Source organism: Kitasatospora sp. NPDC052868 (assembly GCF_044547105.1).
Classification (GTDB): Bacteria; Actinomycetota; Actinomycetes; order Streptomycetales; family Streptomycetaceae; genus Kitasatospora.
Genome location: NZ_JBITZW010000003.1, coordinates 266,296 through 323,447, shown reverse-complemented (window position 1 = coordinate 323,447; position 57,152 = coordinate 266,296). Strand labels below are relative to the sequence as shown.

The 57,152-nt window shown below is 72.4% G+C and carries 47 protein-coding genes and 1 riboswitch (2 of these 48 only partly in view); of the genes, 27 read left to right on the top strand and 20 right to left on the bottom strand.

Translation table 11 applies throughout. The annotated features are described in order from the left end of the window. Positions 1 to 1,424 carry the 3' portion of an FAD/NAD(P)-binding protein gene (locus tag ACIGZJ_RS07860; RefSeq protein WP_396456432.1) on the top strand. Its footprint begins 508 nt before the window's first position, so the window shows 1,424 of its 1,932 coding nt (coding positions 509-1,932); its start codon lies beyond the left edge, outside the window; it ends in the stop codon at positions 1,422 to 1,424. A 55-nt stretch (positions 1,425 to 1,479) separates the two neighbouring features. On the opposite strand, the gene ACIGZJ_RS07855 is transcribed toward ACIGZJ_RS07860, so the two are convergent. Continuing rightward, a complete protein-coding gene (locus tag ACIGZJ_RS07855; protein WP_396456431.1) occupies positions 1,480 to 3,366 on the bottom strand; it encodes a protein kinase in 1,887 nt (628 codons plus the stop codon). Between the two features lie 168 nt (positions 3,367 to 3,534). Between ACIGZJ_RS07855 and ACIGZJ_RS07850 the strand changes: the two genes are divergently transcribed. Beyond that, complete coding sequence (locus ACIGZJ_RS07850) at positions 3,535 to 5,820, top strand: FdhF/YdeP family oxidoreductase (protein WP_396456430.1); 2,286 nt, start codon at positions 3,535 to 3,537, stop codon at positions 5,818 to 5,820. Between the two features lie 58 nt (positions 5,821 to 5,878). On the opposite strand, the gene ACIGZJ_RS07845 is transcribed toward ACIGZJ_RS07850, so the two are convergent. Further along, positions 5,879 to 7,567 (bottom strand): NlpC/P60 family protein, encoded by a 1,689-nt coding sequence (locus tag ACIGZJ_RS07845; protein ID WP_396456429.1) that lies wholly within the window; start codon positions 7,565 to 7,567, stop codon positions 5,879 to 5,881. A gap of 335 nt (positions 7,568 to 7,902) precedes the next feature. Between ACIGZJ_RS07845 and ACIGZJ_RS07840 the strand changes: the two genes are divergently transcribed. Together ACIGZJ_RS07840 and ACIGZJ_RS07835 are read left to right on the top strand one after the other, a co-directional pair. Continuing rightward, complete coding sequence (locus tag ACIGZJ_RS07840) at positions 7,903 to 9,093, top strand: anion permease (RefSeq protein ID WP_396456428.1); 1,191 nt, start codon at positions 7,903 to 7,905, stop codon at positions 9,091 to 9,093. A 26-nt stretch (positions 9,094 to 9,119) separates the two neighbouring features. Beyond that, the gene (locus tag ACIGZJ_RS07835) at positions 9,120 to 9,365 is read left to right on the top strand and encodes a hypothetical protein (protein WP_396456427.1); all 246 of its coding nucleotides are present in this window, start codon (positions 9,120 to 9,122) and stop codon (positions 9,363 to 9,365) included. Between the two features lie 88 nt (positions 9,366 to 9,453). Here ACIGZJ_RS07835 and ACIGZJ_RS07830 read toward each other — a convergent pair whose 3' ends face one another. Both ACIGZJ_RS07830 and ACIGZJ_RS07825 read right to left on the bottom strand, forming a co-directional pair. Continuing rightward, complete coding sequence (locus ACIGZJ_RS07830; protein ID WP_396456426.1) at positions 9,454 to 11,001, bottom strand: MDR family MFS transporter; 1,548 nt, start codon at positions 10,999 to 11,001, stop codon at positions 9,454 to 9,456. A gap of 115 nt (positions 11,002 to 11,116) precedes the next feature. Beyond that, positions 11,117 to 11,593 (bottom strand): MarR family winged helix-turn-helix transcriptional regulator, encoded by a 477-nt coding sequence (locus ACIGZJ_RS07825; protein ID WP_396456425.1) that lies wholly within the window; start codon positions 11,591 to 11,593, stop codon positions 11,117 to 11,119. A 112-nt stretch (positions 11,594 to 11,705) separates the two neighbouring features. Here ACIGZJ_RS07825 and ACIGZJ_RS07820 point away from each other — a divergent pair, with 112 nt between their 5' ends. Further along, on the top strand, positions 11,706 to 12,737 hold the full coding sequence (locus ACIGZJ_RS07820; RefSeq protein WP_396456424.1) for an ABC transporter permease: 1,032 nt from the start codon (positions 11,706 to 11,708) through the stop codon (positions 12,735 to 12,737). A 59-nt stretch (positions 12,738 to 12,796) separates the two neighbouring features. On the opposite strand, the gene ACIGZJ_RS07815 is transcribed toward ACIGZJ_RS07820, so the two are convergent. The 5 genes from ACIGZJ_RS07815 to ACIGZJ_RS07795 form a co-directional block, all read right to left on the bottom strand. Continuing rightward, entirely contained in the window at positions 12,797 to 14,011 is a 1,215-nt protein-coding gene (locus tag ACIGZJ_RS07815) for an ROK family protein (RefSeq protein WP_396456423.1), read from the bottom strand. Positions 14,012 to 14,102: 91 nt separating this feature from the next. Then, positions 14,103 to 14,624, bottom strand: coding sequence for a GtrA family protein (locus ACIGZJ_RS07810; protein WP_396456422.1), 522 nt, complete (start codon positions 14,622 to 14,624; stop codon positions 14,103 to 14,105). A gap of 88 nt (positions 14,625 to 14,712) precedes the next feature. After that, positions 14,713 to 16,185, bottom strand: coding sequence for a hypothetical protein (locus ACIGZJ_RS07805; RefSeq protein ID WP_396456421.1), 1,473 nt, complete (start codon positions 16,183 to 16,185; stop codon positions 14,713 to 14,715). 294 nt (positions 16,186 to 16,479) lie between these two features. Next, positions 16,480 to 18,870: an endopeptidase La gene (gene lon, locus ACIGZJ_RS07800; protein ID WP_396456420.1), complete on the bottom strand. Its 2,391-nt coding sequence runs from the start codon at positions 18,868 to 18,870 to the stop codon at positions 16,480 to 16,482. Between the two features lie 159 nt (positions 18,871 to 19,029). Next, the gene (locus tag ACIGZJ_RS07795) at positions 19,030 to 19,848 is read right to left on the bottom strand and encodes a rhomboid-like protein (RefSeq protein WP_396456419.1); all 819 of its coding nucleotides are present in this window, start codon (positions 19,846 to 19,848) and stop codon (positions 19,030 to 19,032) included. Positions 19,849 to 20,400: 552 nt separating this feature from the next. On the opposite strand from ACIGZJ_RS07795, the gene ACIGZJ_RS07790 reads away from it, so the two are divergent. From ACIGZJ_RS07790 to ACIGZJ_RS07760, 7 genes are all read left to right on the top strand, one after another. Continuing rightward, the gene (locus tag ACIGZJ_RS07790) at positions 20,401 to 21,138 is read left to right on the top strand and encodes a response regulator transcription factor (protein WP_396456418.1); all 738 of its coding nucleotides are present in this window, start codon (positions 20,401 to 20,403) and stop codon (positions 21,136 to 21,138) included. A gap of 82 nt (positions 21,139 to 21,220) precedes the next feature. After that, a complete protein-coding gene (locus tag ACIGZJ_RS07785; RefSeq protein WP_396456417.1) occupies positions 21,221 to 22,351 on the top strand; it encodes a sensor histidine kinase in 1,131 nt (376 codons plus the stop codon). A 310-nt stretch (positions 22,352 to 22,661) separates the two neighbouring features. Further along, positions 22,662 to 26,411 (top strand): multifunctional oxoglutarate decarboxylase/oxoglutarate dehydrogenase thiamine pyrophosphate-binding subunit/dihydrolipoyllysine-residue succinyltransferase subunit, encoded by a 3,750-nt coding sequence (locus ACIGZJ_RS07780; RefSeq protein WP_396456416.1) that lies wholly within the window; start codon positions 22,662 to 22,664, stop codon positions 26,409 to 26,411. 243 nt (positions 26,412 to 26,654) lie between these two features. Then, a complete protein-coding gene (locus ACIGZJ_RS07775) occupies positions 26,655 to 28,658 on the top strand; it encodes a serine/threonine-protein kinase (protein WP_396456415.1) in 2,004 nt (667 codons plus the stop codon). A 71-nt stretch (positions 28,659 to 28,729) separates the two neighbouring features. Then, positions 28,730 to 28,909: a DUF6104 family protein gene (locus tag ACIGZJ_RS07770; protein ID WP_387945089.1), complete on the top strand. Its 180-nt coding sequence runs from the start codon at positions 28,730 to 28,732 to the stop codon at positions 28,907 to 28,909. 204 nt (positions 28,910 to 29,113) lie between these two features. Further along, positions 29,114 to 30,013 carry a DUF4097 family beta strand repeat-containing protein gene (locus ACIGZJ_RS07765; RefSeq protein ID WP_396456414.1) on the top strand — a complete coding sequence of 300 codons (900 nt, stop codon included), beginning with the start codon at positions 29,114 to 29,116 and terminating at the stop codon, positions 30,011 to 30,013. Between the two features lies 1 nt (position 30,014). Then, positions 30,015 to 31,070: a helix-turn-helix transcriptional regulator gene (locus ACIGZJ_RS07760; protein ID WP_396456413.1), complete on the top strand. Its 1,056-nt coding sequence runs from the start codon at positions 30,015 to 30,017 to the stop codon at positions 31,068 to 31,070. 111 nt (positions 31,071 to 31,181) lie between these two features. On the opposite strand, the gene ACIGZJ_RS07755 is transcribed toward ACIGZJ_RS07760, so the two are convergent. After that, positions 31,182 to 32,144, bottom strand: a complete 963-nt coding sequence (locus tag ACIGZJ_RS07755) for a zinc-binding dehydrogenase (RefSeq protein ID WP_396456412.1) — start codon at positions 32,142 to 32,144, stop codon at positions 31,182 to 31,184. A 90-nt stretch (positions 32,145 to 32,234) separates the two neighbouring features. After that, positions 32,235 to 33,431 (bottom strand): NADP-dependent malic enzyme, encoded by a 1,197-nt coding sequence (locus ACIGZJ_RS07750; protein WP_392929174.1) that lies wholly within the window; start codon positions 33,429 to 33,431, stop codon positions 32,235 to 32,237. A gap of 582 nt (positions 33,432 to 34,013) precedes the next feature. On the opposite strand from ACIGZJ_RS07750, the gene ACIGZJ_RS07745 reads away from it, so the two are divergent. From ACIGZJ_RS07745 to ACIGZJ_RS07725, 5 genes are all read left to right on the top strand, one after another. Further along, complete coding sequence (locus tag ACIGZJ_RS07745) at positions 34,014 to 34,937, top strand: ABC transporter substrate-binding protein (RefSeq protein WP_396456411.1); 924 nt, start codon at positions 34,014 to 34,016, stop codon at positions 34,935 to 34,937. A gap of 463 nt (positions 34,938 to 35,400) precedes the next feature. Next, positions 35,401 to 36,330 carry an ABC transporter substrate-binding protein gene (locus tag ACIGZJ_RS07740; protein WP_396456410.1) on the top strand — a complete coding sequence of 310 codons (930 nt, stop codon included), beginning with the start codon at positions 35,401 to 35,403 and terminating at the stop codon, positions 36,328 to 36,330. A gap of 37 nt (positions 36,331 to 36,367) precedes the next feature. Continuing rightward, complete coding sequence (locus tag ACIGZJ_RS07735) at positions 36,368 to 37,342, top strand: amino acid ABC transporter permease (RefSeq protein ID WP_396456409.1); 975 nt, start codon at positions 36,368 to 36,370, stop codon at positions 37,340 to 37,342. A gap of 44 nt (positions 37,343 to 37,386) precedes the next feature. Continuing rightward, positions 37,387 to 38,139 carry an amino acid ABC transporter ATP-binding protein gene (locus tag ACIGZJ_RS07730; protein WP_392929668.1) on the top strand — a complete coding sequence of 251 codons (753 nt, stop codon included), beginning with the start codon at positions 37,387 to 37,389 and terminating at the stop codon, positions 38,137 to 38,139. 124 nt (positions 38,140 to 38,263) lie between these two features. Continuing rightward, complete coding sequence (locus tag ACIGZJ_RS07725; protein WP_396456408.1) at positions 38,264 to 38,845, top strand: CGNR zinc finger domain-containing protein; 582 nt, start codon at positions 38,264 to 38,266, stop codon at positions 38,843 to 38,845. 6 nt (positions 38,846 to 38,851) lie between these two features. Here ACIGZJ_RS07725 and sodX read toward each other — a convergent pair whose 3' ends face one another. Beyond that, a complete protein-coding gene (sodX, locus tag ACIGZJ_RS07720) occupies positions 38,852 to 39,292 on the bottom strand; it encodes a nickel-type superoxide dismutase maturation protease (RefSeq protein ID WP_392929165.1) in 441 nt (146 codons plus the stop codon). 185 nt (positions 39,293 to 39,477) lie between these two features. Here sodX and sodN point away from each other — a divergent pair, with 185 nt between their 5' ends. The 8 genes from sodN to ACIGZJ_RS07680 all read left to right on the top strand — a co-directional run bounded on the left by sodN (position 39,478) and on the right by ACIGZJ_RS07680 (position 45,849). After that, positions 39,478 to 39,873 carry a superoxide dismutase, Ni gene (sodN, locus tag ACIGZJ_RS07715; protein WP_396456407.1) on the top strand — a complete coding sequence of 132 codons (396 nt, stop codon included), beginning with the start codon at positions 39,478 to 39,480 and terminating at the stop codon, positions 39,871 to 39,873. A 138-nt stretch (positions 39,874 to 40,011) separates the two neighbouring features. Continuing rightward, a riboswitch (cobalamin riboswitch) is annotated at positions 40,012 to 40,131 on the top strand. 188 nt (positions 40,132 to 40,319) lie between these two features. Beyond that, positions 40,320 to 41,297, top strand: a complete 978-nt coding sequence (locus ACIGZJ_RS07710; RefSeq protein ID WP_396456548.1) for a FecCD family ABC transporter permease — start codon at positions 40,320 to 40,322, stop codon at positions 41,295 to 41,297. Next, complete coding sequence (locus tag ACIGZJ_RS07705; RefSeq protein ID WP_396456406.1) at positions 41,297 to 42,079, top strand: ABC transporter ATP-binding protein; 783 nt, start codon at positions 41,297 to 41,299, stop codon at positions 42,077 to 42,079. The genes ACIGZJ_RS07710 and ACIGZJ_RS07705 overlap by 1 nt, the downstream gene beginning before the upstream one ends. Positions 42,080 to 42,087: 8 nt before the next feature. After that, positions 42,088 to 43,083: an ABC transporter substrate-binding protein gene (locus ACIGZJ_RS07700; RefSeq protein ID WP_396456405.1), complete on the top strand. Its 996-nt coding sequence runs from the start codon at positions 42,088 to 42,090 to the stop codon at positions 43,081 to 43,083. Between the two features lie 65 nt (positions 43,084 to 43,148). After that, positions 43,149 to 43,550 carry a nuclear transport factor 2 family protein gene (locus ACIGZJ_RS07695; RefSeq protein ID WP_396456404.1) on the top strand — a complete coding sequence of 134 codons (402 nt, stop codon included), beginning with the start codon at positions 43,149 to 43,151 and terminating at the stop codon, positions 43,548 to 43,550. Positions 43,551 to 43,559: 9 nt separating this feature from the next. Next, positions 43,560 to 44,036: a GNAT family N-acetyltransferase gene (locus ACIGZJ_RS07690; RefSeq protein WP_396456403.1), complete on the top strand. Its 477-nt coding sequence runs from the start codon at positions 43,560 to 43,562 to the stop codon at positions 44,034 to 44,036. A 244-nt stretch (positions 44,037 to 44,280) separates the two neighbouring features. Further along, on the top strand, positions 44,281 to 44,691 hold the full coding sequence (locus tag ACIGZJ_RS07685; RefSeq protein ID WP_387945057.1) for an anti-sigma regulatory factor: 411 nt from the start codon (positions 44,281 to 44,283) through the stop codon (positions 44,689 to 44,691). A gap of 162 nt (positions 44,692 to 44,853) precedes the next feature. Further along, the gene (locus tag ACIGZJ_RS07680) at positions 44,854 to 45,849 is read left to right on the top strand and encodes an RNA polymerase sigma factor SigF (protein ID WP_396456402.1); all 996 of its coding nucleotides are present in this window, start codon (positions 44,854 to 44,856) and stop codon (positions 45,847 to 45,849) included. A 115-nt stretch (positions 45,850 to 45,964) separates the two neighbouring features. On the opposite strand, the gene ACIGZJ_RS07675 is transcribed toward ACIGZJ_RS07680, so the two are convergent. Next, positions 45,965 to 46,393 carry a hypothetical protein gene (locus tag ACIGZJ_RS07675; protein WP_396456401.1) on the bottom strand — a complete coding sequence of 143 codons (429 nt, stop codon included), beginning with the start codon at positions 46,391 to 46,393 and terminating at the stop codon, positions 45,965 to 45,967. Between the two features lie 50 nt (positions 46,394 to 46,443). Between ACIGZJ_RS07675 and ACIGZJ_RS07670 the strand changes: the two genes are divergently transcribed. Both ACIGZJ_RS07670 and ACIGZJ_RS07665 read left to right on the top strand, forming a co-directional pair. Further along, on the top strand, positions 46,444 to 47,415 hold the full coding sequence (locus ACIGZJ_RS07670) for a diacylglycerol/lipid kinase family protein (protein ID WP_392929153.1): 972 nt from the start codon (positions 46,444 to 46,446) through the stop codon (positions 47,413 to 47,415). Positions 47,416 to 47,784: 369 nt separating this feature from the next. Next, positions 47,785 to 48,036, top strand: a complete 252-nt coding sequence (locus tag ACIGZJ_RS07665; protein WP_014138019.1) for a WhiB family transcriptional regulator — start codon at positions 47,785 to 47,787, stop codon at positions 48,034 to 48,036. A 457-nt stretch (positions 48,037 to 48,493) separates the two neighbouring features. Here the strand turns inward: ACIGZJ_RS07665 and ACIGZJ_RS07660 are convergent, their stop codons facing one another. The 7 genes from ACIGZJ_RS07660 to ACIGZJ_RS07630 all read right to left on the bottom strand — a co-directional run. Next, positions 48,494 to 50,014, bottom strand: a complete 1,521-nt coding sequence (locus ACIGZJ_RS07660) for a sensor histidine kinase (RefSeq protein ID WP_387945049.1) — start codon at positions 50,012 to 50,014, stop codon at positions 48,494 to 48,496. Between the two features lie 415 nt (positions 50,015 to 50,429). Next, complete coding sequence (locus tag ACIGZJ_RS07655) at positions 50,430 to 51,488, bottom strand: SIS domain-containing protein (protein ID WP_396456400.1); 1,059 nt, start codon at positions 51,486 to 51,488, stop codon at positions 50,430 to 50,432. A 190-nt stretch (positions 51,489 to 51,678) separates the two neighbouring features. Then, the gene (locus ACIGZJ_RS07650; protein ID WP_396456547.1) at positions 51,679 to 52,956 is read right to left on the bottom strand and encodes an extracellular solute-binding protein; all 1,278 of its coding nucleotides are present in this window, start codon (positions 52,954 to 52,956) and stop codon (positions 51,679 to 51,681) included. A 452-nt stretch (positions 52,957 to 53,408) separates the two neighbouring features. Next, the gene (locus tag ACIGZJ_RS07645) at positions 53,409 to 54,962 is read right to left on the bottom strand and encodes a glycoside hydrolase family 3 protein (protein WP_396456399.1); all 1,554 of its coding nucleotides are present in this window, start codon (positions 54,960 to 54,962) and stop codon (positions 53,409 to 53,411) included. 6 nt (positions 54,963 to 54,968) lie between these two features. Then, the gene (locus ACIGZJ_RS07640; protein ID WP_392929148.1) at positions 54,969 to 55,799 is read right to left on the bottom strand and encodes a carbohydrate ABC transporter permease; all 831 of its coding nucleotides are present in this window, start codon (positions 55,797 to 55,799) and stop codon (positions 54,969 to 54,971) included. Further along, a complete protein-coding gene (locus tag ACIGZJ_RS07635) occupies positions 55,796 to 56,821 on the bottom strand; it encodes a carbohydrate ABC transporter permease (RefSeq protein ID WP_392929146.1) in 1,026 nt (341 codons plus the stop codon). Before ACIGZJ_RS07635 ends, ACIGZJ_RS07640 begins: the two co-directional genes overlap by 4 nt. A gap of 91 nt (positions 56,822 to 56,912) precedes the next feature. Then, on the bottom strand, positions 56,913 to 57,152 hold the end of the coding sequence (locus ACIGZJ_RS07630; RefSeq protein WP_396456398.1) for an extracellular solute-binding protein. The gene runs 1,053 nt beyond the window's last position; only the last 240 of its 1,293 coding nucleotides appear in the window; its start codon lies off the right edge, out of view; it ends in the stop codon at positions 56,913 to 56,915.

The following is a 57,152-nucleotide window of genomic DNA, read 5'->3' as shown; positions in this document are numbered from 1 at the left end:
CCGACCGGGTGCTCACCGCCGACCACGTCGCCCTCACCCTCGGCCACCTCGACTCCGCACCCGCCCCCCGGTACGCCGCCGACGCCGCCTTCGCCGCCCGGCACGGCCGCTTCCACCTCCCGCCCGCCTTCTCGGCCGACGCCGACCTGGCCGGCATCGCCCCCGGCGAGCAACTCGTCCTGCGCGGCTTCGGACTGGCCTTCGTCGACCTGCTGTCGCTGCTCACCGAGGGCCGCGGCGGCCGCTTCGAGGAGACCCCCGACGGCCTGGCCTACCGCCCCTCCGGCCGGGAGCCGGTGATCCACGTCGGCTCCCGGCGCGGGGTGCCGTACCACTCCAAGACCGGCTACCGCCTCCAGGGCCCGCCCGCACCGCTCCCCCGGTACTTCGACGCCGCCGCCGTCGACACCGTCCTCGCCCGCCCCGGCGCCCTCGAACTACGGCGCGACTTCTGGCCGTTGATGGCCAAGGACATCGGCTTCGGCCACTACCACGAGCTGTTCCACGCCCACCCCGAGCGCACCGCCCTGCCCTGGCCCGCGTTCCTCGCCGCGTACGACCGGCACGACTGGTACTCCCCCGAGCTCGACCGGCTCGTCGCCGAGGCCGTCCCCGACCCGGCCGACCGGCTGGACTTCGAGCGCCTCGACCTCCCGCTGGCCGGCGTCGGACTCGGCTCGGCCGAGGAGCTCCAGCACCACCTGCGCGACTACGTCACCCGGGACGCCGAACGGCGCGCCGACCCCGCCCACAGCGCCGACCTCGGCGCCTTCCTCGCCCTGCTCTCGCTCTTCGGCCAACTGCCCCGCGTCCTCGCCTCCGGCCGGCTCACCGCCCGCTCGGTCGGCGAGGAGGTCGACGAGTGGTTCTTCGGCTACTTCAGCTTCCTCGCCTCCGGCCCGCCCGGCTTCCGGCTGCGCCAGCTGCTCGCCCTCTCCGAAGCGGGCGTGGTGCACTTCCTCGGCGCCGGGATCCGGGTCGAACAGGACGAGGCCACCGGCACCTGGCGGGCGTCCGGCGCCACCGTGCCCGGCCACACCGTCACCGCCACCGCGCTGATCGAGGCGTACCTGCCCAAGCACGCGCTGGCCCGCACCCACGACCCCGTGCTGCGCGAACTGCACCGCGCCGGGCGGATCGTGGAGGAGGTGGTCGAGGACGCGCAGTACACCCACCGCTCCGGGCTGCTCACCATCGCGCCGGGCGACAGCCGCGTCCTGGACCCGGCCCTGGGCGGCGCCCCGCACCCGCGGCGCACCGCCCTCGGCCCGCACACCAGCCTGCGCGCGGCCGCCGCGTTCGCCCGGCCGCGCACCGACTCCCCCGGCTTCCGGCAGAACGACGCGGCCGCCCGCGCGCTGCTGCGGGCCCTGGCCGCACAGGAGGCGGCAGCCCTGGCGGACTGCGTGGCCGGGACGCTCTGACCGGCCCGGCCGCGCGGCCCGCCCGGGCCCTGTTCGGCCGAGGCCCTGTCCGGCCCTACGGTCCGAAGATCTCCGCGACCAGGTCCTCGGCCGTGACGTGGTCCGGAGCGGAGAGGATCCAGTCCCCGACCCCCTTGATGCCCGTCCCGCGCTCCAGCGCGCTCACACAGGCGTCGGCCTCCCGGTCACTGGCGAACTCCCAGGCCAGCAGGCGCCGGACCAGCACCACGGCCTCGATCGGGCTCATCTTCGGCCGCCGGCCCGCACGGGGAGCGGCGCCGCGGGCCCGGCGGCCCGGCGCGGCCAGGCGCTGCTGGTAGCCGGCCAGGTCGTGCCAGGCCTGGACGGTGCTCGGGTGCTGCTCCCCCAGCGCCCGGGCGAGGTCCGGCAGGAGGGTGCGCAGCTGGAGGACGGCGCCGTCCAGGTCGCCCCGGTTGGCGGCGTGGACCGCGAGGTCGTGCCGGGCCTTCAGCACCCGGCTGTCGTGGCCGCCCCAGGCCGCGTGCAGATCGGGGAGCAGCTGGGACAGCTGGCGGATCGCGGTGACGCTCTCGCCGCTCTCCCCGATGCACCAGGCCAGGTGGTACCGGGCGCCCAGGGTGTCGTCGTCGGTCGGGCCGAGCGCCGTGCCCATGTCCCCCACCAGCGTGCCGAGCAGCCGGATCGCGCCGTCGAGGTCGCCCGCCTTGCTGAGGTACCAGGCGAAGTCGCGCCAGGCGCACAGGGTGTCCCGGTCGGTGCCGCCGAGCGCGGCGAGCGCGTCCCGGGCCACCGCCTGCAGCTGGATGGCGGACTCCCCGGCGGTCGGCGCCCGGTAGGCGGCGGTCCGGCGCTCGCGCAGTGCCGTCCGGACGTCCTCGGAGCCGGCGGCGGGCGGCGCGGTGACCGGGGGCGTGGTGAGCGGCGACAGCACCGGCTCGGCCTCGACGGGCGGCGCGGCGGACGCACCGGGTACGACGGGCACGACGGGCGGCGCCGTCGGCGCGGGGGGCACCGGGGGCGGCGCGGGCGCCACCGATGCCACCGGCGGCGTCACGGGAGCCACCGGCTCCGGGCGGTCCAGCACGGTCGGGGTCGGCGCCGCGGGCCCGACCGGCCCCATCGCCACGCGCGGGTCGGCCAGCGCGGCCAGCCTCCGCTCGACCACCCGGGCGTCGGCCGGCCGGTCCTGCGGGTCCTTGGCGAGCAGCTCGGCGACCAGCCCCGCCACCCCCGGCGCCAGCCCGAACTGCGCCGGGTCCAGCGCCGGCGGCGGCTCGTTGAGGTGCTTGTACATCAGCACCGGCGTCGACTCCCCGCTGAACGGCCTGGCCCCGGTGCAGAGTTCGACCAGCACGCAGCCGAAGGCGTAGAGGTCCGCCCGCCCGTCGACCCGGCCGCCGGTCCACCGCTCGGGCGCCATGTACGCCGGGCTGCCGATCACCGTCCCGGTGGTGGTGAGCCCGCCCGCCCCGGTGTCCAGCTGGGCGATGCCGAAGTCCAGCACCTTCAGCACCCCGGCCTCGGTGACCATGATGTTGTCGGGCTTGATGTCCCGGTGCACCATGCCCGCGTCGTGGGCGGCGGCCAGTGCGGCGCAGATCTGCCGCCCCCAGCCCAGGCTCTGCGCCGGGTCGGGCGGCCCGGCCCGCAGTACCTCGGTCAGGGTGCGGCCGGTGAGCAGCTCCATCACCAGGAAGGTCACCGGCTGCCCGCCGAGCTCGGCCTCCCCCAGGTCGTGCACGGTGACGATGTTCGGGTGCGACAGGTTCCCCGCCGCGCACGCCTCCCGGACGAACCGCAGCGCCGCCTTCTGCTGGTCGCCCCCGTGGTGCCCGATGACCTTGACCGCCACCTGGCGCCGCATCCGGGTGTCGAAGGCCCGCCACACCACCCCGAAGCCGCCCTGGCCGAGCCGCTCCACCAGCTCGTACCGGCCGTCGAGGACATCTCCGACTCTCACGCGCCCCACCCCTGCCTCTCGAAGCGGTCACACTCTATCGACGCCCGTCCCGCCCGGCCGGAGCCGGTGATGGGGATGGTCCGGACGACTCGGCCGGGTGGAAGGATGGGGGTCGGGCCCCGCGACGGCGCGGCGGACCGGACGAATGACGAGCCGAGGAGCGCAGTCATGGCCAAGCAGGCCCCGCAGAGCGACCCGGCGCAGGACGCCCCCCGGGTGTCCGCGCCCCAGCACGCGGCGGCCGGGCTGCCCGCGGTCGGCCACAGCCTGCGCATGGCCGCCGAGCAGATGGGCGCCCGCCGCACCCTCGCCACCCTGCGCAAGGTCAACCAGCCGGACGGCTTCGACTGCCCCGGCTGCGCATGGCCGGAGCCGGGCAAGACGCACGCCGCCGAGTTCTGCGAGAACGGCGCCAAGGCCGTCGCCGAGGAGGCCACCGAGCGCCGGATCACCGCCGAGTTCTTCGCCGCCCACCCGGTGGCCGAGCTCGCCGGGCGCTCCGGCTACTGGCTCGGCCAGCAGGGCCGCCTCACCCAGCCGATGCTGCTGGACGAGGGCGCCACCCACTACCGCCCGGTCTCCTGGGACGACGCCTTCGAGATCGTCGCCGAGGAGCTGCGCGCCCTCGACACCCCCGACGGCGCCGCCTTCTACACCTCGGGCCGGACCAGCAACGAGGCCGCCTTCGCCTACCAGCTGTTCGCCCGCCGGCTGGGCACCAACAACCTGCCGGACTGCTCCAACATGTGCCACGAGTCGTCCGGCTCGGCGCTCACCGAGACGCTCGGCATCGGCAAGGGCAGCGTCAGCCTCAAGGACCTCTACCAGGCCGACCTGATCATCGTGGCCGGCCAGAACCCGGGCACCAACCACCCGCGGATGCTCTCCGCCCTGGAGCGGGCCAAGCGCGCGGGCGCCACCGTCGTCAGCGTCAACCCGCTGCCGGAGGCCGGGCTGGAGCGGTTCAAGAACCCGCAGAACGCCCGCGGCCTGGTCGGCCACGGCACCAAGCTGACCGACCTCTTCCTGCAGATCCGGCTCGGCGGCGACCTCGCCCTGTTCCGCGCGCTCAACCAGCTGGTCCTGGAGCAGGACGGCGGCGTGGACCGGGCCTTCGTCGAGGAGCACTGCCACGGCTTCGAGGAGTTCGCCGCCGAGGCGCGGACCACCGACCGCGCCGAGGTGCTCGCCGCCACCGGTCTGCCCTGGGAGCAGATCGAGGAGCTGGGCCGACTGGTGCTCTCCTCCCGGAAGATCATCGTCTGCTGGGCGATGGGCCTCACCCAGCACAAGCACTCCGTGCCGACCATCCGCGAGGTGGTCAACTTCCTGCTGCTGCGCGGCAACGTCGGCCGCCCCGGCGCCGGGGTCTGCCCGGTCCGCGGGCACAGCAACGTGCAGGGCGACCGCACGATGGGCATCTTCGAACGCCCCTCGGCGGCCTTCCTGGACTCGCTCGGCAAGGAGTTCGGCTTCGAGCCGCCGCGCGAGCACGGCCTCGACGCGGTGGACACCATCCGCGCCATGCGGGACGGCAAGGTCGGGGTGTTCTTCGCGATGGGCGGCAACTTCGTCGCGGCCACCCCGGACACCGAGGTCACCGAGGCGGCGATGCGCCGCTGCCGGCTGACCGTGCACGTCTCCACGAAGCTCAACCGCTCGCACGTGGTGACCGGTGCCCGGGCCCTGATCCTGCCCACCCTCGGCCGCACCGACCGGGACGTCACCGCCAAGGGCGCCCAGTTCGTCAGCGTCGAGGACTCGATGGGCCAGGTCCACTCCTCGCGCGGCGGTCTGCGCCCGCCCGCGCCGGGCCTGCTCTCCGAGGTGGCGATCGTCTGCCGGCTGGCCCGCGCCGCGCTCGGCCCGCAGGACAGCGTGCCGTGGGAGGACTTCGCCGCCGACTACGACGGGCTGCGGGACCGGATCGCCCGGGTCGTGCCCGGCTTCGACGACTTCAACGACCGGGTCCGCCGCCCCGGCGGCTTCACCCTGCCGCACGGGCCGCGGGACTCCCGGACCTTCCCGACCGCGACCGGCAAGGCCAACTTCACGGTCAACGCGCTCACCGCGCCCGAGGTGCCGGCCGGCCGGCTGCTGCTCCAGACGCTGCGCTCGCACGACCAGTACAACACCACGATCTACGGCCTCGACGACCGCTACCGGGGCATCACCGGCGGCCGCCGGGTGGTGCTGGTCAACCCGGCCGACGCCGCCGAACTCGGCCTCGCCGAAGGGGAGTACGTCGACCTGGTCGGCGAGTGGAAGGACGGCGTGGAGCGCCGCGCGCCGCACTTCAGGGTGGTCCACTACCCGGCCGCCCGGGGCGGCGCGGCCGCGTACTACCCGGAGACCAACGTGCTGGTGCCGCTGGACTCCACCGCCGACATCAGCAACACCCCGACCTCCAAGGCCGTGGTGATCCGCTTCGAACCGGACACCGGGGAGCGCTGAGCCCGGGTACGCCTGAGGGGCGGTGGACCGCGGTCCACCGCCCCTCAGGCATAAGGCTCTAGTTCTGGCCGGACGGCAGCGACGTGGCCGAGGCGCTGCCGCGGGCGGACGCCGAGGCGCTGCCCTGGGCGGTGGCCGAGGCGCTGCCGGTGCCGGCGGGCGTGCCGCTGACGGTGCCGGCCGGCGTCCCGGTGGGCGTGGCGGTCGGCGCCGGGGTGCCCGGGTCGGGCGTGCCCGTCCCGGTCGGGGTGCCGGTCGGCGTGCCCGTCGGCGTTCCGGTGGGCGTCCCCGTCGGGGTGCCGGTCGGCGTGCCCGTGGGTGTTCCGGTCGGCGTGCCCGTGGGCGTCCCGGTCGGGGTGCCGGTCGGCGTCCCCGTGGGCGTGGTGGACGGCTGGCCCGTCCCCGGGTCGGTCGGCGTGGCCGTCCCGGGCGTCGGCGTCCCCGGCGCGGGCGTGCCCGGCTCCGGGGTGCCGGGCGCGGTCGGCGCACCGGGCTCGGGGGTGGCCGCGACCTGGTTGACCGGGCTCGGCGCGATCGGCGTGACGCTGTCCCAGCCCGCCGGGAGGTCCGGCACCTTCCAGGCGCCGCCCTGGTCGTCCGGGGCCGTCTCCGGGTCGGGGCGGACGGCACCGAGGATCGGCATCGAGCCGATCGGCGACACCTTGATCCAGGCGCCCGGCCGGGGCGCCTGGACGACCAGGCCGCCGCCGATGTACAGCGCGACGTGGGTGGCGCCCTCGAAGTAGATGACCAGGTCACCGGGGCGCAGCTGGTTCAGCGGGAGGTGCTGGAGCCGGGCCCACTGCTCCTGGCTGGTCCGCGGGATGGGCTTGCCGGCGTGCAGCCAGGCCTGCGAGGTGAGGCCCGAGCAGTCGAACACGTCCGGTCCGGCGCCGCCCCACACGTAGGGCTTGCCGAGCTGCGCGAGCGCGTAGGCGACGGCGGCCCGGCCGGCCAGCGACGGGGTGCGCTCGCCCTGGCCGAGCGCGCCCGAGGCGAGGAAGGCCAGCTGGGCCTCGTCGGCCTTGACCTTCTCCAGCTTCTCCAGCTCGGCGCGCTGGGCGCCGGTGAGCGAGGAGACCATCTGCTCGACGGCGGCCAGGTCGGTGGCGACCTTGGCCTTGGCGGCGTCCTGCTGGGCGACCAGCGTCTGGGTGTTCTTCAGCGCCTCCTCGTTCTGCTTCTGCAGTCCGTTGAGGGCGTCGCGGTCGGACTTCAGCCGGTCGAGGAAGTCGGACTGGGAGCGGCTGGCCGCGGCGAGCAGCTCGGCGATGGTGACCGCCTCGTACGGGTCCTTGGAGAGCAGCAGCTCGGCGTAGGCGGAGGCGGAGCCGTTGCGGTACTGGGCGGCGGCGAGCTGGGCGGCCACGTCGGTGCCGGCGTCCACCTGCTTCTGCTGGCGGTCCAGGCGGCCCTTGAGCTCGGCGAGCGCGGCCTGCTGCTCGGCGACCTTGGCGACGCTGCCGTTGTACTGCTCGCTGGCGGCCTCGGCGTTCTTGTACAGCTCGTGCAGCTGGTCGAGCAGCGGGCCGAGGGTGGCCTTGGCCTCGGCGAGCGGGTCGGCGCCGGGGGAGGCCGTCAGGGCGCTGACGCCCGGGGTGGCGCCCGGGTCGGGGGCGGCGTACGCGGCCTGGGAGGCCAGCGGGAGCGCGAGGGCGGCGGCCGCGAGCACGGCTCCGCAGCGCAGGGCGGCCCGCACCCACGGTCGTATGCCCGCCGACTCCGCGCGCTGTGCAGCCCCGCCCATGGGTGTGTCCTCCCCGCCCTGCCGATCCCCGGGCTCCCCGGATCCCCGCCGATCCTGCCATGGGTTACCCGCCGGAAACAGACCGCACCCGTACGGGTCGGTGAATTCTCCGGTTCGGCTGTGAGACAGGTCTCAGCAAACCCTCCCGAACCGGGACGTTCTCCACTAATGCCCAGCTCAGCACGGGTGAGGACACCCTACGGAAAGCCTACGGCAACCCCTCCGACACTGTCGGAACCACGAATCCCGATCCAGTTCACCTTCCGTTCACCGAGCGTCCCTACCGTCGCGAGCGACACCAACGTCAGTGCGACAACTACGACGATTGTTTGGGTATGGAACACATCTCGTTCCTGGTGGCCGTTGTGATCATCACGGCGCTCGCCTTCGACTTCACCAACGGGTTCCACGACACCGCCAATGCGATGGCCACCTCCATCGCGACGGGAGCCCTTCGGCCCAAGGTCGCGGTCACCATCGCGGCCGTCCTCAACTTCGCGGGCGCGTTCCTGTCCGTGAAGGTCGCCACCACCATCTCCGGCGGCATCGTCAACGAGAAGGCGGGCATCCACCCCGAGATCATCTTCGCCGCACTGGTCGGCGCGATCCTGTGGAACCTGCTCACCTGGCTGAGAGGCCTTCCGTCCAGCTCCTCGCACGCGCTGTACGGCGGCCTGATCGGCGCCACCGTGGTGGGCGTCGGTGTCAACGGCGTCAACTTCGACACCGTCGTCAGCAAGATCCTGATCCCCGCCGTCGCCTCCCCGCTGGTCGCGGGCCTGGCCGCCTGGGGCGCCACCAAGCTGGCGTACGCGATCACCCGCCGGACCAACGAGGAGACCGCCACCAAGGGCTTCAAGACCGGCCAGGTCTTCTCCTCCTCGCTGATCTCGCTGGCCCACGGCACCAACGACGCCCAGAAGACGATGGGCATCATCACCCTGACCCTGGTCTCGGTCGGCGCCCTGCCCAAGGGCGCGCTGCCCCCCACCTGGGTGATCATCTCGGCCGGCGCGGCCATCGCCCTGGGCACCTACATGGGCGGCTGGCGGATCATCCGCTCGATGGGCAAGGGCCTGGCGGACATCAAGGCGCCGCAGGGCTTCTCCTCCGAGTCGGCCGCCGCGACGGTCATCCTGACCTCCTCGCACATGGGCTTCGGCCTCTCCACCACCCAGGTCTGCTCCGGCGGCATCATGGGCGCCGGCCTCGGCGGCCCCAAGGGCGAGCTGCGCTGGAGCCTGGTCCGCCGCATGGTCTACACCTGGGGCCTGACCCTGCCCGCCGCCGCCTCGGTGGCCGGCGGCGCGGCCTTCCTCGCCGAGCAGGGCAGCTGGGGCGTGGCGCTGGTCGGCGTCACCCTGGTGGCCGGCTCGGGCGCGATGTGGATCATCTCCCGCCGCCAGCCGGTCGGCGCGGACAACGTCAACGACGTGACCCCGGTCGAGACCGTCACCCCGGTCGAGGTGGGCCCGGCCGCCGCCTCCGCCACCCCCACCGCCGCCTCGACCACCGTCGCGGCCTGAGCGCCGACCACCAAGGAACCGACACCATGCACATCAAGTGGAACGCCCTGGCCCAGACCGCCGGCGTCAGCTTCGGCATCACCGTCGCCGTGGTCGCCGTCTTCGCCCTCGGCATCCTGGCCCTGTCCCGCCGCGAGGCCTCCCAGTCCGCCCGCGGCTCGGAGTCCGGCGCGGCCTCCGGCGGCCGGCTGGCCCTGGCCGGCGCGTACACCTGCTTCGCCGCCTGCGCGGCGGCCGTGGTCTACGGGCTGACGCTGATCGCCGGGAAGTAGCACGGGAACCAGCACGGGACGTAGCAGCAGTACGCCGGAGGGCCGGGGAGTGGTGGATCCACTCCCCGGCCCTCCGGCGTGTTCCGGGTCAGTCCTGCTGCGTGGTGCGCAGCACCGTCTCCCGGATGAACAGCACCGTCACGAAGGCCGCCAGCGCGAACGGCGCCGCCACCAGGAAGACCACGCCCACACCGTGCCCGAAGGCGTCCGTCACCAGCGGGACGACCGGGGCGGGCAGCTTGTGCAGGTCCGGGATGCCACCGCCGCCGGCGCCCGAGGCCGGGATGTGCGCGGCCGCCAGGTTCTCCGCCAGGTAGTGGGAGACCTTGTTGTTCATGAGGGCGCCGAGCGCGGAGACGCCCATCGCGCCGCCCATGGTGCGGAAGAAGGTGACCACCGAGCTGGCCGCGCCGAGCTCGCCCCGGGGCACCGTGTTCTGCACCGCGAGCACGAGGTTCTGCATGGTCAGGCCGAGGCCGATGCCGGTGATCGCCATGTAGACGGAGAGCAGCCCGTACGACGTGTCGGCCCGGGCGGTGCCCAGCAGGCCGAAGCCGACCGCCAGCATCAGGGTGCCGGCGACCAGGTACGCCTTCCACTTGCCGTACTTGGTGATCAGCCGGCCGGCCACGGTGGAGGAGACGGCCAGGCCGAGGATCATCGGCAGGGTCATCAGGCCGGCGATCGTCGGGGACTTCTCCTTGGCCAGCTGGAAGTACTGGCTGAGGAAGGTGGTGGCGCCGTACATCCCGACGCCGACCAGCACGCTGGCGAGCGCGGCCAGCACGACGGTGCGGTGGCGGAACAGGCTCGGCGGGATGATCGGCTCGGCGGCCCGCTTCTCGATCACCACGGCGAGCGCGCCCAGCAGCAGGCCGCCGCCGACCATCGCCCCGGTCTGCCAGGAGACCCAGTCGTAGTTCTTGCCGGCCAGGGTGATCCAGATCATCAGCAGGCTGACCGCGCCGGTGACGACCAGTGCGCCCAGGTAGTCGATCCTGACCTTGCGCTTGACCACCGGCAGCTTGAGGGTCCGCTGGAGCACCGCGATCGCGGCCAGCGCGAACGGGATGCCGATGTAGAAGCACCAGCGCCAGCCGAGCCAGGAGGTGTCCACGATGACGCCGCCGATCAGCGGGCCGCCGATGGTGGCCAGGGCGAACACGGCGCCGAAGTAGCCGCTGTAGCGCCCGCGCTCGCGCGGCGGGACCATCGCGGCCAGGCAGATCTGCGCCAGCGCGGTGACACCGCCGGCGCCGATGCCCTGGAGCGCACGGCAGGCGATCAGCTCGCCGGTGTTCTGGGAGAGGCCGGCCAGCGCCGAGGAGGCGATGTAGATGACCAGCGCGATCTGCAGCAGCAGCTTCTTGCTGGCGAGGTCGGAGAGCTTGCCCCAGATCGGGGTGGAGGCGGTGAGGGTGAGCAGCGTCGCGGTGATCACCCAGGTGTAGGCGGACTGCCCGCCGTGCAGGTCGGTGAGGATGTGCGGCAGCGCGTTGGAGACCACCGTCGACGAGAGCACGGCCACGAACAGGCCGAGCAGCAGGCCGGACAGCGCCTCCATCACCTGCCGGTGCGTCATGGGTCGGTCGTCGGCGAGGGCGGCTCCGGTAGCGGCGGGTGCGGCGAGGGTCATCTGGGTCCTTCGGGGTACGGGAGGCAGGGCGCGAAAAACCGTTGCCTCAGGCAACCATAAGCCCGATGGTTGACTAAGGCAACTTTCTTCAAGCCCCGGCAAAGTCCCGGCGCGGTCAGGCCCCGACGCCCTCCCCGACCACGTCGTTGAAGCGGTGCAGCAGCTCGGCGAAGCGCACCACGTCCTCCTCGGGCCAGCCGCCCATCACCTCGCGCACCCGCGCCATCCGGGCGCCCCGCGCCTCCAGGAACCGCCGCCGGCCGTCCGCGGTCAGCGAGACCAGCCCGGCCCGCCGGTCCTGCGGGTCGGCCTCGCGGGCCACCAGGCCCAGCTCCTCCAGCGCCCTGACCTGCCGGCTCACGGTGGCCTTGCCGACCGCGAAGTGCACGCCGACGTCCGTCACCCGCACCGGTCCGGCCTGCTCGATGTAGGCGAGCAGGCTGTACGCCATGCCCTCCAGCCGGGGGTGCACCCGCCGGGACATCTCCGCCACCCGGGCCCGGCCGCGCCGGAACAGCAGCGCGACCTCGCGCTCCACCGCCATCAGGGGTTCCTCGTCGCCGGGCGCACCGGCCGCACTTGCCGCACTCACCGCGCCAGTATCCCGCAGCGGCCATGGCCGGAACCCGGCGCGGGATCCCCGACCGACCAACTACTTGATGATATGAAGTATCCGTTTTTCACTCATACGTTAGGAGATGTCGATGACCGCCCCACGGCAGGGACTCGTCGCCGAACTGAAGGATGCGGTCACCCCCCGCACGGCGCTGCTGGTGATCGCCGTGCTGCTGCTCCAGCTCGGGTTCATCACCTCGTACGTCGGCGCCCTGCACGACCCCAGCCCGCACGAGCTGTCGATCGCCGTGGTCGCGCCGCCCCAGGTCTCCCCCAGGCTGGTCGAGGCGCTGGAGGCGGTGCCCGACGACGCCGTACGGGCCGTCACCGCGCCCGACGCCGCGACCGCCACCGAGCGGATCAAGGACGAGAAGATCTACGCCGCGCTGGTGGTGGACCCGACCGGCACCGAGGACACCCTGCTGGTCGCCAACGCCCGCGGACCGGCCGCCGCCCGGGCCGCCGAGACCATCGTCACCGCCCTGGACAAGTCCCAGGGCCGGACGGTCAAGGTCCAGGACGTGGTGCCGCTGGCCAAGGGCGACACCAACGGGCTCTCCTCCTTCTACCTGGTGATCGGCTGGTGCGTCGGGGGCTACCTGGTCGCCTCGATCCTCGGCATCAGCGCCGGTGCGCTGCCCGCCAACCCCAACCGGGCGCTGATCCGGCTCGGCAGCCTGGCGCTGTACTCGGTCGCGGCGGGCATCGGCGGCGCGGTCATCGTCGGATCGGTGCTGAACGCCCTGCCCGGCTCGATCTGGGGGCTGGCCGCACTGGGCGCCCTGGTGGTCTTCGCGGTCGGCGCCGTCACCATGGCGCTGGAGTGCCTGTTCGACATCATCGGCATCGGGATCGCGGTGCTGCTCTTCGTGGTGCTCGGCAACCCCAGCGCGGGCGGGGTCTTCCCGCCGCCGATGATGCCGCCGTTCTGGCGGGCCATCGGCGCCTGGATCCCCAACGGCGCGGGCACCGACGCGGCCCGCTCGATCGCCTACTTCGACGCCGCCAACCTCACCATGCCGCTGCTGGTGCTCGCCGTCTGGGCGGCGCTCGGCGTCGCGGTGACCTTCGTCGCCGTGCTCCGCAGGCCGCGCTACGGCCGGGAGCTCGTCCACCCGTAGCCGGGACGCCGGGCCTCCTCGGGCCTCAGGCCTCCTCGGGCCTCAGGCCTCCTCGGGCCTCAGCCCTCCAGGCGGCCCGGGTCGGCGACGATCGCCCGCACCACCCCGACCGCCGCACCCAGCAGCGGTCCGCGGCGCCCCAGCCGGGAGACCGTCAGCCGGTCCTCCGACCAGGGGCGGACGGTCACCCGGGCCGCCAGCTCGGCCCGCATCGCGGGCAGCAGCCAGGGCGCCAGCTGGGCGTAGCCGCCGCCCAGCACCACCTCGGCCGGGTCGAGCAGATTGACCGCCCCGGCCGAGGCGATGCCCAGCGCGGAGCCGGCCCCGGCCAGCGCCGCCCGCACCTCCTCGTCCCCGGCCTCGGCCCGCTCGGCGAGCAGCGCCACCCAGTCGCCCCGGACGCCCTCAAGGCCGGCCGCCCGCATCACCGCCGTCTCCCCCGCGTACTGCTCCAGGCAGCCGTACGCCCCGCAGGCGCAGAGCGGCCCGTCCGGGCGGATCGGCACGTGCCCCAGCTCGCCCGCGTAGCCGCGCGCCCCGCGCAGCAGCCGGCCGTCGACCACGATCGCCGAGCCGACCCCGGCCTCGGCCGAGACGTGCAGGAAGTCGTCCGGTGCGCCGCCCAGCCAGAGCTCGGCGAGCCCGCCCAGATTGGCCTCGTTGTCGGCGCCCATCGGCAGCTCGGCCAGCTGCTCCGCGCCGGCCGCCCGCAGTGCGAGCCGCAGCTCGGCGGCGATCGACACGTCCAGCCAGCCCAGGTTGGCGGCCCGCTGGAGCACCCCGCCGCCCGTCCCGACCAGCCCGGGCACGGCCAGCGTCAGCCCGGCCGGGCGCAGGCCTGCGTCGACGGCGGCCCGGCGCAGCAGCTCGGCCAGGTCGGCCATCACGGCGGCCGGCCGGCGGTCCCGGTTGCGGATCTCCTGCCGGCGCCAGGCCCGGACCTCGCCGCGCAGGTCGACCACGCAGGCGCCCAGGTGCTCGACCCCGATCTCGGCGCCGAGGCCGCCCGGCCCCTGCGGGTCGAGGCCCAGCGCGGTGCCGGGCCGGCCGACCTTGCCGCTGGGCGCGGCCGGGCCCTCCTCGACCACCAGGCCGGCGCCGATCAGCTGCTCGGCGAGCGAGGAGACGGCCGCCCTGGTGAGCCCGGTCTCCGCGGCCACCTCGGCCCGGGAGCGCGGGGAGCGCGCGATCACGCCGAGGACCAGGGCCAGGTTGGACCGGCGCATGCCCTGCTGGCTGGCGGGCCCGGCCGGGGGCCGTTCCGTCTCGCGCATCGCCTTCACCCCGCTCCCGCACATCCCGATGGGCCCGGATGCTTGCAGCGTAACCGCGTTCCGCCGACCGCTCCCAGCATCGCGATCGGATCTAGCCGGCCTGCGCCGGCTGCTCCATCCGGGTGGCGGCCGGGTCGGGGCGCCGGGTGAAGACCCAGCGCTGCATCGCCCAGTAGCGGAACAGCATCGCGATGAAGGTGCCGACGACCATCCCGCTGAGGAAGTCGGCGACCTCCTGGGTGAACGAGTCCACCTGCGGCTCGCGCAGGTCCAGGACGTAGCGCGAGAGGATCAGCGGGATGTCGTTGACCCCGATCGCCACCACGCTGACCAGCAGGAACAACAGCACCTCGCGCTGGCGCCCGTTCGCCCGGAAGGACCACTGGCGGTTCAGCACATAGGAGACGGCGGTGGCGACCACGGTCGCGATGGTGAGCGCCACCACCGGCTTGTGCTGCAGCACGGTGAACTTCAGCGAGAAGTTGATCACCGTGGTCAGCGCGAAGCAGGTACCCCCGACCAGCAGGAACTTCACCAGCCTGCGGTGCCTGACCAGGAACGGGCGCAGCCCGGCCGGCACTCTGGCCAGGGCTCGCTGAGTGGGGGACGGCATCCTCGCAGTCTCGCACGGCGTCCCCCGCCCCTCCCGTCCGGCGCGGGGCCGCTCCTCCCGCCCGGCCGGGCGGGAGGAGCGGCCGGTCCTACTGCGCGGCGATCCGCAGCACCCCGGTGGTGGTGCCCTGGTAGACCACGCCGCCGGGCGCGATCGAGCCGACCATCTGGAGCGTGTCGTACAGGAAGCCCGCGCCGGTGTACTTGGTGCGCACGACCGCCCCGCTGCCCGGGTCGACCTCCGCGTAGTAGTAGGGGTCGAGCACCGAGGCGGCCTGGGTGCCGGGGATGACGGGGTTGCGCAGGACGGTGTGGATCAGCCCGTCGGCGGTGCTGAGCCGGGGGACGGCCGCCGAGCGCACCCGGTTGTCCCAGGCCAGGTCGCAGCCGGAGCCGTCGGCGCGGACGTCGACCCGGCTGAGCCCGCCCTCGAAGGCGCCGGACGACGGCACGCTGGGGCCGGCGTCCTCGGGCAGCTTCGGGTACGGGTAGCCGTAGGTGGAGGCGACCAGGACGGTGTTGCCGACGGCCACCGGGGAGTTCTCGCTGCCGCTGCCGCCGGCCCGGAGCACCGGCACCGAGCAGACCGGCGAGCCGTCGGAGGTCCGGTAGACCAGCAGGTTCACGGTCGGGGCGGCGTTGTCGACGATGGTGAGGTAGTCGGTGCCGGTCCGCGGGCCGAAGAAGGTCGGGGTGGAGCCGGTGCCCCAGCTGAGCTGGCCGGGCTTGCGGCCGGGCCCCCGGTCGTAGGCCTGGCGCCAGGCGATCTGCGGGGTGCCGTCGGCGGCGGCGGTGAGCAGATAGGTGGCGTGCGTGGTGGCGACGGCGGTGCCGGCCGGGGCGGTGGAGATCGAGTTGGCGACCTTCTCCCCCGCGGGCAGGGCGAGCGAGCGGACGGCGCCGGTGCGGTCGTCGGCGGTGCCGACCACCCCGCCGCCGGTGGCGAACCAGACCCGGCCCTGCCAGTCGGGCGACACCCCGGTGACGGCGTCGTCGGCGGGCACCGCGCCGGCCAGCGACAGCCGGCTGTCGACGGTCAGCGTCCAGGCGCCGGAGGCGGTGCGGTGGTGGCCGATCCGCAGCAGGTTCCGGTCCCCGTCGACGGCCACCAGGCGGTTCTCGTCGTCCAGGTAGGCGTAGACACCGCCGAGCAGCGAGCCCTTGGCGAGCGGCAGCTCGGTGATCGAGCCGCCGTCGGCGGGGTCGAGCAGGTGGACGGTCGGGGTGAGCCCGAAGATCGTGGTGCAGAGCGCGACGGGGAGGCCGTCGGAGCCGACCAGCACCGTCGGGCAGGCGGACTGCAGGGCCACCCGGTCGGAGCCGAGCGGTCCGGCCTTCGGCCCGGGCAGCGGGGTGGCGTCCGAGGAGCCGGTGTCGCCGTGCATGGTGGCGGTGCCGTCGGGGCCCGCGTACGGGTTGTGCGGCGGCATCGGGCCGAAGGCCGGGCCGGCCTGGACCGGCAGCGGACCGGGGGCCGGGTCGGCGTGGGCCGGGCCGGCGGCCACCGGCAGGAGAGCGGCGGCCGCGAGTACGGCGGCGCGCGTGGGCAGCGCGAAGCGCATGGAGATGTCCCATCGGATGAGTGGAAAACGGTGTACCGCGCACGGCGGTGCGTTCCACCCGGCTGGGGCGTCCCGGCGGGGGCCGGGCGGATCACCGCACTGGTCAGACGGCGCGGCGACAGATCGCGGAGCATGCGTACGCCAGGTCGACGTCGAGTCGACGGCTCAGGTACACATGGCGATTCACCCCGTCAGCGTGTCGCACTGACGGGGTGTCTCACAAGGGCCGTCTCAGAGAGCGGGCCGCGGCCCGGCGGGGCATCTCCCCCCGCCGGGCCGCCCGGTGATCCTCCGTCAGGCCGCCACCAGCACCTCGGCCGGCTCCAGGGCCAGCTTCAGCACCTCCCGGACGTCCGCGACCGGGTGGACGGTGAGCCGCTCCAGCACCTCGGCCGGGACGTCGTCCAGGTCGGCCTCGTTGCGCTTGGGGATGATCACCGTGCTGACCCCGGCCCGGTCGGCGGCGAGCAGCTTCTGCTTCACCCCGCCGATCGGCAGCACCCGCCCGGTCAGCGAGACCTCGCCCGTCATCGCCACGTCGGTGCGCACCCGGCGGCCGGAGAGCAGTGAGGCCAGCGCGGTCGTCATGGTGATGCCGGCGCTCGGGCCGTCCTTGGGCACGGCCCCGGCGGGGACGTGCAGGTGGACGCCGCGGTCCCGCAGCGAGGTGACCGGCAGCTCCAGCTCGGCGCCGCGCGAGCGCAGGAAGGAGAGCGCGATGTGCGCGGACTCCTTCATGACGTCCCCCAGCTGTCCGGTCAGGGTGAGCCCGGTGCCGCCGGTCTCGGCGTCGGCGAGCGAGGCCTCGATGTAGAGGACGTCGCCGCCGGCGCCGGTCACCGCGAGTCCGGTGGCCACCCCGGGGACGGCGGTGCGCCGCTCGGCCGGCTCCTGGGCGGCCTCGGGGACGTGGTGCGGCCGGCCGATCAGGGCCCGCAGCTCGTCGGCGCCGATCGCGGCGGGCAGCTTCCGCTCGCCCAGCTCGCTCTGCGCGGCGACCTTGCGCAGCACCCGGGCGATCGAGCGCTCGAGGTTGCGGACGCCCGCCTCGCGGGTGTACTCCCCGGCCAGCCGGCGCAGCGCCGCCTCGTCGACCGCGACCTCCTCGCTGCGCAGGCCCGCCTTCTCCAGCTGGCGCGGGAGCAGGTGGTCCCGGGCGATGACGACCTTCTCGTCCTCGGTGTAGCCGTCGAGCCGGACCAGCTCCATCCGGTCGAGCAGCGGCTCGGGGATGGCCTCCAACACGTTGGCGGTGGCGAGGAAGACCACGTCGGAGAGGTCCAGCTCGACCTCCAGGTAGTGGTCGCGGAAGGTGTGGTTCTGCGCCGGGTCCAGCACCTCCAGCAGCGCGGCCGCCGGGTCGCCCCGGTAGTCGGAGCCGACCTTGTCGATCTCGTCCAGCAGGACGACCGGGTTCATCGAGCCGGCCTCCTTGACGGCCCGCACCAGGCGGCCGGGCAGCGCGCCGACGTAGGTGCGCCGGTGGCCGCGGATCTCCGCCTCGTCCCGGACGCCGCCGAGCGCGACCCGGACGAACTTGCGCCCCATGGCGCGGGCCACCGACTCGCCGAGCGAGGTCTTGCCGACGCCGGGCGGGCCGACCAGCGCCAGCACCGCGCCGCCGCGTCGGCCGCCGACCAGGCCGAGCCCCTGGTCGGCCCGGCGCTTGCGCACCGCGAGGTACTCGACGATCCGGTCCTTGACGTCGGCGAGACCGGCGTGGTCCGCGTCCAGCACCGCGCGGGCGCCGGCGATGTCGTAGGCGTCCTCGGTGCGCTCGCTCCACGGGAGCTCCAGGACGGTGTCCAGCCAGGTGCGGATCCAGGAGCCCTCGGGCGACTGGTCGGAGGCGCGCTCCAGCTTGTCGACCTCCTTGAGGGCGGCCTCGCGGACCTTCTCGGGCAGGTCCGCGGCCTCGACCCGGGCGCGGTAGTCGCCCTCCTCGTCGGCCGGGTCTCCGTTCAGCTCGGCCAGCTCCTTGCGGACGGCCTCCAGCTGGCGGCGGAGCAGGAACTCCTTCTGCTGCTTGGCGACGCCCTCCTCGACGTCCTTGCGGATGGTGTCGTTGACCTCCTCCTCGGCGAGGTGGTCGCGCAGCAGCGTCAGCGCGTACTCCAGGCGGGCCGTCTGGTCCGCCTCCAGCAGCACCTTGAGCTTCTGCTCGGCGGTGGCGAAGGGCGCGTAGCCGATGTTGTCGGCCAGCTCGCCGACGCCCTCGATCTGGGCCACCCGGTCGACGATCTGCCAGGCGCCGCGCTTGCGCAGCCACTGGGTGGAGAGCGTCTTGTACTCCCTGACCAGCTCGGCGGAGCGGCCGGTCAGCGGGGTGGCGACGGCGGACTCGCGGAACGGCGTGGTCTCCACCCAGAGCGCGGCGCCGGGCCCGGTGGTGCCGACGCCGATCCGGACCCGGCGCACGGCGCGGACCAGCGCGGCCGGGTCGCCGTCGGCCAGCCGGCCGACCTGCTCGACGGTGGCCAGCGTGCCGACGGCCGCGTACGAGCCGTCCACCCGCGGGACGAGCAGTACCTCGGGCCTCCCGGCCCCGGCCGCCGCGCGGGCGGCCTCGACCGCGGCGCGCACCTCGGTGTCCTTGAGGTCCAACGGGACGACCATGCCCGGGAGCACGACCTCGTCGTCGAGCGGCAGCACGGGCAGGGTGAGCGGTGTGGACGTCGATGCCATGATCTCTCCCCAGTCAGCGAAGTTGAGCTGACCTGACTAAGGTTTGGCGGGCGCCGGATGTTCCCGGGGATTCGTTCGCCGTGAGCGAACAGGGAAGGAGCCCTCGGGGCCTGTCAAAAAACACTCTGCGGCGTGCCCGGCAAGATCGACCGGGCAGGCCTACGCGCGGTCGAGGACCGCCGCGCCGGAGCCGGACGCCCGCGAGGCCGCCGGCTGGGCGCCGGGCGCCACCCGGGAGCGCCGCAGCGGCAGCCGCCGGCCGGGGCCGCGGCGCAGCCAGCGCCAGAGCGCCACCCCGGCCAGCAGCGCCACCGGGTGGCCGACCCCGGTCACGAGGTCCCGGTCGGTGAGGATCTGGTCGGCGATCAGCACCCCGGCCCCGCCGAGCACCGACAGCCTGCCGCCGGGCGGGAGCAGCCCGGCCAGCGCGCCCAGGCTCGCCAGCACGCCGTAGCTGACGCCGATGTCCAGGTGGTCCAGCGCCGCGGACTCCATCCGCCCGGTCGCGACCGCGGCCAGCACCACCGCCTGGGACAGCACGGTGGCCGTGACGTGCCCGATCGCGAACACCGCGGCCGCCCGGCCCGCCCCGACCCGGCGCTCCAGCGGGGCGATGGTGAAGGCGAAGGCCCACAGGTAGGGCATCCAGACCGGACCGGCGACCCAGAAGCCGCTGAACAGCAGCGCGCGCACGGGATGGTGCAACAGGTTGTGCCCGTCCGAGCTGGACGCCTCCTGGAGGCGCAGCACCAGCTCCGGGTCGGCGAGCCTGGCGAAGGTGGTGGTGGCTCCGACCACCGCGAGGTAGCCGAGCGCGAAGGGGTTGCGCCGGGGCGTCGGCACCCGGGCCAGGATCCAGTCGGCGACGCCGGCCCGCAGACCGAGGCGCAGCATGCCGTACGGCGGCCCCGCGGCGGGCCCGACCTGCGGCCCGGGGCGCGATCCGACCCGCACCGCATCCTTGCGCAGCTCCGCCATGCCGTCTCCGCTCCAGACCCCGCAGCCACCGGACCCGTCCGATGCCCAACGTACCGGCGCGCGCCGGAGATCCCACCCCCGCGACTTGTCGTGACCACGGTACGTCCCGGTCCTGGGAGCCAGCTGGGAATACCCCGTGAAAACGGTGTCCGGCCCGGGCTCGGCATTGGTACGGACCTGCACTCCGTTTACGCACGAGTAGTGGCCCTGACCGGCGGCTTGGCGCCGAATCAACTGCATACGTACCGTTACGGAGTGAAAAATCGCCGGGTAAGGTATCGCCCCGTGCCCACTTGCGAGTGGGCCCGAGGGCGGCCGGACAGCCGGCCCACGGGCCGGAAATGTCCGGTCCACCTGCCGGGAAGCACCCGTTGTCCGTACGCTGCGAAGTGTGCGGGAGGGGTGGGCGGTCCACACCCGTCCCCCTGATCCGCACACACGACGGAGCGGGACGGCGGACCCGGCACAGTCCACGACGGAACAAGACTACGAGCGGAGCCCCGCCATCCCCACAGGTGGCCGGCCCGCAGCCCTGGGGGCGGTGGCGTGACCGTGACAGAAATTCAGCAGGACAACAACAACAGCGGCGGCACGGTGAGCAGCCAGCGCAGAGTGCTGGTGGTGGAGGACGAGCCGACGATCGCCGAGTCGATCGCGGCCCGACTGGGTGCGGAGGGCTTCAAGGTCGCCGTGGCCCACGACGGCCCTGGCGCCGTCGACGGCTTCCACACCTGGCAGCCGGACCTGGTGGTCCTCGACATCATGCTGCCCGGCTTCGACGGCCTTGAGGTGTGCCGCCGGATCCAGGCCCAGCGCCCGGTGCCGGTTCTGATGCTGACCGCGCGCGACGACGAGACGGACCTGCTGGTCGGCCTCGGCGTCGGAGCCGACGACTACATGACCAAACCCTTCTCCATGCGCGAGCTGGCGGCCCGGGTCAACGTCCTGCTGCGCCGCGTCGAGCGCGCCCAGCAGGCGGCCAGGACGCCCGCACTCGGCAGCCTGCGCTTCGGCGAACTGGAGATCGACCACGTGCAGCGCCGGGTCCGGCTGGCCTCGGGCGACGTCCACCTGACGCCGACCGAGTTCGACCTGCTCGCCTGCCTGGCCGCCCAGCCGCGCGCGGTACTCACCCGCGAGCAGCTGCTGGCCGAGGTCTGGGACTGGACGGACGCGTCCGGCACCCGCACCGTCGACAGCCACGTCAAGGCGCTGCGCCGGAAGATCGGCGCCAGCTGGATCCGCACCGTGCACGGCGTCGGCTACGCACTGGAGGCCCCGCTCTCCTAGCGGCGCCTCGGGCACCGGGCCTCCGGGGGGCCCGTGTCCCGAACCGCCGCTCGGACCACCGCGGGGGACCCACAGGGGACCCATGACCTTTCCACAGCAACGCAACGGGGACGCCGCCGGAGCGCGGCCGCCCACACTGGCCACCCGCGCCGCCCGCCGGGTCTGGGCCGACATCCGGCCGCTCGACCCGGTCCGGTCCATCAAGGGCAAACTCGCCCTCCTGGTGATCGTCTCGGTCTTCCTGGCCACCGGCATGGTGGTCGTCGCGATCCGCTCGGAGACCCAGATCCGGATCATCATGGTCTTCTCCATGATCGCCTCACTGCTCTTCATGCAGTTCCTCGCGCACGGGCTGACCGCCCCGCTGCGCGACATGACCGCCGCCGCCCGCGCGATGGCCTCCGGCGACTACAGCCGCCGGGTCGAGGTGGGCTCGCGCGACGAGATCGGCGAACTGGCGGCCACCTTCAACCAGATGGCGTCCGACCTCGAGGCCGCCGACCGCCACCGCCGCGAGCTGGTCGCCAACGTCTCGCACGAGCTGCGCACGCCCATCGCCGCGCTGCGCGCCGTGCTGGAGAACGTCGTCGACGGCGTGGTCCAGCCGAACCCGGCGACCCTGGGTGCCGCCCTGGAGCAGACCGAGCGGCTCGGCCGCCTGGTCACCCACCTGCTCGACCTGTCCAAGATCCACGACGGCGTGGTCGCCCTGGACGCGCGCCCCTTCGAGGTGCGCGAGTTCCTGGACGGCGTGCTGCGCGGGGTCACCGTGGACGGCGCGACGGCCGGCGGGGCGTTCTCCCGGCGCGGCGACGTCCGGCTGGCACTGGAGGTCAGCCCGACCGGCCTGACCGGCGTGGCGGACCCGGAGCGGCTGCACCAGGTGGTCGCCAACCTGGTCGACAACGCCTGCAAGCACTCCCCGCCCGGCGGCACCGTGACGGTCCGCGCGCGGCCCGGCGACGGGCCCGGCGACCTGCTGCTGGAGGTCGAGGACGAGGGCCCGGGCATCCCGCTCGCGGACCGCGGCCGGGTCTTCGAACGGTTCAGCCGCAGCGGCACCGCCACCGCCCAGGGGCCCGGCTCCGACGGCGGCACCGGCCTGGGGCTGGCCATCGCCCGCTGGGCGGTGGACCTGCACGGCGGACGGATCGAGGTGGCCGAGGCCCCGCGCGGCTGCCGGATCGAGGTGCGGCTGCCCGGGCAGCGGTGAGCCGCGGGCGGGCGGGCGCCGGGCCCGGGTCGGTCGACGTTCGCCCGCATGTCACAGAAGCGACACAGTGGTATACGGATCTTGGGCGATCACTATGTCCGGATTCGTCCTGATATGGGGGCCGATCGGCGATGATCGGTTCCCTTCCCATGCGGCTTTCTAACGCACATTTTCAGCCAAACTGCAGGTCAGGACTGTGATCTGGGCGACGCCTGAGCCCTGGGGACTGCGCGATCACTGGTCAGGGGCGTAGCCTTAATCCCCGCTGTCCAAACATCCCAAAAGGAAGCGGAAGAGGGCGGTTGCCGCCGTGTCGCCACAGTCCCAAGAAACCCCCAACAGCTCGGCAAGCTCCACTGGCTTCGGCCCCAATGAGTGGCTCGTCGACGAGATCTACCAGCAGTACCTCCAGGACCCGAACTCGGTCGACCGAGCCTGGTGGGACTTTTTCGCCGACTACAAGCCCGGTACCGAGGTGACCCCAGTGACCCAGGCCGCGACCCAGGTCGGCCCCACGCCGACCCCCGTTGCCGCCCCCGCGCCCGCCGCTGCTGCTCCGGCCGCGCCCGCCCCCGCCGCACCGGCCGCGCCCGCGCCGGCCCCCGCGGCCCCGGCGCCCGCGCCCCTCGCCGCAGCACCTGCCGCGCCCCCGGCCCCCAAGGCCGCCGCCGCAGCGCCGGCCGCACCCGCCGAGACCGGCCCCGAGCTGGTCCAGCTCCGCGGCCCGTCGAAGGCGGTGGCGACCAACATGGACGCCTCGCTGGAGGTGCCGACGGCGACCTCCGTGCGCGCCGTGCCGGCCAAGCTGTTGATCGACAACCGCATCGTCATCAACAACCACCTGCAGCGCGCCCGCGGCGGCAAGGTCTCCTTCACCCACCTGATCGGCTACGCCCTGGTCCAGGCCATCAAGGCCTCGCCGGGCATGAACCACAGCTACCAGGTGAAGGACGGCAAGTCGTACCTGGTCAAGCCCGAGCACGTGAACCTGGGCCTGGCCATCGACCTGGTGAAGCCCAACGGCGACCGCCAGCTCGTGGTCGCGGCGATCAAGAAGGCCGAGACCCTCGACTTCTTCGGCTTCTGGCAGGCCTACGAGGACATCGTCCGCCGGGCCCGCGCCAACAAGCTGACCATGGACGACTTCACCGGCGTCACGGTCTCGCTGACCAACCCCGGCGGCATCGGCACCGTGCACTCCGTGCCGCGCCTGATGCAGAACCAGGGCACCATCGTCGGCGTCGGCGCCATGGAGTACCCGGCCGAGTTCCAGGGCTCCGCCCCGGAGACGCTGTCCCGGCTCGGCGTCTCCAAGATCATGACGCTGACCTCGACCTACGACCACCGCGTCATCCAGGGCGCGGCGTCCGGCGAGTTCCTGCGCGAGATCCACCGGCTGCTGCTCGGCGAGAACGGCTTCTACGACGAGATCTTCGAGTCGCTGCGGATCCCGTACGAGCCGGTCCGCTGGGCCACCGACGTCGCCACCACGCACGACGACGAGGTCAACAAGACCGCCCGCGTCATCGAGCTGATCCACTCCTACCGGGTCCGCGGCCACCTCATGGCCGACACCGACCCGCTGGAGTACAAGCAGCGCAAGCACCCCGACCTGGACGTCACCACCCACGGCCTCACCCTGTGGGACCTGGAGCGCGAGTTCGCGGTCGGCGGCTTCGGCGGCCAGCGGATGATGAAGCTGCGCGACATCCTCGGCCTGCTGCGCAACACGTACTGCCGCACCGTCGGCATCGAGTACATGCACATCCAGGACCCGAAGCAGCGCAAGTGGCTGCAGGAGCGCCTGGAGAAGCCGTACACCAAGCCGGAGCGCGAGGAGCAGCTGCGCATCCTGCGCCGGCTGAACTCGGCCGAGGCCTTCGAGACCTTCCTGCAGACCAAGTACGTCGGGCAGAAGCGCTTCTCGCTGGAGGGCGGCGAGTCGCTCATCCCGCTGCTGGACGCGACCATCGACTCGGCGGCCGAGCACCGCCTGGACGAGGCCGTCATCGGCATGGCCCACCGCGGCCGCCTCAACGTGCTGGCCAACATCGTCGGCAAGCCGTACGGCAAGATCTTCGGCGAGTTCGAGGGCAACCTCGACCCGAAGTCGATGCACGGCTCCGGCGACGTGAAGTACCACCTCGGCTCCGAGGGCACCTTCACCGGCCTGGACGGCGAGACCATCAAGGTCTCGCTCGCCGCGAACCCCTCCCACCTGGAGGCCGTGGACCCGGTCGTCGAGGGCATCGCCCGCGCCAAGCAGGACATCCTGGACCAGGGCGGCACCACCTTCCCGGTGCTGCCGATCCAGATCCACGGCGACGCGGCCTTCGCCGGCCAGGGCGTCGTCGCGGAGACCCTGAACATGTCGCAGCTGCGGGGCTACCGCACCGGCGGCACCGTGCACGTCGTGGTGAACAACCAGGTCGGCTTCACCGCCGCGCCCGCGAGCAGCCGCTCGTCGATGTACTGCACCGACGTGGCCCGGATGATCGAGGCCCCGATCTTCCACGTGAACGGCGACGACCCGGAGGCCGTGGTCCGCGTCGCGCGGCTCGCCTTCGAGTTCCGCCAGGCGTTCCACAAGGACGTCGTGATCGACCTCATCTGCTACCGCCGCCGCGGTCACAACGAGGCCGACAACCCGTCGTTCACCCAGCCGCTGATGTACGACCTGATCGACAAGAAGCGCTCGGTGCGCAAGCTGTACACCGAGGGCCTGATCGGTCGCGGCGACATCACCATGGAAGAGGCGGAGCAGGCGCTCCAGGACTTCCAGGGCCAGCTGGAGAAGGTCTTCGCCGAGGTCCGCGACGCCGCCCAGACGCCGGCCCCGGCCGCCAACGGCAAGCCGCAGGCCGACTTCCCGGTCAACATCCAGACCGGCATCTCCCAGGAGATGGTCAAGCGGATCGCCGCCTCCCAGGTCAACCTGCCGGACTGGCTGACCGTCCACCCGCGCCTGCTGCCGCAGCTGCAGCGCCGCGCCGGCTCGGTCGAGGACAACACCATCGACTGGGCGATGGGCGAGACCCTCGCCATCGGCTCGCTGCTGATGGAGGGCCACCCGGTCCGACTGGCCGGCCAGGACAGCCGCCGCGGCACCTTCGGCCAGCGCCACGCGGTGCTGATCGACCGGGTCTCCGGCGAGGACTACACCCCGCTGCTGTACCTGACCGAGGACCAGGCCCGCTACACCGTGTACGACAGCCTGCTGTCCGAGTACGCGGCGATGGGCTTCGAGTACGGCTACTCGCTGACCCGCCCGAACGCGCTGGTCATGTGGGAGGCGCAGTTCGGCGACTTCGTCAACGGCGCGCAGACCATGGTGGACGAGTACATCGCCTCCGCCGAGCAGAAGTGGGGCCAGCACTCGGGCGTCACCCTGCTGCTGCCGCACGGCTACGAGGGCCAGGGCCCGGACCACTCGTCCGCCCGCCCGGAGCGGTTCCTGCAGATGTGTGCGCAGGACAACATGACGGTCGCCATGCCGACCCTGCCGTCGAACTACTTCCACCTGCTGCGCTGGCAGGCGCACAACCCGCACCACAAGCCGCTGATCGTCTTCACCCCGAAGTCGATGCTGCGTCTGAAGGCCGCGGCGAGTGCCACCGAGGAGTTCACCTCCGGCTCGTTCCGCCCGGTCATCGGTGACAACACCGTCGACCCGGCGAACGTCCGCAAGGTGGTCATCACGGCGGGCAAGTTCTACTACGACGTCGAGGCGGCCCGTACCGAGCGCGGGGTCACCGACACCGCGATCGTCCGGGTCGAGCGGCTCTACCCGCTGCCGGTGGCCGAGCTCCAGGAGGAGCTGGCCAAGTACGGCGACAACGTCCAGTTCGTCTGGGCGCAGGAGGAGCCGGCCAACCAGGGCGCGTGGCCGTTCATCGCCATGAACCTGGTCGACCACCTGCAGGTCGTCATCGGCCGCAGCGCCAACGGCTCGCGTCTGCGCCGCGTCGCCCGCACGGCCTCCTCGGCCCCCGCGGTCGGCTCGGCCAAGCGCCACGCCGCCGAGCAGCAGGGGCTGCTGGAGGAGATCTTCTCGCTCTGACCCCGGCTCAGGCCGAACGGCCCCGGCCCCCCGTGCACTCCGCACGGGGGGCCGGGGCCGTTCCGTCACCCGGTCGCGGTGGCGCCATGTCAAGGTCCCAGCTCTGCAACCAAACGGCCACCGGAATGCGGGCCGACCTGACGGCTCGATAGGTTGTCCCTCGCCGGATCGCCGTCCGCGCACCCGTCCAAGCGCCCCGGCGCCGGCCGAACGACCTCACCGCTCTCCCAGGGGGATCACCGCATGACCGCCGACACGCCTCCCGGCTCCGCCGCCTCACCGCTCCCGCCGATCTTCCAGCCCCTGCTCCCGGAGGACCCGAGGGAGGTCGGCGGCTACCGGCTGTTCGCCCGCCTGGGCGCCGGCGGCATGGGCCGCGTCTACCTGTCCTACACCCCGGGCGGCCGCCCGGTGGCGCTCAAGGTGGTCCGTCCGGAGTTCGCCGAGGACGGCGAGTTCCGCCGCCGCTTCGCCCAGGAGGTCACCAACGCCCAGCGCATCCACGGGCTGTACACCGCCCAGGTGATCGACTCCGGCCTGGACGCGGACGCCCCCTGGCTGGTCACCGCGTACGTGCCGGGCCCGTCCCTGCAGCAGGTGGTACGGGAGAACGGCGCGCTGCCGGTCCGCACCGTCCTGCTGCTGCTGGGCGGCGTCGCCGAGGCGCTGCAGGCCATCCACAGCGTCGAGGTGGTCCACCGCGACCTCAAGCCGGCCAACGTGCTGGTGGCCGGCGACGGCCCCCGCGTCATCGACTTCGGCATCGCCCGGGCCGCCGACGCCACCGCGCTGACCGGCACCGGCTACCGGATCGGCTCGCCGGCGTTCATGTCGCCCGAGCAGGCCCAGGGCCACCGGGTCACCCCGGCCACCGACGTCTTCGCGCTCGGCGCGCTGGCCGCGTACGTGGCGGGCGGCACCGCGCCGTTCGGCGACGGCCCGGACACCGCGGTGCTCTACCGGGTGGTGCACGAGCAGCCCGACCTGGGCGCCGTCCCCGGCGACCTGCGCGAGCTGGTCCTGCGCTGCCTGGCGAAGTCCCCGGAGGACCGGCCCACGCCCGCCGAGATCATCGAGATCGCCCGCAACCACCCGTCGGTCGGCGGGCAGCTGCGGTTCGGCGACGACTGGCTGCCCCGGCAGGTCAACACCGAGATCACCCGCCGCTCGGACCTCCCCAAGACCCCGCCGACCCCGCTGCCGGCCGCCCCTACCGTTGCGCCGACGGTGCCGCAGGCCCCGGCCGGGCCGCCCACCGCTCCCCCGCAGCCGGTCGGCCAGCCGACGCACCCGGCCACCGCCGTCTCGTACAGCACCCCGCAGCAGCCGCCGGCGACCCCGCCGCCCGGCTTCACCCCGCCGCCGCTCGGCGCCTACGGCCCGCCGCAGCCCGGCACCGAGGCCCCGACCGGCCCGCTGCTGTCCTCCCCGCCGACCATGCAGCTGCGCCAGGAGCCGCCGTCCTACGACACCCCGCCGCCGGGCCCGGTGGTCTCCGACCTCCCGGCCCCCGCGCCGGAGCCCAGGCGCAAGGGCGTCTCCTGGAAGGTGCTGCTGACCGTCGCGCTGGTCATGGCGGTCGGCGGCACGGCGGGCGGCGTCGTGCTGATGGACAAGCTGGGCAAGGACAAGGACAACGACAAGGCCTCCTCGGCCGCCCCCGCGTCGAGTGCCGCCTCCACCCCCAATCCGGCGCCCGCCGCGACCACCCCGCCGGCCGCCTCGGCCTCGCCCAGCGCGTCCCCGAGCACCGGCAGCGATCCGTTCACCACCACGCCCTCGCCCTCGAAGTCCGCGAGCAACGGCGTCACGGCCCCGGCCCGGCCGACCGGCTACTCCCCGCTGCTGGACAAGAAGCCGCTGTCCATCCCGGGCGCCGACTACTCCTCGGAGGCCTACCGGATCGACCTGGTGGCGGGCACCGTCGTGCCGCGCGGCAACGACCTCAAGTGGGGGCTGGGGGTGACGGCCACCGGCAGCAGCAACAAGGCCAACGCCTTCACCAGCTTCGGCGACGAGAAGTCGGACTTCGCCGTGATCACCGAGGCCACCGTGACCCCCGAGCAGTGCGCCATCGCGATCGACTCCCGTCCCGACACCGACCTGTCCTTCAACCGGGTCGCCCCGGGCCGGCTGCTCTGCATCCGCGACCGGGTCACCCACAACATCGCCGTCGGCGCGGTGGAGGTCGCCGACTCCACCACCGGCACCGCCAAGATCGTCATCAGCACCTGGCGGGCCAGCTAGGCCCCGGCCGGGGCGGTCCCGGACGGGACTATCCTGACCAGGTCGAATCCCCACCGGACCCGGAGTGAACCGTGTACTTCACCGACCGCGGCATCGAGGAGCTGGCGAACCGGCGCAGCGACGAGGAGGTCACCTTCGAGTGGCTGGCCGAGCGCCTGCGCGAGTTCGTCGACCTCAACCCCGACTTCGAGATCCCGGTCGAGCGGCTGGCCACCTGGCTGGCCCGGCTCGACGACGAGGACGACGAGTGACGCGGTGAACCCCGCTCGAAGGGCCCGGAAGGCAGCCGCCTTCCGGGCCCTTCGCATGCGCCCCCGTAGGGGACGCCTCGGGGGCGGCTCAGGGGCGGCTCCGGGGCGGGCTCCGGGCCGGATCCCTTGACTTCGCCGTCACGCGATATATCGTCTTTAAAAGAGAACGCGATACATCGCGAGTCACAACGGGAGGCGGCAGAGATGAGCCAGTGGACGGTCGAGGGACCCGACAGGATCACCATCGACGAGGCGGTCCGCGCGCTGCACGTGCGCATCATCGACGGCACGGTGAACGTGGTCGCGGCCGAGGGCCAGGCCCGCCTGGAGGTCACCGAGCTCCAGGGCGAGCCGCTGCACGTCACCCTGGTGGACGGCGTCCTGACGGTCACCTACAAGGACCTCAGCAGCTGGAACGACTTCGGCGACGTGCTCAAGTCGGTCGACTCGGTCAAGGGCTTCTTCTCCTCGTTCAAGCGCAAGCGCCGGGCCGCCGTCACGCTGACCGTGCCGGCCGCGACCGAGGTCAAGGTGGGCACCGTCTCGGCCGACGCCACCGTCTCCGGGGTGGCCGGGCACGTCTCGGTGCAGAGCGCCAACGGCGACGCCACCCTGGTCGGCCTCACCGGCCGGACGGACGCCAACACCATCACCGGCGACGTGGACGCCCAGTCGGTGGCCGGCCGGCTCAAGCTGAACACCGTCTCCGGCCGGCTCACCGTGGTCGCCGGCACCGCCGACAAGGTGCAGGCCAACGCCGTCACCGGCGACGTCACCCTGGACCTCGACGTGACCGGCCCGACCGACATCAAGGTCACCACGGTCAGCGGCGCGGTCGGCGTCCGACTGCCCTCGCTGGCCGACACCAAGGTCGAGGCCGGCACCAACAGCGGCGACGTGTCCAGCACCTTCGAGCAGCTCAAGGTCGGCGGCACCTGGGGGGCCAAGCGGCTCTCCGGCCAGCTCGGCGACGGCAAGGGCAGCCTCTCCGTGACCACCGTCTCCGGTGCCGTCACCGTGCTGCACCGCCCCGACACCGAGGAGGACGGCCCGGTGGTCGTCAAGGAGCTCCCGGCCGGCCCCGACCTCACCAAGGAGGCCTGAGATGACCCCCGTCTTCGGCCACGGCCGGCTCCGGCTCTACCTGCTGAAGCTGCTGGACGAGTCCCCGCGGCACGGTTACGAGGTGATCCGCCTGCTGGAGGAGCGCTTCCAGGGGCTGTACGCCCCCTCGGCCGGCACCGTCTACCCGCGGCTCGCCAAGCTGGAGCAGGAGGGCCTGGTCACCCACAGCACCGAGGGCGGCCGCAAGGTCTACCGGCTCACCGACGCCGGGCGCGCGGAGCTGGAGGCCCGCCAGGGCGAGCTGGACGAGCTGGAGCTGGAGATCGTCGACTCGGTGGCCCAGCTCGCCGGGGCGATCCGCGAGGACGTCCGGGACAGCGCCAACGACCTCCGCGAGGAGCTCTGGGGCGCCGCGCGCAAGGCGCGCAAGGCCGAGCCGGGGGCGGAGGGCGCCGAGGGCGCCGAGGGCGGGGACCCGTGGGCCGGCCCGTGGGGGGACCGGGACGCCTGGCAGCGCGCCAAGGAGGAGTTCGCCCAGTTCAAGGCCCAGGCCAGGGAGCAGGCCAAGCGCGCCAAGGACCAGGAGAAGGCCGCCAAGGCCAAGGCGAAGGCCGCCGAGGAGGAGGCCCGCCGGCTGCGCGAGCAGTCCAAGGCCGCGCGGACGGCGGCCCAGCAGGAGGCGCTGCGGCTCAAGCGCCGGGTCGAGCAGCAGGTGCGCGAGCACGCGGCCAAGGGCGACTGGTCGACCGGACTGGCCGAGGGGCTGTCCGAGCTGACCAGGGGTCTGGCCGGTCTGGCCGACGCGGCCCGCTGGGGCCACCCGGCGGAGGGCGGGGCCCCGGCCGCCGGGAAGGTCGACGTCACCCGGATCGACCTGGACAAGGACGAGCCGCCCACCGCCGCCGCGGACCTGCCGATGTGGGCCCGGACCGACCCGGCCGGCGACCCGGCCCGTGAGCTGGAGCGGCTGCTCGACCGCTTCCGCGACCAGGTCCGGGACGCGGCCCGGGACGGCGGGGTGACGGACGCCCGGCTCGCCGAGGCCCGCTCGGTGCTGGGCGCGGCGGGCGAGCGGCTGCGGCGCCTGCTGGGCTGACGCACGGGAGGACGCACGGGAGGGACGGCCGGGTCGGCGGGATGCCGACCCGGCCGTCCGCCGTCCCGGCTCAGCGGCTCAGCGGCTCAGCGGCTCAGCGGGTTCACGGGTTCACGGGTTCAGCACGATCTTCCCGAAGACCTCGCCCTTGGCCAGCCGGGCGAAGCCCTCCCGGGCCTCGGCCAGCGGAAGCACCGAGTCGATCACCGGCCGGACCCCGGCGGTGGTGCAGAGCGAGAGCAGCCCGGCCAGCTCCTCCTTGGTGCCCATGGTCGAGCCGACCACCTTGAGCTCCAGGAAGAAGATCCGGTTCAGCTCGGCCGCCTTCGGGCTGGGGCCGGAGGTGGCACCCGAGATGACGATGGTGCCACCGGGCCGCAGCGACTTCACCGAGTGCGACCAGGTGGCGGCGCCGACCGTCTCCATCACCGCGTCCACCCGCTCGGGCAGCCGGGCGCCGCTCTCGAAGGCGGCGTCGGCGCCGAGCTCCACGGCCTGGGCGCGCTTGGCCTCGGACCGGCCGGTGACCCAGACCCGCAGGCCGGCCGCCTTGCCGAGGACGACCAGCGCCGTCGACACACCGCCGCCGGCGCCCTGCACCAGCACGGTGTCACCGGGCTTCACCCCGGCGTTGGTGAACAGCATCCGATAGGCCGTCAGCCAGGCGGTGGGCAGACAGGCCGCCTCCTCGAAGCTGAGCTCCGCGGGCTTGGGCAGCAGGTTCCAGGTGGGGACGACCACCTGCTGGGCGAAGGTGCCCTGGTAGCGCTCGGTGAGGATGGAGCGCGGCTCGTCCGGGCCGACGCCGTGGCCGCTCTGGCCGATCACCGAGTGGAGGACCACCTCGTTGCCGTGCTCGTCGACGCCGGCGGCGTCGCAGCCGAGGATCATCGGCAGCCGCTCGGCGGGCAGGCCGACCCCGCGCAGCGACCAGAGGTCGTGGTGGTTGAGGCTGGCGGCCCTGACCGTGACCACGCTCCACCCGGGACGGGCCTGCGGTTCGGGGAGTTCGCCCAGCTCAAGCCCGCTCAGCGGGTCGTCGGCGTCGATTCGTGCGGCGTAGGCAGCAAACATGGTCCGGACGATAGCGGCGACGGCCGGGGCCCGGAACCGCGCGTAGGTGTGACGCGCGTCCCGGCCCCGGCCGGCTGTGCCGCAGGGCGGTCAGCGGCGGGCGACGCCCTCGGCCCGGGCGGCCTCGGCCACGGCCTTGGTGACGGCCGGGGCGACCCGCTCGTCGAACGGCGAGGGGATCACCTTCTGCGGCGTCAGCTCGTCGGCGACCACGCCGGCCAGCGCCTTCGCGGCGGCCAGCTTCATGCCCTCGGTGATCCGGGTGGCCCGGACCTGGAGGGCGCCGGCGAAGATGCCGGGGAAGGCCAGCACGTTGTTGATCTGGTTCGGGAAGTCGCTGCGCCCGGTGGCGACGACCGCCGCGTACTTGTGCGCCACCTCGGGGTGGATCTCCGGGGTGGGGTTGGCCATCGCGAAGACGAACGCGCCCTCGGCCATGGTCGAGACGACCTCCTCCGGCACGGTGCCGCCGGAGACGCCGATGAAGACGTCGGCGCCGGCCATCGCGTCGGCCAGCGAGCCCTTCACGCCCGTGCGGTTGGTCAGCGCGGCGATCTCGGCCTTGACGTCCGTCAGGTCGCCGCGGCCCTCGTACACCACGCCGCGGCGGTCGCAGACGGCCACGTCGCCGATGCCGGCGGCGACCAGCATCTTGGCGATCGCGATCCCGGCCGCGCCGGCGCCGGAGATGACCGCGCGCAGCGAGCCGATCTCCCGGCCGGTGACCTTGGCGGCGTTCCACAGCGCGGCGGTGGTGACGATCGCGGTGCCGTGCTGGTCGTCGTGGAAGATCGGGATGTCCAGGGCGTCCTGGAGCCGGCGCTCGATCTCGAAGCAGCGGGGCGCGGAGATGTCCTCCAGGTTCACGCCGCCGAAGGAGGGGGCCAGCCGGACGACGGTCTCGACGATCTCGTCCACGTCGGTGCAGGCCAGCGCGATCGGAACGGCGTCGACGCCGCCGAACTGCTTGAACAGGATGGCCTTGCCCTCCATGACCGGCAGGGAGGCCTCCGGGCCGATGTCGCCGAGGCCCAGCACGGCGGTGCCGTCCGTGACGACGGCGACCGTGTTGGCCTTCCAGGTGTAGTCGTTCACCAGCTCGGGCTGCTCGGCGATGGCCGTGCAGACCCGGGCGACACCGGGGGTGTAGGCGAGGGACAGGTCGTCCGCGTCGCGCACCGGGACGGTCGCCCGGACCTCCATCTTGCCGCCGCGGTGGAGCGCGAAAACGGCGTCGACCGGATCGTCGGTGTCCTGAGTGCTGCTGTGGATGATCTCCGCTGCCACGATGACCTCTTCGTCATTGTTCGGCGAGGACGCGTGGCCGACGGGCGGACGACCCCGGCCGGAAACCGGAAACCGGGTACGCCGAAGCGGACCCGGGGCGGGGTCGGGGCGCTGCCGTCGGGGCGGCGCCCTCGGGTGAGGGTTTTTTGTCTAGTTGTCTGCGCTGTGCTTTCGGGCCGAGCGTAGGTCGAACGAAGGCATCGCACCTATGCCTTTTCGTCCTCGTCACGTGCATTTCATCAGCCTTGCGGCCAAATGAAGGCGCCGGGCGTCTTCAAGCGCCGGGCTCCGGCGGCGGCAATGGCGAGAAGGTACACGCACCCGCAGGAGTGAACTGCAGACACGGAGGGGATTCGGTGCCTCGGATGCGGAGTCGGCGTCGTGGACTTCCGTTCCTGCGCACCCCGAGCCTGTCGCGACTCGGCGGTCTGGGTTCGAGCGTCGGGGGTCACCCGGTACCGAATTCTGACATACCCGCCGCCCCGCCCGGCAGGGCGGGATGGGAGGATCCCTTTTCCGCCACCTTGCGTACACCCCCGCGCCTCCGTGGTGACACCACACCCCTCCCACAGGAGCATCCTCATGCACCACCGCCCCCACCTGCGCCGACCGGCCGCCACCTGTGCGGCGCTGGCCACCGCCGGAGCCCTGCTGCTGACCGGCTGCGGCGGCGGGCAGGAGACCGCCAAGGACCCGGTCCAGGAGATCCGCGGCAAGGTCCCGAAGGCCCAGCGCTCCGCCGGCGTGCTGAGGATCGGCACGGACCTCAACTACGCCCCGGTGGAGTTCCGGGGGGCGGACGGCAAGCCGGACGGCCTCGACCCGGAGATCGCCACCGCGCTCGGCAAGATCCTCGACCTGCGGATCGAGATCGCCGACACCCCGTTCGAGAAGCTGATACCGAACCTGCACGCCAAGCAGTACGACATGGCGATGTCCGCGCTCAGCGACATCCGCCAGCGCCGCGACGGCACCGACGACGCGGGCAAGCAGGTCAACCCCGGCGTGGACTTCGTGGACTACTTCATCGCGGGCACCTCGATCATCGTCCCCAAGGGCAACCCCAAGGGCATCCGCACCCTGGACGACCTCTGCGGCCGGACGGTCGCCCTGCAGGAGGGCACCACCCAGGACGAGATCATCGCGCGCCAGGTGCTGGCCTGCGCCCGGTCCGGCAAGGTCCTCACCGTCCGCAAGTTCGACAGCGACGCCAAGGCGCTCGCCGAGGTCTCCTCCGGCGCCGCGGTGGCCGGCCTGAACGACTTCCCGGTGGCCGCCTACGCGGCGAAGACCACCGACGGCGGCACCCGCTTCGAGGTGACCGGCGCGCAGTCCAAGTCCAACCCGTACGGGATCGCGCTGCGCAAGGAGGACACCGCGCTGCGGGACGTCCTGGTCAAGGCGGTCGACCAGCTGATCCGCAGCGGCGACTACGACAAGATCCTCGCCAAGTGGAACGTGAGCGCGGGCGCGGCCCAGAACGCGGTGGTCAACGGCGGGATCTGAGCCGGATCCGAGCGGCATCCGGGCCGCCCCCGCGCGGGCGGCCCAAAACCCGGCAGGCCCACGGGCGGGCCTCCGGGCACTGTGCGGGGAGATCTGCATACTTATACACAGGGTGACAGGGACACGGTATTCGTCCGAATAGCGGACAGCGCAGGCCCCCGTTATCCGATTTTGATCTGAATGAGGGCCACCCGACCGTCATCAGATGGCAGGATTCCCCCCATCTCGGATCGAGCCGGCCACTGGTCGAGGCGGTTCGGTCAACGTCCACCTCGGCGGAGGGTGGCGACAGCACCAGGCACCACCCTGTGCACCTTCTGCCCAGGCCACGCACGACCGGCCCCGCCCGTACGACGACGTACAGCGAAATTCACCCGTACAGCGACGTACGACCTGCCGCCCCGGTGTGCCGCTCCCCGCGGCGCGCTCCGCCCGACCTCTCCCTCAGGAGGAGATCCCCCCCATGACCGCCCGTACCCAGCGCACCCGTCTCCTCGCGGCCGGCGCGGTAGTCGCGTCCGTCTCCCTCGTCCTGACCGCCTGTAGCAGCAGCAGCTCGGACGACGGCGGTGGCGCACCGAACGCCGGCGCCACCATCAGCGCGGTGAAGGCCGACGACAAGCTGGTCGCCCTCGTCCCCGCCGACGTCAAGTCCTCCGGCAAGCTCGTGGTCGGCGCCGACGCCTCCTACGCGCCGGACGAGTTCAAGGACGACAGCGGCAAGATCATCGGCATGGACGTCGACCTGGCCAACGCCATCGCGGCCAGGCTCGGCCTCAAGGCCGACGTCCAGGACTCGGGCTTCACCGCGATCATCCCGGGCATCCAGTCGAACAAGTTCCAGCTCGGCATGTCGTCCTTCACGGACAACAAGGAGCGCGAGCAGATCGTCGACATGGTGACCTACTTCAACTCGGGTAGCGCCATCGCGGTCAAGAAGGGCAACCCGGACAAGATCGACCCCAACGACCTCTGCGGCAAGAAGGTCGCCGTCCAGACCGGCACCACCCAGGCCGACGAGATCAAGGACACCCGCAACCCGGACTGCGTCAAGGCCGGCAAGCCGGGCATCCAGAACGACGGCGACAAGTTCGACCTCCAGACGGACGTCACCAACGCCGTCGTCTCCGGCCGCGACCAGGCGCTGATGGCCGACTCCCAGGTCGTGGATTACGCGATCAAGCAGTCCGGCGGCCAGCTGGAGAAGATCGGCTCCACCTACGGCGTCGCCCCCTACGGCGTGGCGCTGGCCAAGGGCTCGCAGCTCACCCCCGCCGTACAGGGCGCGGTGCAGTCGCTGATCGACGACGGCACCTACAAGCAGATCCTCGCCAAGTGGGGCGTCGAGGCCGGCGCGATCGACAAGTCCACCATCAACGGTGCCGTCAGCTGACCCTCCGCCTGCCTTCTCTCTCCCCCGAGGCCACACCGTGAACTCTCTGGACAAGGGGAAGGCGGACAAGGGACGGCCTGAGACCATCAAGGCCGTCCCGGTCCGCCACCCCGGACGCTGGGTGGGCGCCGTCGTCATCGCGCTACTCGCCGCGATGCTGCTGAGCGCCCTCTTCACCAATCCCGCTTTCAAGTGGGACATCGTCGGGAAGTACCTCTTCCACGACAGCATCGTGCACGGCATGCTCGTCACGCTGGAGCTGACCGCGCTCGCCATGGTCATGGGTGTGGTCGGCGGCATCATCCTCGCGGTGATGCGGCTCTCCCCGAACCCGCTGCTCTCCGGCACCGCCTGGATCTACATCTGGATCTTCCGCGGCACCCCCGTGCTGGTGCAGCTGGTGTTCTGGAACTTCCTCGGCCTGATCTGGGCCAGGCTCTCGATCGGCGTGCCGTGGGGACCGGAGTTCTGGTCCGAGTCCACCAACGTCCTGATCCCGACCTTCGTCGCCGCCCTGCTGGGCCTGGGCCTCAACGAGGCCGCCTACATGGCGGAGATCGTCCGCGGCGGCATCCAGTCGGTGGACGAGGGCCAGTCAGAGGCCTCGCACGCGCTCGGCATGAGCCGCTTCACCACCATGCGCCGGATCGTCCTGCCGCAGGCCATGCGGGTGATCATCCCGCCGACCGGCAACGAGACCATCTCGATGCTCAAGACCACCTCGCTGGTCAGCGTCATCTCGCTGGAGGAGATCTTCCGGGCCGGCCAGGTGATCTACTCTCGGACGTACCAGAACATCCCGATCCTGATCGTGGTCAGCCTCTGGTACCTGTTCTTCACCTCGCTGCTGACCATCGGCCAGTACTACATCGAGCGGCACTACGCCCGCGGCTCCAACCGGACCCTCCCGCCCACCCCGCTGCAGCGGCTGCGGCGCATGTTCGCCGGGAAGTCCACCCCGAAGACCGGTAACGACGTGGTCCCGGGGCTTGAGGGAGGTGGTCACCTGTGACCGATCTGACCAAGACGCCTGCCGACGCCGTCAGCGGCGGCCCCATGGTGCGGGCCGAGGACGTCCACAAGTCCTACGGGTCCGTCCAGGTGCTCCGGGGCATCGACCTGGAGGTCCGACAGGGCGAGGTGTTCTGCCTGATCGGCCCGTCCGGCTCCGGCAAGTCGACTTTCCTGCGGTGCATCAACCACCTGGAGAAGATCAACGCCGGCCGCCTCTGGGTGGACGGCGAGCTGGTCGGCTACCGGCAGAAGGGCGACCGGCTCTACGAGCTCAAGGAGAGCGAGGTCGCGCTCAAGCGCCAGGACATCGGCATGGTGTTCCAGCGCTTCAACCTCTTCCCGCACATGACCGCCATAGACAACGTCATCGAGGCGCCGGTGCAGGTCAAGGGCGAGAGCCGGGCCGCCGCCCGGGAGCGCGGGATGGCCCTGCTGGAGCGGGTCGGCCTCTCCGACAAGGCGAAGAACTACCCGTCCCAGCTCTCCGGCGGCCAGCAGCAGCGCGTCGCGATCGCCCGCGCGCTCGCCATGAAGCCCAAGCTGATGCTCTTCGACGAGCCCACCTCCGCGCTCGACCCCGAGCTGGTCGGCGACGTCCTCGACGTCATGCGCGGCCTGGCCGAGGAGGGCATGACGATGGTCGTCGTCACCCACGAGATGGGCTTCGCCCGCGAGGTCGGCGACGCGCTGGTGTTCATGGACGGCGGCGTGGTGGTCGAGGCCGGCAACCCGCGCGACGTGCTCACCAACCCCCAGCACGAGCGCACCCGCGCGTTCCTCTCCAAGGTGCTCTGATCCAGGCGCTCTGAAGCGCACCCCGGGCGCCCGGCAGGCCGGTCCTGCCGGGCGCCTGCGTTTGCCCCGCCAAGGTAATAGGCTGGAGGCACTCAGCCCGTTACCAACGCTTGAAAGGACCACCGTGGAGCTCGCCTCGTACGCAGACCTGGCCGTTCGGCTGGTCAACACCGAGGAGCCCGAGCGCGGCACCGACTCGCTGACCTCGGTGGAGGCCGTCCGCGGCCTGTTCTCCGACTCCTCGCGGGCCGCCGCGCTCGCCGACGAGGCGGACCTGCCGCGGCTGCGCGGCGTCCGCACCCGGCTGCGCGGGGTGTTCGAAGCCGCCGCCGAGGGGGACGAGATCCGGGGCGTCGACCTGCTGAACAGCCTGCTGATGGAGTACCCCGTCAGCCCGCTGGTCTCCGGGCACGACTACCTCGACGATGCCGGACGCCCCCGCTGGCACCTGCACCTCGCCGACAACTCGCCCACCGCCACCGCGCACTTCAGCGCCGTCGCCTGCATGGGCCTGGCCGTCCACCTCACCGAGCTGGGCGCCGACCGGCTCGGCATCTGCCAGGCCTCACCCTGCCGCAACGCCTACCTGGACACCTCGACCAACCGCTCCCGCCGCTACTGCTCCGACCGCTGCGCCACCCGCGCCAACGTCGCCGCGTACCGGGCCCGCAAGCGCCTGGAGGCCCAGGAGGCCGCCACCGCCTGAGGCCGCTCAGAAGCCGTCCGGGTCCACCCAGACCCCGAGCCGGCGGGCCAGCCCCGGCACCCGGGCCAGCGGGCCGCGGAGCAGCAGCCGCTCCAGCCGTCGACCCGGGGCCAGCCAGGCCGGGCGCGGCCGCAGCCGCAGCAGCACCCGGCCGAGCACCAGCTCGTCCGGCACCGCGCCGTAGCTGCGGCTGTCGCTGTCGATCGGCCGGTTGTCCGACAGCAGCCACCAGCCCTTCGGCCGCCGCGCGTCGGCCCGCTTCACCACCAGCAGGTCCTGCTGGAGCGGGTGGCGGAACACCACCACCGCACCCGGCCTGATCCGCGCGCCGTACCGGACGACCAGCTGGTCGCCCTCGCGCAGGGTGGGCACCATCGAGTCGCCCGCCACGTCGATCAGCCCGAACGGGGCGACACCCCCCGGGGCGCCGCCCTCCGGTTGCACCATCCGCGCCACGACTCCTCCTCCCGGCCCGCCGCGTCCCAGTCTGCCGTACGGACCGTCACCCGCCGATGTCCGGATTGGTCCGGTTCCGGCTCCGCCTTTTGCCCTAGGCCGACTGCCCGACCGCGAAACCGGGTGGCCGGAGGGGTAATCTCGGGCGCGGGAAGACGATCTAAGGAAGGACTCCCATGTTCTCTCGTCTGTTTGCACCGCGTGCCACCGCTCACGCCCACTGTGACCTGCCCTGCGGCGTGTACGACCCGGCGCAGGCCCGGATCGAGGCCGAGTCGGTGAAGGGCACCCAGGAGAAGTACCAGGCCAACGAGGACCCGGCGTTCCGGACCCGGGCCCTGATCATCAAGGAGCAGCGCGCCGAGGCCGTCAAGCACCACATCTCGGTGCTGTGGAGCGACTACTTCAAGGCCCCGCACTTCGAGAAGTACCCGCAGCTGCACCAGCTGATCAACGACACCCTGAAGGCCGCCTCGGCCACCAAGGCGTCGACGGACCCGGCCACCGGCCAGGCCCTGCTCGACCTCATCGCCGAGGTCGACAAGATCTTCTGGGAGACCAAGCAGGCCTGATCGCCGCTCAGCCGCCTTCGACCGCCCCCCTCCGGCCCGCCGGAGGGGGGCGCTCGTGCGTTCCGCGGCGCGCGCAGGCCTCCGGGACGCTCCGAGGAGGTGTCACCCCGGCACCCGGTAAGGGTTGACCGCCCTGAGCGCTTGTTATGCTGCCAGGGCGTCCCCAGGGGGAAGTCCGGTGCGAATCCGGCGCTGACCCGCAACGGTAAACGGAGCCCCGGCCCCGTGAGCCCGATCGCCCTGGGGCGCTGACCTCCCGACAACTCGCCGTGGACTGCGAAGGGATGGCGCTGCGGCACACCCCGGTGCCCCGGCCCGCCGACCCTGCCCGGACCACCGCCCGAGGCTAAGGCGCGCCCCCGTTGAGCACCGCAGCGACCGCACCGCTCCGCCGAATACCCGCCGTGCCGCTGGCCGCCGCCCTGGCCGCGGCGCTCCTGCTGTCCATGGTCTGCGCGGTGGCCCTGGGCGCCGCCGGACTCGGCTGGGACCGGGTACTGCGGCTGCTCGGCGCCGGACTGACGGGTGGTCGGCTGGAGGCCGGGGAGGCCGCCGCGTACGCGATCGTCTGGGAGATCCGGCTGCCGCGGACCGTGCTGGCCGCCGTGGTCGGCGCCGGACTCGCGGCCACCGGCGTCGCGGTCCAGGCGATGGTCCGCAACGCGCTCGCCGACCCGTTCGTGCTCGGCATCTCCTCCGGCGCGGCGGTCGGCGCCAACGCCGTCCTGCTGCTCGGCGCCCTCGCCTCGCTCGGGGTCTGGGCGCTGTCGGTCTCCGCGTTCGGCTCGGCCCTGCTGGCGATGGTGCTGGTGTACGCCGCCGCCCGGTCCGCCTTCGGGCTCACCCCGCTGCGACTGGTGCTCACCGGCACCGCGATGTCCTACGGCTTCTCGGCGGTGACGGCGCTGATGGTGTTCGGCGCCGCCCGCGGGGAGGCGGCCCGCAGCGCGATGATGTGGCTGCTCGGCAGCCTCGGCGGCGCGACCTGGGGCTCGGTGCCGATCGCCGCCGCCACCGTGCTGGCGGGCCTGGCGTACCTGGCCTGCTCGGCCGGACGGCTGGACGCGCTCGCGATGGGCGACGAGACGGCCGCCTCGCTCGGGGTGGACGCCGACCGGCTGCGCCGCGAGCTGTTCGTGGTGACCGCCGCCGTCACCGGCACGGTGGTCGCGGTCAGCGGCGCGATCGGCTTCGTCGGGCTGATGGTGCCGCACCTGACGCGGATGCTGGTCGGCGCCGGGCACCGCCGGGTGCTGCTGGTCGCCCCGCTCGCCGGCGCGCTGCTGCTGGTCTGGGTGGACATCCTCTCGCGGGTGGTGCTCGCCCCCGCCGAACTGCCGGTCGGGGTGGTCACCGCCGTCCTCGGCGTGCCCTGCTTCCTGCTGCTGATGCGCCGTCGCGGCTACACCTTCGGAGGCCGCTGATGGACATCGACCTCGACCGGGTCTCGGTCGACCTCGCCGGGACCCGCCTGGTCCACGACATCACCCTGAGCGCCGCCGCCGGCCGGGTGGTCGGCCTGGTCGGGCCGAACGGCAGCGGCAAGTCGACGCTGCTGCGCTGCGTCTACCGGGCGCTGCGGCCCGCCGCCGGGGCCGTCCGGCTGGGCGGCGCCGACCTGCACGCGCTCGCCCCGCGCGAGGCCGCCCGGCGGGTCGCCGCGCTGCCCCAGGAGCACTCCGCCGAGTTCGACTTCACGGTGGCCGAGGTGGTCGGCATGGGCCGGCTCCCGCACCGCGGCGCCTTCGCCGGACCGACCGCCGGGGACGAGGAGCGCTGCGCCGCGGCGCTGCGCCGGGCCGGCGCGGACCACCTGGCCGGGCGCGGCTTCCTCAGCCTGTCCGGCGGCGAGAAGCAGCGGGTGCTGATCGCCCGCGCGCTCGTCCAGGAGCCGCGGGTGCTGGTGCTGGACGAGCCCACCAACCACCTGGACATCGCGCACCAGTTGGAGGTGCTGGCGCTCGTCCGGGAGGCCGGTCCGACCGTGCTCACCGCGCTGCACGACCTCAACCTGGCGGCCGGCCACTGCGATCTGCTGTACGTGATCGAGGCGGGCCGGATCGTGGCCTCGGGGCCGCCCGCCGAAGTGCTCCGACCCGACCTGCTGGCCGAGGTGTTCGGCGTGCGCGCCACCCCCGTACGGCATCCGCTGACCGGCGCCGTCCATCTGCTCCTCGACCGCCTCGACCGGCTCGACCGACCCTAGGACCTCCCATGCGCACCAAGGCCGTTGCCGCCGCCGCCCTGCTCACCTTCGCCCTGACCGCCTGCGGCGCGGAGATCGCCCCCGCCGGCGATGCCGCCGCCGGCTCCGCCCACTACCCGGTGACCGTCGAGAACTGCGGCGCCAAGGCGGTCTTCAAGGCGAAGCCCGCCCGGGCGGTGACCAACGACGTCGGCATCACCGAGCTGATGCTGGCACTCGGACTCGCCGACCGGATGGCCGGCTACGTGATGCCCGACGAGAAGGGCCAGGTGGACAAGGTGGCCTGGAAGGACGGCTACGCGCGGACCAGCTGGCTCTCCAAGCAGCAGATCACCAAGGAGATCGTGCTGGAGGCCCGGGCCGACCTGGTCTTCGCCGGCTGGCACTACGGCTTCGACGACGCCGACGGCTTCACCCCGCAGGCCCTCGCCGGGCTCGGCATCGACTCCTACGTGCTCAGCGAGTCCTGCCGCAGCGGCAGGGGCCCGGAGCGCGGGGTGATGTCCCCGCTGGACGCGCTCTACACCGATCTGGCCAACCTCGGCGAGATCTTCGACGTCCGCGACCGGGCCGACCGGCTGATCGCGGAGTTCAGGGCCGAGGTCGCCGCCGTACCGCAGCCCGGGCGGCGGCCGAGCGTGTTCCTGTACGACAGCGGCGAGGACAAGCCGTACACCTCCGGGCGGTTCGCCGCACCGGAGGAGATCATCACCAAGGCCGGCGGGAGCAACGTGATGGGCGACCTCGCCGACTCCTGGACCACCGTCGGCTGGGAGAGCGTGGTGCAGCGCAACCCCGAGGTGATCGTGATCAACAACTACGGCGAGACCGGCGCCGAGGCGAAGCGGAGGTTCCTGATGTCCTTCCCCCCGCTGGCCGGGGTCTCCGCGATCAGGAACGACCGGATCTTCGTCCTGGACTACGTCGACCTGGTGGAGAGCCCCCGCAACCCGGCCGCGATCACCGCGCTCGCGGCCTATCTGCGCGGTGTGACGACCGGCTGACCGGCGCCCCGCCGGGCGTAGGCTCGGAGGTACGAGCCGACGGAACCGACCGGAGGAGCGACATCATGACCACCACGGCGCCGCCGCCCGCCTTCGACACCCGGGCGCTGCGCGAGGGGATCGGGCGCGGCGACGCCGAGGCCCTGCTCGCGCTCTACGCCGAGGACGCCGAACTGCGCATGGTCGACCGCACCACCCAGCCCAGCCACCCGCTCGTGGTGCACGGCCGCGCGGCGATCGGCGCGCTGCTGAGCGACGCCTACGGCCGGGAGACCACCCACCGGTTGGAGCAGGTGGTGCTCCAGGACGACCACGTCGCCTTCCTGGAGTCCTGCCGCTATCCCGACGGCATCCGGGTGCTGGTCAGCTCGATCGCCGACCTGCGGGACGGCCGGATCGTCGACCAGACCTCGGTCCAGGCCTGGGACGAGAACAAGTCCTGGGACGACGGCGGACCGGCCCAGTAGGCTCGTGGCATGATCCGCACCGCCGCAGTCACCGATGTCCCGGTCATCCACGCCATGATCCGCGAACTCGCGGAGTACGAGAAGGCGCCCGAGGAGGCGGTGGCCACCGAGGAGCAGCTGCGGGACGCGCTGTTCGGCGCCGCCCCGGCGCTGTTCGGCCTGATCGCCGAGGACGACACCACCGGCGAGCCGGTCGGCTTCGCGGTCTGGTTCCTCAACTTCTCGACCTGGCGCGGCACCCACGGCATCTACCTGGAGGACCTCTACGTCCGCCCGGAGGCGCGCGGCGGCGGCCACGGCAAGGCGCTGCTGCTGGAGCTGGCGCGGATCGCGGTCGAGCGCGGCTACTCCCGGGTGGAGTGGTCGGTGCTGGACTGGAACGAGCCCTCGATCAACTTCTACAAGTCGCTCGGCGCCGTGCCGATGGACGGCTGGACGGTCCACCGGCTCACCGGGGACGCGCTCGCCGCCGCCGGCGCGCGCTGAGCGGCCCCTTGCAAGTCCGGTCCGACCACTGCCACCCTGTGTCGCGATGGCTTACCATGAGTGACTCCCGCACCGGGGCCGGAAACGGTAACGTCTCGGGCGGATGCGCGGCGTCCGGCCAGGGGTATGACCGGTACGTACCGCACCACCCCTCTGGACAGTTGGGGCGAAGCAGTTGAGCCAAGCAACAGACAGTGCCGCGGCCACCGGCCCGGAAGCACAGCGCGTCACCCAGGAGGTGAGGGTGTCCCAGATCGACGGCGAGCCCGGAGTGCAGGACTTCGTGGAGGTCCGGCTGCCCGCGGCGGGGGCCTACCTCTCGGTGCTGCGAACAGCAACGGCGGGGCTGGCGGCCCGGCTGGACTTCACGCTGGACGAGATCGAGGACCTGCGGATCGCGGTGGACGAGGCCTGCGCCATCCTGCTCCAGCAGGCGGTGCCCGGCTCGGTCCTGTCCTGTGAGTTCCGGTTGGTCGGCGACTCGTTGAAGGTCACCGTCTCGGCCCCGACCACGGACGGCCGGGCCCCCGAGCGGGACACCTTCGCCTGGACGGTGCTCTCCGCCCTGGCCGGCGAGGTGGACTCGTCGGTCGGGGAGGACAAGACCGTGTCGATCAGCCTGCACAAGAAGCGCGGCGGGTCCGTCGCCCACTAGTGCGGTAGCCCAGCAGCACCGAACAAGGGCCGTCCGCCCGGCACCCCGCCAGGGGGCCGGCGGACGGCTCCCGGTACCGCCCACCACGCGGTACGACCAACGAGACGAATCCGGGGCCGCCCCACGGTCCCGGTGCTCCCGGAACGGAACGGGGGAATGGCCGTGAGTGATCTGGACCGTACCGGCCTCGCGACGGCGGGCCCTGCCGTACCGACCCAGGCGAGCGTTCCCGGCCTCGCCGCCAACGACGAAGCGCACCCGAAGGACGCCCACCGGATGAGCCAGCCGACCGAGCCGACGTCCGAACCGTCGCAGACGCCCTCGCCCCCGCCGTCCCCCGAGGAGCCTGCGGCCGAGGTACTGCGCAGTGCGGTGCCCGCCCAGGCCCCGCACCGCTCGGGTGCGCCGGACCGGGAGGCGGCCCGGGCGCTGTTCGTGCGGCTGTCCTCGCTGCCCGAGGGCTCCCCGGAGCGCGTCGAGCTGCGCAACCAGCTGGTGCGCATGCACATCCCGCTGGTCGAGCACCTGGCCCGGCGGTTCCGCAACCGGGGCGAGCCGCTGGACGACCTGACCCAGGTCGCCACCATCGGCCTGATCAAGTCGGTGGACCGCTTCGACCACGAGCGCGGGGTGGAGTTCTCCACCTACGCGACGCCGACCATCGTCGGCGAGATCAAGCGGCACTTCCGGGACAAGGGCTGGGCGGTCCGGGTGCCGCGCCGGCTGCAGGAGCTGCGGCTGTCGCTGACCACGGCGACCAGCGAGCTCTCCCAGCGGCACGGACGCTCCCCCACGGTGCACGAGCTGGCCGAGCACCTGGGGATCTCCGAGGAGGACGTCCTGGAGGGCCTGGAGTCCGCCAACGCGTACTCCACGCTGTCGCTGGACGTCCCGGACAGCGACGACGAGTCGCCGGCCGTCGCGGACACCCTCGGTGCCACCGACGAGGCGCTGGAGGGCGTCGAGTACCGCGAGTCCCTCAAGCCGCTGCTGGCCCAACTGCCGCCCCGCGAACAGAAGATCCTGGTGCTGCGGTTCTTCCGGAACATGACGCAGTCGCAGATCGCCGCGGAGGTGGGCATCTCGCAGATGCACGTCTCCCGGCTGCTCGCCCGGACGCTGGCACAGCTTCGGGAGAAGCTCCTCGTCGAGGAGTAGGCACCGCGGAGCAGTGCCGGAAACAGATGTGCGCCGGGGCCCGGGCCCCGGCGCACATCTGTTTTCACGCGCCCCCTCGCGGGGCCGCGGTCGGGCGCGGCGCGCGCCCGGCGGGTCAGTCCTGGCGCGGGCCGTAGAGGGTCGCCGTGACCCTCGGGTTGAGCAGCGAGCCGATGCCCGCCAGCCCGAGCAGGCCGATGACCGCCGCGACGGCGACCATCGGGCCGCCGCTCTGCCCCATGTAGTAGGCGACCGGCAGGCAGATCGAGTTGGTCAGCAGCGCCGGGCTGCGGCCCCAGCGCCGCCCCTTGAGCAGCGCCTGGCCGGCCAGCAGCGGGAAGACGCCGAGCAGCACGATCAGCAGCCCGCCGAACTCGTGCAGGCCGAGGTTCTTCGCGTCGGAGGTGAGGGCGTGCACCATGTCGAGGACGCCGACGACGGCCAGTGCGGCGCCCTCCAGCGCGGTGATGGCGGCGCCCACGACCAGGGGCACGGGCCGGGCCGGGCCGGGCGCGGGTACGGGTGCGGAGGATTCTGCGGTCACTCCAGCAGGGTAGCCGCCGGTTGGTCCGTACCGACCCGTAGGCTGAGCACATGCGCGCTCTCCTGGTCGTGAACCCGAAGGCGACCACCACCAGTGGCCGCACCAGGGACGTGCTCATCCACGCCCTGCGCAGCGACCTCAAGCTGGAGGTCGCCCAGACCGAGTACCGGGGCCACGCGCGCGACCTGGCCCGGGAGGCCGCCGAGGACGGCGCGGTCGACCTGGTGGTGGCCCTGGGCGGTGACGGCACCGTCAACGAGGTGGTCAACGGACTGCTGGCGCACGGGCCGGGCGAGAAGGTCCCCCGGCTGGCCGTGGTGCCCGGTGGTTCGACCAACGTCTTCGCCCGCGCGCTGGGCCTGCCCAACGACCCGGTGGAGGCCACCGGCGCCCTGCTGGACGCCCTGGAGCGCCGCCGGGAGCGGCCGATCGGCCTGGGCAAGGCGATGACCGACGGGCTGCCGGACCGCTGGTTCACCTTCACCGCCGGCCTCGGCTTCGACGCCGGCGTGGTCGGCCGGGTGGAGGAGCAGCGCCGGGCGGGGCGCAAGTCCACGCACGCGCTCTACGTCGGCCAGGCACTCCGGCACTATGTCACCCAGCGTGAGCAGCGCAGATCCGGCCCGGTCACCCTGCAGATGGCGGGCCACGAGCCCGTTCCGGGCCTGGTGCTGGCGATAGTCAGCAACACCTCCCCGTGGACGTTCCTGGGGAACCGGCCGGTCTATCCCTCCCCGCTCGCCTCCTTCGACACGGACCTCGACGTCTTCGGCATCACCCGGATGACGGCGTTCGGCACTGCTCGAACGGTCCGTCAGATCCTGCGGTCGTACGGGCCTTCGAGCAATGACGCCCGGCCCGTCGGCCCCTCGGGCAAGCATGTCGTCTCCTATCACGACGCCCGACACTTCACCTTGGTTTCACAGGAACCGGCCCCGTTTCAGGTCGACGGGGACCACCTTGGAGACAGGAGTCGCGTCAGTTTCACAGGCGTACGGCGGGCACTGCGTGTGATTGTGTGACCGGAAGGGGGGTTCACCCTTCTTCTCGAACGCACAAGCCCCCTTCACTCCATAGAAGTACTGGCTGTGAGCTAGGCGACACCGAAGAATCAAAAATTCCTCCCTGAAGGGGGTTGTATCCGGGCCCGAGGTTTGCGAACCTCTACATGGCGATCGGGACACATCGCAGCGACGGCAACCTCAGACCCTGACGGGGGCCGACCGCGGAGTATCCCTCGAATCGCCGAATCCCTCCCCAGCACAGACCACCCGGGCCCGATGGGCCTTTGGTCTCTTTTGCTGTTGCGGGATTCGTGAAAGCGTTCACATTCACAAGCCATCGATTATGCCGATCGGGTGACCCCCGCCGGCAGGAGGAGTTGGACGACCATGGACTGGCGCCACCGCGCTGTCTGCCGCGAAGAGGACCCGGAGCTTTTCTTCCCGATCGGGAACACCGGTCCTGCTCTGCTGCAGATCGAGGAAGCCAAGGCCGTGTGCCGCCGCTGTCCGGTCATGGAGCAGTGCCTCCAGTGGGCGCTCGAGACCGGCCAGGACGCCGGCGTCTGGGGCGGTATGAGCGAGGACGAGCGTCGCGCAATGAAGCGCCGCGCAGCCCGCAACCGCGCCCGCACCGCCTGATCACACGCCGCATTACCAGCAGTGACCGCTGTACCGATCAACCCATGATCAAGGGCTTCCCTGCACTTCCTGGCGAAGCCTTCCGCACAAAGGACCTTGTTCCTTGAGGTCCGACGACACCGGGCCGCCCAGGCACTTGATACTGTTCACTTAGAGCAATATTGTGGAGCTGTGGCGCTCACCGTGTGCAACGCACTGGTGAGGTGTCGTCCCACCTAGAGCCCCCGCTCCGGCCGACTCCCCCCGACGGCCGGAACGGGTTGAGAGGCCCTGCCGACCCACCCCCCCCGGTCGGCAGGGCCTCGTTTCTGTTTCCGCCCGCTTCTTACCGCGCTTACCGCGCAACCCGCTCCGGCGCACGGGAGTTCCGCGCGCCGGAGCGGGTTGCGCGCACCCGGCGCTCCCGCCGGGCACGCGCCCCGTCCGCACTCCTCGATGCATCAGGGCACCGGAGTCATCAGGGCACCGGGATCTCCAGGATCACCTTGGTGCCGCCGTTCGGCCCGGCCACCATGTCGAAGGTGCCGCCCAGCTCGCCGGTGGCCAGCGTGCGCACGATCTGCAGCCCGAGGTTGCCCGCCGTCTGCGGGTCGAAGCCCTCCGGCATGCCCCGGCCGTCGTCCTGCACGGTGATCAGCAGGTACTCCTCCGGCCGGGCGCCTCCGTTCCAGCTGTCCGACCAGCCCATACCGGTGGCCGGCGCCCGCCCGCGCAGAGCGGACACCTCCAGGTTGCCGGAGGCGGACGGCCCGAAGGCGTGCTCCAGCGCGTTCTGCAGCAGCTCGGTCAGCACCATCGACAGCGGGGTCGCCACCTCGGCGGAGAGGATGCCGAAGCTGCCGCTGCGGCGGGTGGCCACCCGGCCGTCCTGGGACAGCTCCATCACCATCGCCAGCACCCGGTCGGCGATCTCGTCGAAGGCCACCTGCTCGTCCAGCGCCTGGGAGAGCGTCTCGTGCACGATCGCGATCGAGCCGACCCGGCGGACCGCCTCGTCCAGCGCGGCCCGGCCGGCGTCGGAGTCCATCCGGCGGGACTGCAGCCGCAGCAGCGCGGCCACCGTCTGGAGGTTGTTCTTCACCCGGTGGTGGATCTCCCGGATGGTGGCGTCCTTGGTCATCAGTTCGCGGTCGCGGCGGCGCAGTTCGGTGACGTCCCGGCAGAGCACCAGGGAGCCGGTCAGGGTGCCCTTGGGCTTGAGCGGGATGGCCCGCAGGGTGACCACCCCGCCCTGCACCTCGACCTCGGTCTGACGGGGCGCCCAGCCGCTCGCCAGCTTCACCAGCGCCTCGTGCACGGCCGCCCGGGAGGGCGGGACGAGCTCGGCGGTGGCCCGGCCCAGGTGGCTGCCGACCAGGTCGGTGGTGAGGCCCAGGCGGTGGTAGGCGGAGAGGGCGTTGGGGCTGGCGTAGGTGACGACGCCGTCGGCGTCCAGCCGGATCAGGCCGTCGCCGACCCGGGGGGCGGCGTCCATGTCGGCCTGGTCGGCCCCGGGGAACGGGAAGGTGCCGGCCGCGATCATCTGGGCCAGGTCGGAGGCGCTCTGCAGATAGGTGAGTTCGAGCCTGCTGGGGGTGCGGACGGTGAGCAGGTTGGTGTTGCGGGCGATCACGCCGAGCACCTTGCCCTCGCGCCGGACCGGGATCGACTCGACCCGGACCGGTACCTCCTCGCGCCACTCCGGGTCGCCCTCGCGCACGATCCGCCCCTCGTCGAAGGCGGCGTCCAGCAGCGGCCGGCGGCCGCGCGGGACGAGGTGGCCGACCATGTCGTCCTGGTAGGAGGTCGGGCCCGTGTTGGGCCGCATCTGGGCCACCGAGACGTACCGGATGCCGTCCCAGGTGGGGATCCACAGGACCAGGTCGGCGAAGGAGAGGTCGGAGAGCAGCTGCCACTCCGAGACCAGGAGGTGGAGCCACTCCACATCGGCACCGGTCAGGGTGGTGTGGCGGCGGACGAGTTCGTTCAGCGAGGGCACATGGCGAGGGTAGCTCCAGCCGTGCGGGCGGGGCCGCTCGCACCCGCCCGGCGGGGCGCCCGCCAAGTTGTCCAGACCAATTTTCGGGGAGGCCTGGACAACCCAGATTGGTCTAGTCCACAATGAAAGGGCACCAAGGAGAGGCCCACCGCGCAACTGCCCTGACCGCGCGCGGCCGCTCCTCGGTCGGACGCCGTCGAGCGAGGACCCCGCACAGTTCTCGATCGGCCCGGCGCCCGACGACAGCTCCGGGCTGCGGTGCCGCATGGGTTGAGGGTCCCGTGTCGGCGCCGTGGCCCGTAGTGCTTTCCGGAACCGGAACCCGCGCTCGACCGCGGCCCCGGGCCGACAATGCCGAACCCCCGTCCACAGGCTGTGGACGGGGGTTCGGCGTTGCGCCGTACGGGCGCGAGGGTCAGTGGGTCTCGGTGACCTTCGCCAGGGCGCGCGGGGCGTCCGGGTCCTGGCCGCGGGCGATGGTGACCTCGTAGGCCAGCTGCTGGAGCGGCAGGATCTCCAGGATCGTCTGGACCTCCTCGGGCACGCCGGCCGGCAGCGCGAAGCCCGCGGAGGCGGCGTCCACCTGCGCCTGCTGGCCGATGACCACCAGGTCCGCACCACGGCCGCGCAGGCGGTCCAGGACGGGCTGCAGGGCCTCGCCGCCCTTGCCGTCCGGGACGATGGCGATGACCGGGGAGACGTTGTCGACCATGGCCAGCGGGCCGTGCAGCAGGTCGGCGCCGGAGAACGGGGAGGCCGGGATGTAGGTGGTCTCCATCAGCTTCAGCGCCGCCTCGCGGGCGGTCGGGTAGCCGTAGCCGCGCGAGGTGATGACCAGGCGCTGGGCGAAGCGGTAGCGCTCGGCCAGGGCCTTCACCTCGGCCTGGCGGGCCAGGATGCCGGCGGCCAGGGCCGGCAGCTCCTTGGCGGCCGAGCCGTCGCCGCCGCGCAGGCCCTCGACCAGCAGGTAGAGCGCCAGCAGCTCGGCGGTGTAGGTCTTGGTGGCCGGGAGGGCCTTCTCCGGGCCGGCCAGCACGTCGATGTGGAACTCGGAGACCTCGGCCAGCGGCGAGGCGGGGTTGTTGGTGACCGCCAGGGTGATGGCACCGGCCTCGCGGGCGGCCTTGGTGGAGGCCACCAGGTCGGGCGAGCCGCCCGACTGGCTGACGGTGATCACCAGCACGTCGGTGAGGTCCGGCTTGGCGCCGTACGCGGTGGTGGTGGACATCGAGGTCAGGCCGGCCGGCTTGCCGAGCAGGATCTCGATCAGGTACTTGGCGTACAGGGCCGCGTTGTCGGACGTGCCGCGCGCGGTGAGCAGGACGAAGCGCGGGTTGCGGGCGGCGATCTCGGCCGCGATCTCGCGGATCTTCGGGGCGCCCTCGTCGAGGATGCGCTGGAGGACGGCCGGCTGCTCGGCCATCTCCGCCGCCATGATCCGGCCCGGGACGGAAACAGTCTGCGTGTCGGACATCTGGATGTGCCTCCGATGAGATGGTTCTACCCCGCCAGGGCGGATTGCCCGGCGGGACCTCTACGGCGGCGAGTCCGCACACTCGCTGCGGTGATTCCTGCGGCAATCCTACGGGGGGCTTCCCCGTGGAGCACATTCGAGAGCGCCCCCCGGTGGACCGGAGGGCGCTCCCGAGGGCTCCGCGGACCCGTCAGGACGGGTTGTTGATCAGCTGGTCGATCGCGGCGTCGGCCTCCTTGGTGGCCTGGTCCACGGTCTTTCCCTTGAGGATCTGGGTCAGCATGTCCGGCAGGATCTTCTGCTTCTCCACCGCGCCCCAGCCGGGGGCCAGCGGGGTGAACCAGGCGTCCGGCACCGCGTTGGCCGCGGCGGAGGTGGCCGGCTTGCTCTTCAGCGGGTTCAGCTGGGTCAGGTTGTTCGGCAGGATGTCCTTGTCCGCCAGCGCCTGCTGCGACTTGGTGCTGGTGAACAGCCGGATCCAGTCGGCGGCCAGCGCCGCGGACGGCGACTTGGCGGTGACGGCGAGGTCCGAGCCGCCGATGAAGGTCGGCAGCGGCTTGCCCTCGGGGCCGGGCATGGTGGCCACCTTGACGGCGTCCTTGAGGCTCGGGTCGCCGGTGACCGGGGCGGTCACGCTGGCCGCCTCGTAGCCGTTGCCGTAGAAGGACGCGGCGTGCCCGCGGGCCATCGCCTCGAACTGGTTCTGCTCGTTGACCGCCAGGTCGCCCTTGTTGTACTTGCGCACCAGGTCGACGAAGTGGGTGATGCCCTGCTGGGACTTGGCGTCGTGCAGGGTGCCGTGCCAGTTGCCGGCGCTGTCGAACCGGGCGATGGTGCCGCCGTACGCGGAGACGTAGCTCATCGCGGCGTACCAGTACGGGCCGGGCAGGTACACCGGCGAGTAGGTCTTGTCCGCCTTGTTCTTGTCGGCGATCTTGTCGAGGGCCGTCCGCAGGTCGTCCTCGGTCTTGGGGAAGTCGGCGCTGCCGGTCGCCGCCTGGAAGGCCGCGGAGTTGTAGATCGCGACCCGGGCGCCCGCGTAGTACGGCACGCACCACAGCTTGTCCTGGTAGGTGCAGGTGTTGGCCAGCGCCTTGATCCAGGAGTCCGCGTTGTCGAAGGTGGTCCGCTCCACCGGCGCCAGCGCGCCGGACAGGACGTACTTCATGGTCTCGGTGTTGCCGAGCTCCACCACGTCCGGGGCGCTGCCGTCGGCGATCGCCTTGTCGAGCTTGCCGACCTTGTCGGCCCACCCCTGGTAGGAGAGCTTCAGGGTGACGTGCGGGTACTTGGCGGCGAACTCGTCGTTCACCCGCTGCACCAGGTCGGGCCAGTTCTTCTGGGCGTCGTCCATCAGCCAGACGGTGACCGTGCCGGTGGCCGTCTTCGGGTCGATGCCGGCGGACTTGGCGTCCCCTGACGGCGAACCGCCCGAGGAACAGGCCGTCAGTCCGGCGGCCAGCGCCATGGTTCCGAACGTCGCGATGAGCCGACGCTTCTTCACGCCATCCTCCGAGGGTGCTAGAGCCTGTGCCCGCCGGCAGCGTGATGGCGCCCGCCGGGAACGGCCCGGGCATGGCAACGAGGAGCTTCGGGAAGGGCTGATACCACATCCGGTGAGGTTTAATTTCGAACCGGATGCAGTGGACTCTGGCCTAGACCACTGCCAGTGTCAACGCCAAATGGCCTGCCCGGAGGGGCCGTTGCAGACCTGTTGTAGCCCGTGGCGATCAGTTGCGGCGCCATCACCCTAAGTAGAACTTAAGGCTGGCTTAAGACCGATTTGAGGGAACACCGACAGGTAGCGAACCCGCAGGTCAGCAGCAGTGAAAACAGAACGGGCCCGTCATGCGCCATGCGCATGACGGGCCCGTTCCTAAGGTGCCCCTCGGCACCCCGGGTGACCGATCCGACGTGGACTCAGCCGATCGCTCCCGGCTGTCCGGTGAGCACCTCGACGGCCGCCAGCCCGCAGACCCGGGCGGCACCGTGGGTGGCGATGTGCAGCGCGCCGACCGGCTCGGACTGCGGCAGGCCCATCTCGACCACCGCGGCGTCCGGACGGGCCGCCACCAGACGGGACAGCGCGGCGGACATCCACTCGTGCCGGTGGGCGTCGCGGACCACCAGCACCAGGCGGCGGCCCTCGGCGCCGGCCACCACCTCGGCGACCACGGCCTCCAGCCGCTCCGGGTCGGCGATGTCCGGGCCGACCTCCAGGGTCCGGGTGCCGGGGAAGCGGTCGGCCAGCATGCCGGCCACGCCCCACGGGGTGACGTCCCCGACCGCGATGTTGGGCTCGGCGGAGAACGAGGCCACGTACGGGCGTTCGGTCACCGGCAGGGCCTCCCGGCCCGGCGCCCGGACCACCCGCAGCGCCCGGCGGGCGGCCCGCAGGCCGACCGCCAGATCGGGCTCCAGCCGCTCGCCCTGGGCCTCGATCCGGCCCCAGCTGCCGAGTGCGCGCACCCGGGCGGCGGCGTCCGCCAGCCGCTCCTCGGGGAGCAGGCCGGCCTGCACGCCCGACACGATGGCGTCGCGCAGCAGCAGCACGGTCTCCTCGTCGGCCAGCCCGCCGCCGACGCAGATCGCGTCCGCGCCGGCCGCCAGGGCCAGCACGGTACCGTCACCCATGCCGAAGGTGTCGGCGATGGCGCCCATCTCGATCGCGTCGCTGACGATCAGACCCTGGTAGCCGAGGCCGCCGTCGGCCGGGGCGGCCCGCAGCAGGTCGCGCAGCACCCGGGGGCTGAGCGTGGCCGGGAGCTTGGGGTCGAGCGCCGGGATCATGATGTGGGCCGTCATCACGGCCTTCGTCCCGGCCGCGATCGCGGCCTCGAACGGGATCAGGTCGCGGGCGCGCAGCACGTCCAGGTCGACGTCGATCACCGGCAGGCCGTGGTGCGAGTCGACCGCGGTGTCGCCGTGCCCGGGGAAGTGCTTGGAGCAGGCGGCCACGCCGGCCGACTGCAGGCCCTCCACCCAGGCGGCGGTGTGCCGGGCGCACAGCTCCGGGTCGGCGCCGAAGGAGCGGACGCCGATCACCGGGTTGCGCGGGTTGGAGTTGACGTCCGCGGTGGGCGCCCAGTTGTAGTTGACGCCGGCGGCGGCCAGCGCCCGGCCCAGCTCGCGGGCCACGTCGCGGGTCAGCGCCGGGTCGTCGATCGCGCCGAGGGCGAAGTTGCCGGGCCAGGAGGAGCCGGAGCCCGCCTCCAGCCGGGTGACGTCGCCGCTCTCCTCGTCGATCGCGATCAGCAGGTCGGGGTTCACCGCGCGCAGCGCCGAGGTGAGCGCCGAGAGCTGCTCCAGGTCGGTCACGTTGCGGTCGAACAGCGCGACCGAGCCGAGGCCGGCCTCCAGGTGGCGGCGCAGCCACTCGGGCGGCTCGGTGCCGACGAAGCCGGGCTGGAGGACGGTCAGGGCGTCGCGGTGCAGCTGGTCACTGACCGGGAGTGTGGGGATGAGGATGCTCACGGTCGATCAGCCCTTCACGGCGCCGTCGGTCAGTCCGCCGACAGCCTTGCGCTGCAGGAAGACGAACAGGATCAGGATCGGGATGGCGAACAGGGTCGAGGCGGCCATGGTGGCGCCCCAGTCCGTGCCGAAGTTGGTCTGGAACGAGGACAGCCAGAGCGGGAGGGTCTGGCTCTCGGCCTTCTTGTTCAGCCACAGGACGAGCGGGAACTCGTTCCAGGCGGTGATGAAGCCGAACAGCGAGGTGGACATCAGGCCCGGTGCCAGCAGCGGGAAGATCACCTTCACGAAGGCCTGGCTGCGGGTGCAGCCGTCCACCATCGCCGACTCCTCCAGCTCCTTGGGCACCGCGGCGATGAAGCCGCGCAGCGTCCAGATCGTGAAGGGCAGGACCATCATCATGTAGAAGATGGTCAGCGGGACGAGGCTGTTCAGCAGGTCGTTGTCGCGGGAGATCATGTAGACGCCGATGGTCATGACCTCCCACGGCGCCATCTGGGCGACCATGACGACCAGGACGAAGGTCTTGCGTCCGCGGAACTTCATCCGGGCGATGGCGAACGACGCCAGGGTCGCGATCACCAGCGAGATCAGCACCGCGCTGATCGTGACGGTGAGGCTGTTGGTGACGTACGTCCAGAAGTTCGGGGCGTGGACGGCCTTGTCGAAGTGGTCGAGGGTCGGGTTCAGCGGGAGGAACACCGGCGTCCGGCTGATGATGTCGTTGTCCTGCTTGAAGGCAGTCGAGAACATCCAGTAGACGGGGAAGATGAAGAAGACGAAGAGGACGACCGCGATGACGTTCGGCCAGGTACGTCCGATGAGCGAGCGCCTCACAGCTCGTCCTCCTGCTTCAGAATGATCCGGAAGTAGTACGCCATCAGCGCACCCAGCATCAGGATGGTGAGCACCGCGATCGCGGAGCCGACGCCGAAGCGCTGGGCACCGCTGCCTTCGAGGAAGGCGTGGACCGGGAGGGTCCGGGTGAGCGAGTCGGGCCCGCCGTGGTTGATCAGGTAGACCTGCGTGAAGGCCTTGAAGACCCAGATGACCTCAAGGAAGGTCGTGGCCAGGAAGAAGGGCTTCAGGTTCGGGAACACCACCGAGCCGAAGATCTTGAACGCGCCGGCCCCGTCCATCCGGGCGGCCTCGTAGAGCTCCTTCGGGATGGTGGTCAGGGCGGCGTACATGTTGAAGGCCACGAAGGGGACCGAGCCCCAGACGATCAGCAGGATGATCACGAAGAACGTCGTGTACTGGCCCTCGGTCCAGCTGAAGGTGGCCATCGAGTGCCAGCCCAGCTTGTCCAGGAACCAGTTGACCACGCCGAAGTGCTGGTCGAAGAGCCAGGTGTAGACGGTGGTCGCCGCGACCACCGGCATCGCCCAGGCGAGGATCAGCGAGAGCGAGAGCAGCAGCCGCATCTTCTTGCCGAGGCGGTTGAGCAGCAGGCCGATCAGGGTGCCGCCGACCATGATCAGGACCACGTTGACCACGGTGAACGCCACCGTGCGGCCGGTGACCGCCCAGAAGTCCGGGTCCTTGAGCTGCTCGGTGTAGTTCTCCAGGCCGTTCCACTCGGTCAGGTGCAGGATGAACTGCCGCCTGTTGAGGTTCTGGAACGACAGCAGCACGGTCTTGAGCAGCGGCCAGCCCAGCAGGGCCAGGGTCGCCACGACGGCCGGTGCCAGCAGCAGGTACGGCAGGAGGCGGGAGCCGATGCCGGCCCGGGCCGCCGGTCTGCCGCTGTTCTTCGGGGTGCCATGGGTGCCGACGACGGCACCCTTCTCAGTACTGGCCACAGCAGCCTTCCCTGACTCCGGGGACTGTGTCTGCACCCGCTCCGAATGCACAGCCATCGTTCTCTCTTCCTAACAACCTGGCCACGACGGATAGGCGCCGCCCACCGGCTCCCCGCCGGGAGTCGGTGAGCGACGCCGCTCGACTTGCTTACTGCTTGGCGTTCAGACGCTTCGCGATCTCGTCGTCGGCCTTCTTGGCGGCCGCGGCGTAGTCACCCGTGAGGGCGCCGGTCAGGAAGCCCTTGATCGGGTTCGGCTCGTTCTCGACGCTCGCCCAGGTCGGGACGTTCGGGGTGATCGCACCGTTGGAGGCGGCCGGGAGGGCGGCCTTGGCGAAGTCGCCGGCGACCTGGCTGTTCAGCGCGGCCTTGTTCGGGACGTTGCCCGC

Bases quoted from the DNA above. Each gene is read 5' to 3' on its own strand.
- ACIGZJ_RS07635 (WP_392929146.1), bottom strand. From the start codon at position 56,821: ATGGCTGTGCATTCGGAGCGGGTGCAGACACAGTCCCCGGAGTCAGGG.
- ACIGZJ_RS07670 (WP_392929153.1), top strand. From the start codon at position 46,444: ATGCGCGCTCTCCTGGTCGTGAACCCGAAGGCGACCACCACCAGTGGC.
- ACIGZJ_RS07695 (WP_396456404.1), top strand. From the start codon at position 43,149: ATGACCACCACGGCGCCGCCGCCCGCCTTCGACACCCGGGCGCTGCGC.
- ACIGZJ_RS07805 (WP_396456421.1), bottom strand. From the start codon at position 16,185: ATGCGCTTCGCGCTGCCCACGCGCGCCGCCGTACTCGCGGCCGCCGCT.
- ACIGZJ_RS07650 (WP_396456547.1), bottom strand. From the start codon at position 52,956: ATGGCGCTGGCCGCCGGACTGACGGCCTGTTCCTCGGGCGGTTCGCCG.
- ACIGZJ_RS07815 (WP_396456423.1), bottom strand. From the start codon at position 14,011: ATGCGCGAGACGGAACGGCCCCCGGCCGGGCCCGCCAGCCAGCAGGGC.
- ACIGZJ_RS07765 (WP_396456414.1), top strand. From the start codon at position 29,114: ATGAGCCAGTGGACGGTCGAGGGACCCGACAGGATCACCATCGACGAG.
- ACIGZJ_RS07655 (WP_396456400.1), bottom strand. From the start codon at position 51,488: ATGTCCGACACGCAGACTGTTTCCGTCCCGGGCCGGATCATGGCGGCG.
- ACIGZJ_RS07710 (WP_396456548.1), top strand. From the start codon at position 40,320: ATGGTCTGCGCGGTGGCCCTGGGCGCCGCCGGACTCGGCTGGGACCGG.
- ACIGZJ_RS07705 (WP_396456406.1), top strand. From the start codon at position 41,297: ATGGACATCGACCTCGACCGGGTCTCGGTCGACCTCGCCGGGACCCGC.
- ACIGZJ_RS07740 (WP_396456410.1), top strand. From the start codon at position 35,401: ATGACCGCCCGTACCCAGCGCACCCGTCTCCTCGCGGCCGGCGCGGTA.
- sodN (WP_396456407.1), top strand. From the start codon at position 39,478: ATGTTCTCTCGTCTGTTTGCACCGCGTGCCACCGCTCACGCCCACTGT.
- lon (WP_396456420.1), bottom strand. From the start codon at position 18,870: ATGGCATCGACGTCCACACCGCTCACCCTGCCCGTGCTGCCGCTCGAC.
- ACIGZJ_RS07700 (WP_396456405.1), top strand. From the start codon at position 42,088: ATGCGCACCAAGGCCGTTGCCGCCGCCGCCCTGCTCACCTTCGCCCTG.
- ACIGZJ_RS07850 (WP_396456430.1), top strand. From the start codon at position 3,535: ATGGCCAAGCAGGCCCCGCAGAGCGACCCGGCGCAGGACGCCCCCCGG.
- ACIGZJ_RS07785 (WP_396456417.1), top strand. From the start codon at position 21,221: ATGACCTTTCCACAGCAACGCAACGGGGACGCCGCCGGAGCGCGGCCG.
- sodX (WP_392929165.1), bottom strand. From the start codon at position 39,292: ATGGTGCAACCGGAGGGCGGCGCCCCGGGGGGTGTCGCCCCGTTCGGG.
- ACIGZJ_RS07775 (WP_396456415.1), top strand. From the start codon at position 26,655: ATGACCGCCGACACGCCTCCCGGCTCCGCCGCCTCACCGCTCCCGCCG.
- ACIGZJ_RS07820 (WP_396456424.1), top strand. From the start codon at position 11,706: ATGACCGCCCCACGGCAGGGACTCGTCGCCGAACTGAAGGATGCGGTC.
- ACIGZJ_RS07830 (WP_396456426.1), bottom strand. From the start codon at position 11,001: ATGACCCTCGCCGCACCCGCCGCTACCGGAGCCGCCCTCGCCGACGAC.
- ACIGZJ_RS07690 (WP_396456403.1), top strand. From the start codon at position 43,560: ATGATCCGCACCGCCGCAGTCACCGATGTCCCGGTCATCCACGCCATG.
- ACIGZJ_RS07730 (WP_392929668.1), top strand. From the start codon at position 37,387: ATGGTGCGGGCCGAGGACGTCCACAAGTCCTACGGGTCCGTCCAGGTG.
- ACIGZJ_RS07755 (WP_396456412.1), bottom strand. From the start codon at position 32,144: ATGTTTGCTGCCTACGCCGCACGAATCGACGCCGACGACCCGCTGAGC.
- ACIGZJ_RS07835 (WP_396456427.1), top strand. From the start codon at position 9,120: ATGCACATCAAGTGGAACGCCCTGGCCCAGACCGCCGGCGTCAGCTTC.
- ACIGZJ_RS07810 (WP_396456422.1), bottom strand. From the start codon at position 14,624: ATGCCGTCCCCCACTCAGCGAGCCCTGGCCAGAGTGCCGGCCGGGCTG.
- ACIGZJ_RS07665 (WP_014138019.1), top strand. From the start codon at position 47,785: ATGGACTGGCGCCACCGCGCTGTCTGCCGCGAAGAGGACCCGGAGCTT.
- ACIGZJ_RS07845 (WP_396456429.1), bottom strand. From the start codon at position 7,567: ATGGGCGGGGCTGCACAGCGCGCGGAGTCGGCGGGCATACGACCGTGG.
- ACIGZJ_RS07760 (WP_396456413.1), top strand. From the start codon at position 30,015: ATGACCCCCGTCTTCGGCCACGGCCGGCTCCGGCTCTACCTGCTGAAG.
- ACIGZJ_RS07745 (WP_396456411.1), top strand. From the start codon at position 34,014: ATGCACCACCGCCCCCACCTGCGCCGACCGGCCGCCACCTGTGCGGCG.
- ACIGZJ_RS07840 (WP_396456428.1), top strand. From the start codon at position 7,903: ATGGAACACATCTCGTTCCTGGTGGCCGTTGTGATCATCACGGCGCTC.
- ACIGZJ_RS07795 (WP_396456419.1), bottom strand. From the start codon at position 19,848: ATGGCGGAGCTGCGCAAGGATGCGGTGCGGGTCGGATCGCGCCCCGGG.